This is a genomic window from Bradyrhizobium sp. WBOS08, from assembly GCF_024585125.1.
In the GTDB taxonomy this organism is placed as follows: domain Bacteria; phylum Pseudomonadota; class Alphaproteobacteria; order Rhizobiales; family Xanthobacteraceae; genus Bradyrhizobium; species Bradyrhizobium japonicum_B.
Map to the genome: position 1 here is coordinate 3116457 of NZ_CP028988.1, position 55345 is coordinate 3171801.

A 55345-nucleotide genomic window follows, 5' to 3' on the forward strand; every position below is an offset into this window, starting at 1 on the left:
ATGGGGTGGCCGCGGCCCCGCCGCAGGCTCTTCAGGCTGCGCAGAAAAATTCCGTCGTGGGCCGGCCTGGCTCTACTCGTTCTCGTCGTCGATGTGGCGCTGGCCGTGCTTGCCTGGGTCGCCGTCGATGTCGTCCTGCACTGACAGCTCGCCTCTGTGCACGTAGAGCGAGGCCGCCAGATAGGCGACCTGGCCGACAATCAGGCACGCGACGACGATTGGAATGCCCGTCCAGAATCCGAAGCCCGAGGTCTGAAGCACTGTTGCAGCAAGGAGCGCGGTCGCCGGCGAAACCAACAAGAGAGTCCAGACTCGGAAGAAGAGTCCCGTCGACAAGCCAGCGATCATGCTCGCGAGCAAGAGCAGGAATATGGTTGTCACGAGAGCTTCCCGGTTCGCAGGTCCGTATCGCCTAACGGGCTGAAATTGAGCCACCTGGATCGATGTCACAACAATGCTGACCTCCGCCGCGCACATCACGCGGAATTATTGTTAACTTCGACAATGCTCGTAAAATTGATGTCCCGGGCCTCTCGAACATCCGGGCTTGCGCAACCGGTTCAAGCAGAAAGAGCCGGATCATCGATCCGGCTCTTTCATCATCCCGTCTGTCAGGTCTCGCCTTACTTCGCCTGGGCAAGCCCCTCTTTCTTTAGTGCTTCCTGCACCTGCGGCCGTGCCGCGACGCGGGTCTTGTAGGCGGCAAGGTTCGGCATCGCCGAGAAGTCGAACTTCATCCGGTCCGCCCAGGTCAGCATCGTGAAGAGATAGCCGTCGGCCACCGTGAACTGCTTGCCCATGAGATAGTCGCGGCCGGCGAGCTGGCTGTCGATATATTTCAGCTTGCCCATGACGCGGTCTTTGAAGAAGGCCTTGGCCTCGTCGTTCAGGGCCGGCGCGAACAGCGGGCCAAAGCTCTTGTGCACCTCGGAGGTGAGGAAGTTGAGCCATTCAAGCAGCTTGTAGCGCTCGGAACTGTCGCGGGCCGGCGCCAGCACCTTGCTTGAGGCCTGATCGGCGATCATCTGGACAATCACCGGGCCTTCGGTCACGATCTCGCCGCTGTCGAGGCCCAGCGCAGGGACCTGGCCCTTGGGATTCAGCTTCAGATAATCCTCACCATTTTCGAGCTTCTTGGCGCGAATATCCACCTTGACCAGCTCATAGGGGAGGCCGGCTTCCAGAAGCGCGATGTGGGGGGACAGCGAGCAGGCACCGGGCGAATAGTACAGTTTCATGGAATTTCCTCCTCTTGAAGCTTGGTTCGGCCGAAAGAGCGATTACATGCAACTGCTTGAAATAGTCAAGATTGATGCAGCTGCATCAAATGAGGTAAGAGACGGGCGACGAGCTTGAGCGGGACCATGAAACGCAAACCATCGACCGAGGCGACTGCCGCCTGGATCCGCCTGATGCGGGTGCAGAGCCGCGTGCTCGATTGCGTCGAGCAGGACTTGAAGCGAGCCGGTTTCCCGCCGCTGGCCTGGTATGACGCGCTGCTCGAATTGTCGCGGGCGCCGTCGGGCGAGCTGCGGCCGGTGGAGCTCGAACGGCAGATGCTGATTCCGCAATATTCCACCTCGCGCCTGATCGACCGCCTGGTCGACGAGGGCCTCGCCTCGCGGCGCGAATGCAAGATCGACAAGCGCGGCCAGTTCGTCGAGATCACGGAAGCCGGCCGCGAGCTGCAGAAGCGGATGTGGGGCGCCTATTCGGCCGCGATCGAGAAATATGTCGGTTCGAAACTGTCCGATGCCGATGCCGTCAAGCTCAGCGATCTGCTCGACCGCCTGGGCTGCTCCTGCGGCGAGATGAAACTGCCGCCCGTCGCCAACGTCAACGAAAACGCGCCGTCGCGATGACCGCGCGGCACACCAGCTCGTCCGTGCGCCCGGTGGGTTCGCGGACCATCCCCGTCACCCGCGCGCATTCGACCGAAGCGCCTTTGATTAGAGTTTGATATGGCGCGAGACCAGATCGATATGACGCCGCTGCAATCGCGCGACGAACTCGTCGCGTGGTTCGAGGCCGGCTGCAAGGACCCGTCCGAATTCCGCATGGGCACCGAGCACGAGAAGACGCCGTTCACGCTCGAAGGCCACCGTCCGGTGCCTTACGAAGGCGCGCGGGGCATCGGCGCCTTGCTCGAGGGCATGAAGCTCCTGCTCGGCTGGGAGCCGATCATGGAGAAGGGCAACATCATCGGCCTCTACGACGTCACCGGCGGCGGTGCCATCTCGCTCGAGCCCGGCGGGCAGTTCGAGCTCTCCGGCGCCCCGGTCGAGAACGTGCACCAGACCCAGAGCGAGCTGATGGCGCATCTTGCGCAGGTGCGCGAGATCGCAACGCCGCTCGGCATCGGCTTCCTCGGCCTCGGCATGACGCCGTCCTGGTCGCGCGCCGAGATCCCGATGATGCCCAAGGGCCGCTACAAGATCATGACCAATTACATGCCGAAGGTCGGTCAATACGGCCTCGACATGATGTACCGGACCTGCACGGTGCAGACCAATCTCGACTTCTCCTCCGAAGCCGACATGGTCAAGAAGCTGCGCGTGTCGCTCGCGCTGCAGCCGGTCGCAACCGCCCTGTTCGCCAATTCGCCGTTCACCGAGGGCAAGCCGAACGGATTCCTCTCCTTCCGCTCCGAGATATGGCGCGACACCGACAATGCCCGTTCGGGCATGATGCCGTGGGCGTTCGAGGACGGCATGGGCTTCGAGCGCTACGTCGATTACGCGCTCGACGTCCCCATGTATTTCGTCAAGCGCGGCGAGGACTACATCGACGTGTCGGGCTCCTCGTTCCGCGCCTTCTTCGACGGCCGCAACAACAACCTTCCCGGCGAGCGTCCGACGCTGTCGGACTGGGCCAATCATCTCTCGACGATCTTTCCGGAGGTGCGGCTCAAGCGTTACCTCGAGATGCGCGGCTCCGACGGCGGTCCGTGGGGCCGGTTGCCGGCGCTGCCGGCGTTCTGGGTCGGGCTGCTCTACGACGACGTCGCGCTCGATGCGGCCTGGGAGATCGTCAAGCACTGGACCGCGCCCGAGCGCCAGGCCCTGCGCGACGACGTGCCGCGGATGGGCTTCAAGGCCCGGATCAGGGATCGCTACCTGTTCGAGATCGCCAAGGAATGCCTCGTCCTGGCACATGCCGGCCTGCGCCGGCGGGCTCGGATCGACCAGGTCGGCCGCGACGAAACGCGGCATCTGGAACCGCTCGACCGCATCATCGATTCCGGCCGGACGCCGGCCGAGGAAATGTTGGACAAGTTCAACGGTCCCTGGAAGGGTTCGGTGGAACCCGCCTACGCGGAATACGCTTTCTAGACAATAGACCAACGACCGCGCTTTCAGCCGTTCATCGCCCATACAGGTTTGCGGCGATCAAATGACCGGCCGAAAAACCTGAGCGTCGTCAATAACTCGAAAGCTGTTCCGATGGGGAAGGGCCGCCTGTCCGGCGCCGTCATGGCAAAGGTCGTGGCATGCGCCGCGCTGCTGACGCTCGCTTTCGCGAGCGCGCCGGCGCACGCCCAGACCGCGTTCGACCGCCCCGGTGGCGACTATTTCAGCACACCGGTTGCGTCGGGCGATCCGGAGGATTGCGCGCTGCTGTGCGAGCGCGACCGCCGCTGCCGCTCGTGGAGCTTCAGCTACCCCGACGTCGAGGGCGGCTCGGCGGTGTGCTGGCTGAAGAACACCGTGCCGGCACGCGTGCCGGAGAGCTGCTGTATTTCCGGCGTGCGCGGCGCCGGCGTGATCGAGCCGAGGATCGAGGGCGTGGAGACGTCGATCGACCGCCCCGGCGGCGACTTGCGCAATTTCGACCTGAAGAACGGCGAGGGCGTGGAGGTCTGCAAGGCCGCGTGCACCGCCGACAACAAATGCCGCGCGTTCACCTATGCCCGGCCCGGCTACACCGGACGCGAGGCGCGCTGCTTCCTGAAAAAGGAAATCAAGCCGCCGCGCCGCAAGGCGGGCTTCACGTCGGGCGTGGTGCGGTAGGCGAGGTGTCGTAGGGTGGGCAAAGGCGCGAAGCGCCGTGCCCACGTTCTCTGCGATACGGCCACAGACGCGTGGGCACGCTGCGCTTTGCCCTACGAGATCTCACTCCGGCGCGATCACCGTGAGCTCCGGCCACAGCGCCTTCCATCGCGCGGCTTTCATCGCGTAATTCGCCGCAGAGAAATTCGGTCCTGGATTGGGCCGCGCGATCAGGGCTGCAACGTCGTCAAAGCCGTGCGGCGCGTAGACCTCGTCGCTATCTCGTCCGCGTCTCACGCCGATCTGCGTGTTCTGCGTCAGGAAGCGGTCGATGCCTTCTCTCGAGCTTCGCAGGGGCGGATAGGGCAGGCCGTGCTTGTCGGGGTACCATAGATGCACACGCGCCTGGTTGCGGATCTCGACCTTGACGCCGAGATGCATGAGCCGCGCGTGCAGCGTGCGGATGACCGCGTCCTCCGCTTCCCACGAGGTGTCGGGGGCGAAATAGAACACGTCGTAATCGGCGATGCCGTGACTGACCGCGCGGCCGGTGAGCACGTTCCATACGGTCTGCACCAGGCATCCCGAGACCAGCCAGGCATCGGGAAGGGCGAGGCGATCGAGCTCATCGATGATCGCGACGTTGACGGGATTCCTCAGCGCGAGTGCGAGGAATTCGTCACGGTTCATCGTGAGACGAGGAGGATCAATGCACGGCGGTGAAGAACCGCGCCAGCCGGAAGCCGGACAGCCAGGTCCACACCGGCTGGCTTCGCATGCCGAGATCCCAGGAGCCGAGCACCGCATCCGCACGGCCGATCAGATTGTCGATCGGCAACAGGCCGACGCCGCCGGAGCGCAGCGACACGCGGCTGTCGGAGGAATTGTCGCGGTTGTCGCCGAGCACGAAGAGGTGACCGGCCGGCACCGTCACCTCAGGCGTGTTGTCGAGCGGGCCGTTGTCGCGCATCTTGAAGATCAGATGTGAGACTCCGTTCGGCAGCGTCTCGACATAACGGTAGGCGGGCTCGTTGCCGCCATTGTCGTCCTCGGCAGCGCCGACACCGTCGGGCTTCAGCTCGGCGGGGCGGTCGTTGATGAAGAGCTGGCCCTGCCGCATCTGGATGCGATCGCCGGGAAGGCCCACGACGCGCTTGACCCAGGCCTGCGAGCGATCGCCGGGCCAGCGGAACACGACGACGTCGCCGAGCTTCGGCGTTTCGGCGAACACACGGCCGGTCTCGGGCAGGCTGATCTGGATCGGCAGCGACGAGCTGCCATAGCCATAGGGGAATTTCGAGGCGAGCAGTGCATCGCCGATCAAGAGCGTCGGCTCCATCGAGCCCGACGGCACGTAGAACGGCTCGGCGAGCGCGCCCTTGGCGATGAAGACCGCGGCGACGATGCCGGCGAGCTGCGCGATCTGTCCGCCCCAGCCGCTGCTTTTCCGCTTAGGAGTGACCTTGGGAGTGACAGTGACCTTCTCTTCAACGCTCATGCGCCGGTTCCACCCACGGTAATGCGCTCCATCAGCAGCGATGGCTGGCCGACGCCGACGGGGACGCCCTGGCCGTTCTTGCCGCAGGTGCCGATGCCGGTATCGAGCGCGAGATCGTTGCCAATCATGCGGATGCGATGCAGGTCGGTCGGCCCGTTGCCGATCAGCATGGCGCCTTTCAGCGGCGCGCCGATCTTGCCGTTCTCGATCTTGTAGGCCTCGGTGCACTGGAACACGTACTTGCCCGAGGTAATGTCGACCTGGCCGCCGCCGAAATTGGCGGCGAAGACGCCGTTCTTCACCGAGGCGAGGATCTCGGCCGGATCGCGGTCGCCCGCGAGCATGTAGGTATTGGTCATGCGCGGCATCGGCACATGGGCATAGCCCTGGCGGCGGCCGTTGCCGGTCGGCTTCATGTTCATCAACCGTGCGTTCTGACGGTCCTGCATGTAGCCGACCAGGATGCCGTCCTCGATCAGCACGGTGCGATTGGTCGGCGTGCCCTCGTCGTCGATCGACAGCGAGCCGCGGCGCGAGGCGATGGTGCCGTCGTCGACCACGGTGACGCCCTTGGCCGCGACCTGCTGGCCCATCAGGCCGGCGAATGCAGAGGTCTTCTTGCGGTTGAAATCGCCTTCCAGGCCATGGCCGACCGCTTCGTGCAGCATCACGCCGGGCCAGCCGGCCCCCAGCACGACGTCCATCTCGCCGGCGGGGGCGGGAATCGATTCCAGATTGACCAGCGCCTCGCGCAGCGCGCCGTCGGCGGCGTCGCGCCAGGACCTCGTCTCGATGAATTCGGCATAGCCGGCACGGCCGCCATAACCCTTGCTGCCGCTCTCCTGGCGGTTGCCCTGGCCGGCCACGACGGAGACGTTGACGCGCACCAGCGGACGGATGTCGCGATAGCTCTCGCCGTCCGGCCGCAGGATCTCGACCACCTGCCAGGTCGCGCCGAGGCTGACGCTGACCTGCCGCACTCGCGGATCCTTGTCGCGCAGGTAAGCGTCGATTTCGGCGAGCAGCTTGACCTTGGTCTCGAAGCCGGGGGCGTCGAGTGGATTGTCGTCGCCATAGAGCCGGACATTGGTGTGCGGAGGCGGCGCGGCAAAACTGCCGGAATAGCCGCCGCGCACGGCCGCAACCGCGTCCGCGGCGCGCATCAGCGCCGGCAGCGAGACGTCGGAGGAATGCGCATAACCGACCGCATCATCCTTGACCGCGCGCAGGCCAAAACCTTGCGAAGTGTCGTAGGTCGCCTGCTTCAGCCGCCCATTGTCGAACATCAGCGCTTCGGTCTGGCTGTACTCCAGGAACAGCTCACCGTCGTCGGCGCCGGAAAGCCCGCGCGCGAGCTCGTGGCGAACCCGGTCGCGGTCGAGATTGGCGCGGTCGAGCAGGGAGGTCGTGGCAGGGTTTGTCATGCGTCCGTCCATCAGCGGAAGATGTGGGGCAAGATAATGGTTTCCCGACCGGTCCGCGAGAGGCCGGGCGTCACATTACCGAAACGATAGGATTGTCAGTGCGGATCGGCGCTACGGCAGCTTGTCATAGCCCTCGCCGAGGCCGTTCAGGCTGAGCGGGAAGCCGATGCCTTCTTCCGGTGTCTCGAAGATGATGAAGGTGGCGGTCTTGGCGGTGCGGAGCTGGCCGAGCAGCTTGTCGTCCATGACGACCTCGGCGACGCAGCCATTGGGCAGGCAGCGGACGAACCCGGCTCGGCCGACGTCCTGGTTGTCGAGCTTGAGGCCGAGACCGGAGGGCAGCAGCACACCCAGCGGCGCCACCACGCGCATCAGGCGGCTCTTCTGGTCGGCGGTCTTCAGCACGATCACGGTCAGGCCGGCATTGGAGCGGTCTTCCGCCACCACGCTCTGGATCAGCGCGCATTGCTCGGTCTGGGCGCCGGGCGGCGTGTCGCAGCGGATCTGCCAGTCGCCATGGACAGAGCGCACCGCGCCCTGCGCATGGGCAAGGCCGGGAAGTGCCAGGAGGACGAGCGCCGCAAGCAGGGCGGCCAACGCCGGGAGGCGGTTGAGCGGCCTTGTCACCGGCCTTGCCATCGGTTTCGAAAGCCCCATCGGCTCGGTCCCTCTGCTCGCCTTCCTCGCTCGCGCTTGGCGGACTTGTCTGGCGGACTGATACGGGAATGACGGCGTCTTGAAGGCGATTGCCAAGCAAATTCCGCGCCGCCTCGCACCGCCGCCGCCCGCACGAATCAGGTTCCTGCGCGGCCATCTGCCAGTGCCTAACGCGGGCAATTCCGCTGTCAAGCGGCAGCATCCCGGCCAACGGTATTTTTGTCCGATGTTACTAGGAATTATCCTGCGGGTGATGGCTGGCAGATCAGGCTCAAGACTGCATTGCGATAGATCAAGAATTATGGTTTGAGAGGCTAGATTTCGGCGTTCTAGCGATCTGGCCCGAATTCCTCTTAGAGGTATTCTTGCGCGGCGGTTTGTCAGGCGGGCGGATCGAATAAGCGTTGCCCGGACATAGGGGAGCGCACTTGGGGTGATTTCGTAAGGGGAGCGCGAACGGCATGAGGATGTCGATGGGTCGGGTGGGCCAGCATCTGCTGGAATTGGCCACCATCGCCGTGGTGGCGGCTGGTGTCACGCTGGCGACGGGTGGCGCGGCATTCGCCGAGGTCGGGCAGCCGGCTCCGTGGGAGTGGACGCTTCAGCAGTCCGGTTCTCCGGTGATGGACAACATCGTCTGGTTCCACAACTTCCTGTTCGTGCTGATCACGCTGATCACGCTGTTCGTTCTGGCGCTGCTCGTGGTCGTGGTCGTCAAGTTCAACGCGCGGGCCAATCCGGTGCCGTCGCGGACCACCCACAACACGCTGATCGAGGTGGCCTGGACGCTCGTTCCGGTGCTGATCCTGGTCGGCATCTCGGTGCCGTCGTTCCGGCTGCTGTTCCTCGAACTCGACATTCCGAAAGCGGATCTGACCATCAAGGCGACCGGCAAGCAATGGTACTGGTCCTATGCCTATCCCGATAACGGCAAGTTCGAGTTCGACTCGCTGATGGCGCAGGACAAGCAGCCCCGTCTGCTCGGCGTCGACAACGAGATGGTGGTGCCGGTCAACAAGGTGATTCGCGTCCAGACCACCGGCGCCGACGTCATCCATGCCTTCGCGGTGCCGGCTTTCGGCGTCAAGATCGACGCCATTCCGGGCCGCCTGAACGAGACCTGGTTCAAGGCCCCCAAGACCGGCATGTATTACGGTCAGTGCTCGGAATTGTGCGGCAAGGACCACGCTTTCATGCCGATCGCCGTGCGCGTGGTGAGCGAGCAGGAGTTCGCCTCCTGGGTCGAGACGGCGAAGAAGAAATATGCGAGCGGCGGCGCCAGCACCTACGCCTCCGCGGCCGGTCCGACGCAGTAGGCGTCGGATGACGGCTTGAGGCATTGGAAGCGATAGAAGGGCGGGACCTCCTGGAGGTCCGAATGGGACGCAAGGCAGGATTTGAACATGGCAACGAGCGCAGCGGCACACGGCGATCACGCCCACGGACATGACGAGCACGCCCATCCGACCGGATGGCGCCGCTACGTCTATTCGACCAATCACAAGGACATCGGCACGATGTACCTGATCTTCGCGGTCATCGCCGGCATCATTGGCCTGGCGATGTCGATCGCGATCCGCGCCGAGCTGATGTATCCGGGCGTGCAGGTCTTCCACGAGACGCACACCTATAACGTGTTCGTGACCTCGCACGGCCTGATCATGATCTTCTTCATGGTCATGCCCGCGATGATCGGCGGCTTCGGCAATTGGTTCGTTCCGCTGATGATCGGCGCGCCGGACATGGCGTTCCCGCGCATGAACAACATCTCGTTCTGGCTGCTGCCGGCCTCCTTCGCCCTGCTCCTGATGTCGACCTTCGTCGAGGGCGAGCCGGGCGCCAACGGCGTCGGCGCCGGCTGGACCATGTACGTGCCGCTGTCGAGCTCCGGCCATCCCGGCCCGGCCGTCGACTTCGCGATCCTGTCGCTGCATCTGGCGGGTGCCTCGTCGATCCTCGGCGCCATCAACTTCATCACCACGATCTTCAACATGCGCGCCCCGGGCATGACCCTGCACAAGATGCCGCTGTTCGTGTGGTCGATCCTGGTGACGGTGTTCCTGCTGCTGCTGTCGCTGCCGGTGCTCGCCGGCGCGATCACCATGCTGCTCACCGACCGCAATTTCGGCACGACCTTCTTCGCGCCCGACGGCGGCGGCGATCCGGTGCTGTTCCAGCATCTGTTCTGGTTCTTCGGCCACCCCGAGGTGTACATCCTGATCCTGCCCGGCTTCGGCATGATCAGCCAGATCGTCTCGACCTTCTCGCGCAAGCCCGTGTTCGGCTATCTCGGCATGGCCTACGCCATGGTCGCGATCGGCGGCATCGGCTTCGTGGTGTGGGCGCACCACATGTACACGGTCGGCATGTCCTCGGCGACGCAGGCCTATTTCGTCGCCGCGACGATGGTCATCGCGGTTCCGACCGGCGTGAAGATCTTCTCGTGGATCGCCACGATGTGGGGCGGCTCGATCGAATTCCGCGCGCCGATGATCTGGGCGATCGGCTTCATCTTCCTGTTCACGATCGGCGGCGTCACCGGCGTCGTGCTGGCGAACGCGGGCGTCGACCGCGTGCTGCAGGAGACCTACTACGTCGTCGCGCACTTCCACTACGTGCTCTCGCTCGGCGCGGTGTTCGCGATCTTCGCCGGCTGGTACTACTGGTTCCCGAAGATGTCGGGCTACATGTACAATGAAGGGCTCGCGAAGGCGCACTTCTGGGTCACCTTCATCGGCGTCAACCTGGTGTTCTTCCCGCAGCACTTCCTCGGCCTGTCCGGCATGCCGCGCCGCTACGTCGACTATCCCGATGCGTTCGCGGGCTGGAACCTGGTCTCGTCGCTCGGCTCCTACATCTCCGGCTTCGGCGTGCTGATCTTCCTGTACTGCGTGGTCGACGCCTTCATGAAGAAGGTGCCGGCGGGCGACAATCCGTGGGGTGCGGGCGCGACCACGCTGGAATGGACGCTGCCCTCGCCGCCGCCCTTCCATCAGTTCGAAGTGCTGCCCCGCGTGCAGTAAACGATCACCGCGGCGCCCGTGACGGGCGCCGCGGCTCTTCCAACGAAGCGAGTTGAATTCGTGTCCGTCCTCGACCAGAACGCCATCGACATCAATCCGCGCATCTCCGAGGCGGAGGTCGGCGACTACATCGCGCTGCTGAAGCCGCGGGTGATGTCGCTGGTGATCTTCACCGCGCTGGTCGGGATGGCGATGGCGCCGGGACACTTCCACCCCGTGCTCGCGTTCACCTCGCTGCTCTGCATCGCCGTCGGTGCCGGCGCCTCCGGCGCGCTCAACATGGCGCTCGAAGGCGATATCGACTCCAAGATGTCGCGCACGGCGAACCGGCCGATCCCGCGCGGCCGCATCACCCGCCCCGAGGCGATGGCATTCGGCCTGACGCTGTCCTTCTTCTCGGTGATGACGCTCGGCATCCTCGTCAACTGGATCGCAGGCAGCCTGCTCGCCTTCACCATCTTCTTCTACGTCGTGATCTACACGATGGGCCTGAAACGCTGGACCGCGCAGAACATCGTGATCGGCGGTGCCGCCGGCGCGCTGCCGCCGGTGGTGGCCTGGGCCGCCGTCACGGGCACGGTCGACGTCGAGCCGCTGCTGCTGTTCGCCATCATCTTCTTCTGGACCCCGCCGCATTTCTGGGCGCTGGCGCTGTTCCGCTCCGACGACTACGCGCGCGCCGGCATTCCGATGCTGCCCAACGTCGCCGGTCCCGATGCGACGCGGCTCCAGATCCTGCTCTACACAATCGTGCTGATCGCGGTCGCCGCCGCACCCTGGGCGCTCGGCTATTTCGACGCCGTCTACGGCATCGTCTCGCTGATCCTCGGCGCCGGCATGCTGGTGCTCGCGATCAACGTCTATCTGCGCCGCGAGCGAGCTGCGTCGCTGCGCGCGACCCGCAAGCTGTTTGCCTTCTCGATCCTCTATCTGTTCGCACTGTTCGCGACCCTGCTGGTCGAGGTCGTGGTCCGGGCGCTGGCTCCGATGGTTGGGGGCGCATGATCACAGCGATGGCCGACAAACCCGAGACAGACGGAATCGTCCTCACCGAGGCGCAGAAGAAGAGCCGTCGTCAGCGCTCGATCGCGATCGCACTCGCGCTCGGCGTGCTCGTGGTGCTGTTCTTCGCCGTCACCATGGTCAAGGGACCGGCAGTTCTCGTGCGGCCGATGTAGACGATGAATCAGGAGCCGACCATATCGCAGGACAGCGCCAAGCCGGGCGATCGCAAGCCGGCCGATCTTAAGCTGACCAAGCGCCGCGGGCTCGGACGCGATGCGGTGGTTGCTTCGATCTGCGGCGGCGTGGTCGCGCTGATGGTCGGCGCTTCCTACGCGGCGGTGCCGTTCTACAATTGGTTCTGCCGCGCCACCGGGTTCAATGGCACGACCCAGGTCGCGACCTCCGCGCCGGCCACGGGGCCGATCGCGCGGAGGATCTCGGTGCGCTTCGATTCCAACGTCGCGCCCGGCCTGCCCTGGAAATTCGAGCCGGAGCAGAACGAGATCGAGGTCAATATCGGAGAAGTCACGACCGTCTTCTATACCGTGACCAACCAGGCCGCGCGCACCACGGCCGCGCAGGCCGCCTACAACGTCGCTCCGCTGACGGTCGGCTCCTATTTCCAGAAGATCAACTGCTTCTGCTTCACCGAGCAGACCATGGCGCCGGGCGAGAAGCGGGAAATGCCGGTGGTGTTCTACGTCGATCCGTCGATCGCCGACGATCACGAGAACGACGGGCTGAACTCCATCACGCTGTCCTACACCTTCTATCCGGTGAAGGATCCCGTGGTGAAGCCGCTGGCATCGGGCGAAGGCGACAAGCGCAAGGGAAATCTCTGACCGCCGGGCTCGTGCTCGAAGGGTTGGAAAACGAGGGGACAAGTGCCTGGCAGGCACGGGATTGAGGAGAGAGACCGCAAATGGCAACGGCGCACACCAAGCATCACGACTATCACCTGGTCGATCCCTCTCCCTGGCCGTTCGTCGGCTCGCTTTCCGCTTTCATCATGGCAGTCGGCGCGGTCGCCTGGATGCACCACATGTTCTCTGCCGCGCCGATCGTGTTCGGGGTCGGCACCGTGGGCGTGCTCTACACCATGGCGAGCTGGTGGACCGACGTGATGAAGGAAGCCCAGTACAAGGGCGACCACACCCGCGTCGTGCAGCTGCATCACCGCTACGGCATGATCCTGTTCATCGCCTCGGAGGTGATGTTCTTCGTCGCCTGGTTCTGGGCCTATTTCAACGCGGCGCTGTTTCCGGCCGACGCCGTCCACGCCACCCGCGATGCGGTGTTCGGCTGCGGCCTCGGCACCCAGCCCGGCGCCTGCGCCGTCCCCGGCACTTGGCCGCCGAAGGGCATCGAGACCTTCGACCCCTGGCATCTGCCGCTCCTGAACACGCTGATCCTGCTGACCTCGGGCACCACGGTGACCTGGGCGCACCACGCGCTGCTCGAGAACGACCGCCAGGGCCTGAAATATGGCCTGATCCTCACAGTCGTGCTCGGCGCGCTCTTCACCTGCGTGCAGGCCTATGAATACAGCCACGCGGCGTTCTCCTTCGCCGGCAACGTCTACGGCGCGACCTTCTTCATGGCGACCGGCTTCCACGGCTTCCATGTGCTGGTCGGCACCATCTTCCTGCTGGTCTGCCTGTTCCGCGCCTATGCCGGCCACTTCACGCCGAAGCAGCACCTCGGCTTCGAGTTCGCCGCCTGGTACTGGCACTTCGTCGACGTGGTCTGGCTGTTCCTGTTCCTGTGCATCTACGTCTGGGGACGCGGCGCCGCGACCATGGCCGGCGCGCACTGAGCCGCGAGGAATCGACCAGAAAGGGCGGCCGCAGGGCCGCCCTTTCGCTTTTGGACCGCCGGAAAGTTTCGGCGAAAACTGTGATAGGGTCCGCCATCATGAATGACGCCGCCGGCAAACCCGAGCCCGAAACCACCGTCCTGCAGAGCGCGCTGCGCGGGCTTGCCTGCCGATGTCCACGCTGCGGCCAGGGCAAGCTCTATGCGGGCTTCCTGACGCTCGCGCCCGCCTGCGACCGCTGCGGCCTCGACTATGCCTTCATCGACACCGGCGACGGTCCGGCGATCTTCATCATCATGCTGGCCGGCGGGATCGTCGTTGCGGCGGCGCTCATCGTCGAGGTCAAATACCAGCCGCCGTACTGGCTGCATGCGGTGCTGTGGTTGCCGCTGATCCTCGCCACCACGCTGCTGCCGCTGCGTGCGATGAAGTCGCTGCTGATCGCGCTGCAATTCCACCACAAGGCGGCGCCGGGCCGGTTGGTCGACCGCGCGAAATGAACCAGCCTGCGCGCAAGCCTCGCGTGGCCGGCTTCGCGCTGTTCACGCTGTTCCTGGCGGCCGTCTTGGTCGCACTCGGCGTCTGGCAATTGCAGCGGCGAACCGCCAAGCACGAGCTGATCGCGGCGCTCACCGAGCGCCTGGCCACAGCGCCGGTCCCGCTGCCGCCGCCCGCGCTTTGGGCCAAGCTGAATCCCGCACGCGACGAGTTTCGCCGCGTCAGCTTCACCGCGACCTACGCGGCTCTGCCGGACGCGATGGTCTATTCGTCCGGCTCGGCGGTGCGCAAGGACGCCTCCGGCCCCGGCACCTGGGCCTTCCTGCCGGCGCGGCTTCCGAGCGGCGAGACGGTCGTGATCGACGCGGGCTTCGTCGAGAACACGATGCAGGACCGCGGCGTCGAGGATCGCGCGGTGAAGAAGCTCGTGACCGGGCAGCCGGTCGTGCTGACCGGTTATCTGCGCTTTCCCGAGGCATCCGGCTGGCTGACGCCCGCGGAGAACCGCGACAAGCGGCTGTGGTTCGTGCGCGATCATCCGGCCATCGCCAGCGCGCTCGGCTGGGGCACGGTGGCCCCGTTCTACGTCGATCTCGAGCAGCCGGCGCCCGAGAACGGCATTCCGCGTCCGGGCCCGCTCGACGTGCACCTGAAGGACGACCACCTGCAATACGCCGTCACCTGGTTCCTGCTCGCGGGCGCCGTGCTGATCGCCTTCGCCGTGTGGACCAGGGGCCGGCGACAGGGCTGAGCCGGACGGTCTCCGCGCGGGAACCCGGTATCGCCCGGGGTTTATTATTCAGCGCACATTCACGAGTGTGGTCCTAAGCCGCCGGTGTTTTTCGCGGCAGACAGGATTGCGGTGTGAGCGATTTCGATCAGATGGGAATTGTCGTCGACTGGGTGGACGCCTGCCGGAGCGGCGACCTCACGACCTTGCTCGACCTCTATGCCGACGACGCCCAGGTCGAATGCACGTGCAACGGCGCGCGGTGTTACCGCGGCCGGAGCGAACTCGAGGCCTATTGGCAGCCGCGGCTCAGCGCGTTCTCGCTGGCGGGTTTCGGGCTGGAGGAGATCCATCCGATGCCGCATGGCGTCGATCTCGAATATTCCGTCGCCGGCGCGCTGCGCATTCGCGCCTCGTTTCGCTTCAGTCCGGAAGGCAAGATCCACAGCACGCTGTGCGAGCCGGCGCGGCAGGCCGCGCATCACGGCTGCGCGTGCTAGGTTATTGTTTGAGCATGGTCTCTTTTCGGAAGACGCTGCGCACCTTTCAGAATCATGCTCTAGCTGCTGACCGGCGCCTCGCGTGTCGGTTCGGCCGGAAGGCGGCAGCGAACATAGGTTCGCTCGTCCACCCGCAGCAATGACAGCGAACCGCTGAGCGCGCGCACGCGCTCGTGCATGCCGGTCAGGCCGCGGCCGAAGACATTGTCGGCGGGGAAGCCGCCGCCGTCGTCCGAGATCTCGATGACCAGGCTCTCGCCGGCGATGGTCGCCTGGACATGGGCGGCGCCGGCCTTGGCGTGGCGCAGAACGTTGGTCAGCGCTTCCTGGATCACCCGATAGATGGTCCGGGCGAGCGCTCCGTCGATCACGTTGAGCTCCGGATCGATCGTGTTCGTCAGGGTGATGTGGGGGGCCTGCTTGCGAAAATTCCGGAGCAGCGTCTGCACGCTGGTCGCAAGGCCCAGCTCCTCGATGTAGAGCGGCCGCAGCCGATCGAGGATGCGGCGGTTGGTCTGCTGGAGCGCCTCGACCGATTGCAGCACTTGCTGGGCCGGGTTGCCGAGATTTCCCGCCGACGGCGCGGCCTCCACCAGCGCGATCGTGCCCGCGCGGATGCTGAACAGCAGCGGCCCGAGCTCGTCGTGCAGCTCGCGGGCGAGATCGCGCCGCTCGTCGTCCTGGAGCGATACCAGGCGATGCATCAGATCGCGATTGTCCTGGCTCAATTGCGCGAGCGTTGCAGCCAGCGCATTTGCTTCCGTACAGCTCCGCCGGATCTCCGGCGGCCCCCCGACCGGGATCGGCTTTGTGTAATCGCCGCGCCGCATCCGCGTCAGGCCTTCGCCGAGATGCTGCAGGGGTCGCAGCGCCGATCCCGCGAAGATGTAGGCGATGATCCCGGTGAGCAGCATCAGCGCGGCGACGAGGCTGGTCAGCGCGAGGAAGCCGATCCACTTCTCGAACAGGTCGGCTGACAGGTCGGGTAGGAACACGATATCGCCGATACGTCTGCCGTCGATCAGCACCGGAGCCGCAGCTTCCGTCTCCGGCTCCATGAGCAGCTCGACAAACCATTGCGGCACCCCCTGCAAATTTCGCACGGCGTCCTTTGGCGAGGGCGCAAGACCGCCTTCCACGGAACGGAAATGGATGTCCGGGGATCCGGCCAAGGAACGGGCAAAGGCGTCAAGCGTCTTCTGCGGATTGTCCGAGGCCCGCAAAGTGTCGTTGAGGGCGGCCGCGATGGTTCGGATGGAACGTCGAGCGGGCTCGTGCTCGTCGGCGAGCTGGCTGGTTGCGAATATCTGGAGCAGGACGCCGCCCAGGATCAGCGCCGCCAGAAAACTCGCGCCGAGCGGAAGAAACAGTTGCGTTCTGAACGAGAGTCGTTGCCACATTAGGTCAATTCTAACGCGCATCGGCGGAATTTGCTCTTTCCATTTGTTCCCGCCGGTCTATGAATCGAGAAACAAGAGAGCGCGCGATGCAAGAGACTGCCAAGCCGGGGACCCGGGTCCTGATTGTCGACGACCATCCCGTGGTGCTGTCGGGTTGCCGGACCCTGTTCGCTTCCGACCATTCGATCCGCATCGAGGAGGCGACGGACGCCAAATCCGGCCATCGCGCCTATGTCAGCAAGCGGCCGGACGTCGCGGTGATCGACATCAGCCTGCCCGATGTCTCCGGCTTCGAGCTGATGCGGCGAATCCGCAAGGACGATCCCGACGCCAAGATCATCATGTTCAGCATGAATGACGATCCGGCCTTCGTGGTGCGGGCCGTCGAGCTTGGCGCGCAAGGCTATGTTTCCAAGGGCGACGATCCCAGGATCCTGCTCAAAGCGGTGCGCAAGGTGGTCGCGGGCGACAATTTCATCTCACCGCAACTTGCGGAAGCCGTGACGTTTTCGGGGGCGGCGATCAAGGCCAACCCGGCCTCGCAGATGACGCCGCGAGAGCTCGAGATTCTCCGCCTGCTCGGACGCGGCGACAAGATCGTGGAAGTCGCGGAGGCGCTCGGCATCTCCTACAAGACGGTCGCCAACACCACGTCCCTGCTCAAGCAGAAGCTGGGGGCCAAGAACCATTCCGACCTGATCAGGATCGCAGTGGAAATCGGCATGAATTGACGTCCGGATGCTGGCGGCCCGGGCACTGACGGCCTGGGCACTGGCGGCCCGGAAGCACCGAACCGGCCGCTCCAGGACGCAGCCGGTTCGGCGGGACGGATCGGTGTCAGCGTGCAGCCGGGCAATGCATGGACACCGCCGACACCCATCCGCCGATTCCAATGGGGGGAGGCGGCATTCGTTCCCGACACCTCCAAGAGTTCGGGAAATACAAGAGTTCAGGAAATAGCGGCAATACGCGCCGCGCTTTGCTTGGATGCGCGCGCCAAGGGCCGGATTGTTATCGGGAAAAATAGGAACATTTTCGCCCCCTCGCCGTTTTGGCTCTTGACGGTTTCGTGACAGGCGACAAAAGGTTGCGGGAACAGTTTTGACGGGTCGGTGACCCCGATAGGCAAACCGGTCTGCACACATCAACGACAGACCTTCCAAGAGAGGGGTTGCGGCATGACCGCAGCCCCTTTTTCGTTGGACCGGGTCGAGGCGGGAAGCGGTTTCCTGATGCCGCAAAACACTTTATGGTGGCCCAAAGCCTCTGGCGGCTAACAAGTAATTTCATAAAATCAAAGGCTTAACGGGCGGCTCAGGCCGCCCGGCCTTTGGAGGGCAGTTTGACTCGTTATATCTCGACCCGGGGCGAAGCCCCCGAACTCGGCTTCTGCGACGTGATGCTGACCGGGCTCGCGCGCGACGGCGGCCTATATGTGCCGACCATCTGGCCGCAGCTCTCCACCGAGACCATCGCCGGCTTCTTCGGCCGTCCCTATTGGGAGGTCGCGGTCGACGTGATCAGTCCCTTCACCGGCGGTGAGATCACCGACGCCGAGCTCGGCCGCATGGCCAACGAGGCCTATGCGACCTTCCGCCACCCGGCGGTGGTGCCGCTGCGCCAGATGTCGCCGCACCAGTTCGTGCTGGAGCTGTTCCACGGTCCGACGCTCGCCTTCAAGGACGTGGCGATGCAGCTCATCTCGCGGCTGATGGACCATGTGCTCGCCAAGCGCGGCCAGCGCACCACCATCGTGGTCGCGACGTCAGGCGATACCGGCGGCGCCGCTGTGGAGGCTTTCGCCGGCCTCGAGAACGTGGACCTGATCGTGCTGTTTCCGCACGGCCGCATCTCCGAGGTGCAGCGGCGGATGATGACGACGACGGGCGCGGCCAACGTCCACGCGCTCGCCATCGAGGGCAATTTCGACGATTGCCAGGCGCTCGTGAAGGGAATGTTCAACAATCATCGCTTCCGCGATGCGACCTCGCTCTCCGGCGTCAATTCCATCAACTGGGCGCGCATCGTCGCCCAGGTGGTCTATTATTTCACTTCGGCCGTTGCCGTCGGCGCGCCGGCGCGTGCGGTGGATTTCGTGGTGCCGACGGGCAATTTCGGCGACATCTTTGCCGGCTACGTCGCCAAGCGCATGGGATTGCCGGTGCGGACCCTGCGCATCGCCGCCAACGTCAACGACATCCTGGCGCGCACGCTGAAGACGGGGATCTACGAGGTGCGCGAGGTGCACGCGACGGCGTCGCCGTCGATGGATATCCAGATCTCGTCGAATTTCGAGCGGCTGCTGTTCGAGGCCGGCCGGCGCGATGCGGCGGGCGTGCGCCGCCTGATGGACTCGCTGAAGCAGTCCGGGCGTTTCGTGCTGCCCGATGCGACGCTGGCCGCCATCCGCGAGGAGTTCGACGCCGGGCGCGCCGACGAGACCGAGACCGCGGCTGCGATCCGCGCCGGCTGGCGCGAGGCAGGCGAGCTGGTCGATCCCCACACGGCGGTGGCGCTTGCTGTCGCCGACCGCGACACCACGGACACGCGGGTGCCGAGCATCGTGCTCTCCACCGCCCATCCGGCCAAATTCCCCGACGCCGTCGAAGCGGCCTGCGGCCAGCGGCCGCAACTGCCGGCCTGGCTCGACGGTTTGATGACCAAATCAGAACACATGAAGGTGATGAAGAACGATCAGGCCGAGGTCGAGCGGTTCGTGCTGGCGGTCAGCCGCGCTGCAAAGCAGGGAGTTGCCGGATGAGCGTCGAGATTTCCAAGCTTGCCTCCGGCCTGACCGTCGTCACCGACAAGATGCCTCAGCTCGAGACCGCGGCGCTCGGCGTCTGGGCCGGCGTCGGCGGCCGTGACGAGAAGCCGAACGAGCACGGCATTTCCCATCTGCTCGAGCACATGGCGTTCAAGGGCACCACGAAGCGCTCCTCGCGCGAGATCGTCGAGGAGATCGAGGCGGTCGGCGGCGACCTCAATGCCGGCACCTCGACCGAGACCACGTCCTATTACGCCCGGGTGCTGAAGGCCGACGTGCCGCTCGCGCTCGACGTGCTCGCCGACATCCTCGCCAATCCGGCCTTCGAGCCCGACGAGCTGGAGCGCGAGAAGAACGTCATCGTGCAGGAGATCGGTGCCGCGCAGGATACGCCCGACGACGTCGTGTTCGAGCATCTGAACGAGCTCTGCTATCCCGACCAGCCGATGGGCCGCTCGCTGCTCGGCACGGCCAAGACCCTGCGCAGCTTCAACCGCGACATGCTGCGCGGCTACCTCTCGACGCATTATCGCGGGCCCGACATGGTGGTGGCGGCGGCCGGCGCGGTCGATCACGCTCAGGTGGTCGCCGAAGCCGAGAAGCGCTTTGCCAGTTTCGAGGCGGCGCCGGGGCCGAAGCCGCAAACCGCCCAGTTCGGCAAGGGCGGCGCCAAGGTGGTGCATCGCGAGCTGGAGCAGGCGCATCTGACGCTGGCGCTGGAAGGCGTGCCGCAGAACGATCCGTCGCTGTTCTCGCTCCAGGTCTTCACCAACGTCCTCGGCGGCGGAATGTCCTCGCGCCTGTTCCAGGAGGTGCGCGAGAAGCGCGGCCTCTGCTACTCCATCTATTCGTTCCACGCGCCCTATACCGATACCGGCTTCTTCGGCCTCTACACCGGCACCGATCCGGCCGATGCGCCGGAGATGATGGAGGTCGTGGTCGACATCATGAATGATTCGGTGGAGACGCTGACCGAGGCCGAGATCGCGCGGGCCAAGGCGCAGATGAAGGCGGGCCTGCTGATGGCGCTGGAGAGCTGCTCCTCCCGCGCCGAGCAGCTCGCCCGGCACGTCCTCGCCTATGGCCGGCCGCAGACGGTCGAGGAGCTGGTCGGGCGGATCGACGCCGTCAGCGTCGAATCGACCCGGGACGCGGCGCGTGCGCTGTTGTCACGGAGCCGGCCTGCCGTTGTCGCATTGGGCAGTGGCAGGGGTCTGGACACGGCGGTGGCTTTTGCGGAAGGATTGACCCGGGCGCGCGCCAAGGCGCGGCTGCACTAGGAGCCGCCCAACGGCGACCACCCCCGGAAGCATCACCATGGCCCTCTTTCGCCTGCCGTCCAGTGGACCCGCCGCCCTCGCACCGCGCGGCAACGGGCTGTTGTTGCGCGCACCGCAGATGTCGGACTTCCTGCAATGGGCTCATCTGCGCGAGTCCAGCCGCGACTACCTGACGCCTTGGGAGCCGATCTGGCCCTCGGACGATCTCACCCGCTCGGGCTTCCGCCGCCGTCTGCGCCGCTATTCCGAGGACATCGCCGCGGACCGCTCCTATCCTTTTCTGATCTTCCGCGAGCTCGACGGCGCCATGGTCGGCGGCATCACGCTGGCCAACGTCCGCCGCGGCATCGTGCAGGCCGGCACCATCGGCTATTGGGTGGGGCAGCCTCATGCCCATCGCGGCTACATGACGGCCGCGCTGCGGGTGCTGCTGCCGACATTGTTCGGCGAGCTCAACCTGCACCGGGTCGAGGCCGCCTGCATCCCCACCAATGCACCGTCGATCCGGGTGCTGGAGAAGTGCGGCTTCTCACGCGAGGGGCTTGCCCGCCGCTATCTCTGCATCAACGGGGTCTGGCAGGATCATTTGCTGTTCGGCCTCCTGCACGAGGATTTCCGCGGCTGAGCGGCCCGGTTCATGCGGCCAAGTCCCCCTTTTTGCTGCCTTGGGTTCGCCGATTTTGGCGATATAACCGCATGCCCCGGACCGCGATCGGCCGGACAATTGTCATTGGAGTATAGGCGTTGATGGTGCAGCAGCTTCGGTCATCGCGGAATGCGTTGCGGCTGGGAGGGGGACTCGCGCTGGCATTGTCGGTTGTGCTCGCCTCTGTCCCGCCGGTGAAGGCCCAATCTCTGACCGACCGCTTCAAGAGCCTGTTCGGCGGCAAGTCCGACGAGCCGGCCGAGCCGAAGCCGGCGCCTGCGCCCGGCCAGCCGGCCGAAGACGAGCTCGATTGCCCCCAGGTGACGGTGCGCGCGGGGGCCTCGACCTACGCGGTTGGCGTCCCGGGCAAGCCGGCCGTCGGCAACGACATTCGCTTCCAGGCCTCGATTACCAAGATGGCGCGCGAATGTGCCCGCAGCAGCGCCGGTATCACGGCCCGGATCGGCATCCAGGGCCGCGTCATCGCCGGTCCCGCCGGTGCCCCTGCCTCCGTCGAGGTGCCGCTGCGCTTCGCCGTCGTGCAGGGCGGCGTCGGCGAGAAGGTGATCGCCTCGAAGGCCTACCGGACCACGGTCGACATGACCCCGGGCGGCAGCGTGCCCTTTACCTTCGTGATCGAGGACATGACCTATCCGATGCCGGCCCCCGCGGTCGCCGATAATTACATTTTCTATGTCGGCTTCGACCCGCAGGCGCTCGCGCCGGAGCCGAAGGGGCGGAAGAAGAAATAGGGCAAGATGTTGCGGCAATCTCAGTTGTCATTGCCCGCGAAGGCGGGCAATCCAGTACGCCGCGGCTTCTCGGTTCAATCACCACTGCCTCTGGAATACTGGATCACCCGCCTTCGCGGGTGATGACACCCCATTTGTGGATGATGTGTCGACAAACAAAAAAGCCGGCGCTCATCGCGCCGGCTTTCTGATTGGTGAAGGCAAACCCTCAGTTCAGCTTCTGCCTGACTTCGCTGATGCCCTTGGCCAGCAGATCGTCGGCGACCTGGCCCTTGACCGACTGCGAAAGGATCGTCGAGGCGGCCTGGACGGCGGCTTCGGCGGCTGCGGCGCGGACATCGGCCAGCGCCTGGGCCTCGGCGAGCGCGATCTTGCTCTCCGCGGTCTTGGTCCGGCGTGCCACGAAGTCTTCCATCTTCGCCTTGGCATCGGTCGCGATGCGCTCGGCTTCGCTTCTGGCGTTGGCGATGATCTCGGCGGCTTCGCGTTCGGCCGAGGCGGTGCGCGCCTTGTAGTCGGCAAGCACCTTGGCGGCTTCCTGCTTGAGGCGCTGGGCGTCGTCGAGCTCGGCCTTGATGCGCGCGGCACGATGATCGAGCGCGGTCATCGCCGTCTTGAAGACCCCGAGATAGCCGAACACGACCATCAGGATCACGAAGGCGACGGCGACCCAAAATTCAGGTTCGAAGACCATCTCGACTAACCTTTCAGGGACGCATCGACCGCGGCATTGACCGAGGCTGCGTCGGGAACGACGCCGGTCAGCTGCTGCACGATCTGGCCGGCCGCATCGGCCGCGATGCCGCGGACATTGCTCATGGCGGTGGCGCGGGTCGAGGCGATGGTCTTCTCCGCCCCGGCGAGCTTGGCCGCCAATTGCTGTTCCAGCGCCTTGCGCTCGGCCTCGGCCTGCGCATTGGCCTTGTCGCGGGATTCGTTGCCGATCGCCTGCGCCCGCGCGCGCGCCGCAGCGAGCTCGCTTTCGTAGGCCTTCAGCGCCGCCTCGGACTGATCCTTCAGCTTCTGCGCCTCGGCGAGGTCACCCTCGATCTTGTTCTGACGCGCCTCGATCGCACCGCCGATCCGCGGCAGAGCGAGCTTGGACACGATCACGTAAAGCAGGACGAAGAAGATCGCGAGCGACACCAGCTGTGAAGCGAAGCTGCTGCTCTCGAACGGCGGAAAGCCGCCACCGTGGTGACCACCGTCAGCCTCGGTATGAGCGCCCGCCGGACCTTTTGCGCCGCCATGACTCTCAGCCATGGAGTTCTCCTGTTGCTGTCACACGCGCCGTCCCAGGGACTGGAACGGCGCGAAAAACGTCGTCCTCAGAGCGGAACGAACAGCAGCAACAGCGCGATCAGCAGCGAGAAGATGCCGAGCGCTTCGGTCACGGCGAAGCCGAAGATCAGGTTGCCGAACTGGCCCTGAGCGGCCGACGGGTTGCGGACGGCTGCGGCGAGGTAGTTGCCGAAGATCACGCCCACGCCGACGCCCGCACCGCCCATGCCGATGCACGCGATGCCCGCGCCGATAAGTTTTGCTGCTGCCGGATCCATTTTAGACTCCTTGGAAGAAAGATTGGGTGGTGGGTGGAAATTCCCCGGACCGTTCAGTGTCCCGGATGAATGGCGTCGTTGAGGTAGATGCAGGTCAGGATCGCGAACACGTAGGCCTGCAGGAACGCGACCAGCAGCTCCAGTGACGTCAGCGCGACCGTGAGCGCGAGCGGCAGCACGCCGCCGACCCAGCCCAGCGCCCCGAGCGAGAAGCCGAGCATGGCGACGAAGCCCGCGAAGACCTTCAGCGCGATGTGGCCGGCCAGCATGTTGGCGAAGAGACGGACGCTGTGGGAGACCGGCCGCAGGAAGAACGACAGGATCTCGATGAACATGACCAGCGGCAGGATGTAGATGGGGACGCCGTGGGGAACGAAAATCTTGAAGAACTTCAGGCCGTTCTTGTAGAGGCCGTAGATCAGGACCGTGAAGAACACCAGCAGCGCCAGCGCTGCGGTGACGATCAGGTGGCTCGACACCGTGAAGGTGTAGGGGATGATGCCCACCAGGTTCGAGACGCAGATGAACATGAACAGCGAGAAGATCAGCGGGAAGAACTTCATGCCTTCCGTGCCGGCCGTCGAACGGATGGTCGAGGCGACGAATTCGTAGGAGATCTCGGCGATCGACTGCAGGCGCCCGGGAACCAGCTGGGTGCCGCTGGCGAGCATCAGGATCGAGATGATGGCCACCGCCACCAGCATATAGAGCGACGAATTGGTGAAGGCGATCGTGTGATTGCCGATATGGCCCAGCGTGAAGAGAGGCTCGATGTTGAACTGGTGGATCGGATCGATTTTCATCAGCGCGGCATCTCTTGGTCTGCCGGGCAATGCCGGCGGGTCTCGGTCTGCCGGCCGGGCCGGCCCGTGCCGGCAAGACCGGCACGATCACTCTGCTGGTGCGGATCGGCTAAGATCCACCGCGCCTGTTCTGACCCGCGCCTGCCGTTCTCACCACATTCACCACGCCGGCGACGAAGCCCAGCAACAGGAACACGATAAACCCGAAAGGCGAGGTCGACAGCAAGCGGTCGAAGCCCCAGCCAATCCCCCCTCCGACAGCGACGCCGGCGATCAACTCCGAGGATAGTCGGAAACCAAGCGCCATCGCCGAGGCTCTGGCCGCTCCGTCTCCACCGTCACCTGCGGGTTGCTCGGTCTTGGTCCGGCGGTCGCGAAATTCGGACAACCTGTGATCAAGACTTCCGAGCCGTTCGGAAAGCGCAGCTTCCTCGGACGATCTATCGCGATCTCCATTCCCGCCGTGTCCCGTGCCCTGTGTCATGCAACAAAGACCCGAAACGCCGCGGCTGAATGGAAATTACGCCCGCCACCCTCAAAAGCCGCGCGGACCATACTGATGGCCTATAATCAAGTCAAGCCAAGTCACGATTGCGTCGCTTTCGGTTATGTAGCTGATTTATTTGACAATATTGACGCGAACGGCAGCGCTGCACACAGCGTGACGCCGCACCGCAGCAGCGTGCCGCAGGATCGGCGGCTGCAGCCACGCTTTCGCCGCGCTGCCGGGATCGAAGACGCCGCAGGGATCGTTGATGTCGGTGTGCATTTTGGGCGGCGGATCGCTGTGCCGGGGTGTAGAATTTATCGGATTGCCACCCGTGCGTCGTGGCGGAGAGCGCGATGAGACCAGTGACGTCATCCACAACATCATTCCCAGGATCCTGGCTTGCGGCGGCGGTGTTCGCCGCGGCGATCGCGATCGGCGGGGGTCTGATGGCTGCGCCATCCGCACCCGATGGCGAAAACGGTCGCTACAGCATGACGCCCATCCCCGAGGGCGTGCTGCGGCTCGACACCCGCACCGGCACGGTCTCGACCTGCACCAAGAACGGCGCCGGCTGGGCCTGCTATGCGGTGCCCGACGAACGGACCGCGCTCGACGCCGAGATCGGCAGGCTCCAGGCCGAGGTCGAGAAGCTGAAGGCGCAACTCGCGGCGGGGCCGACGGTGTCGGGCAAGGTCGACGAGGCGCTGCCGAAATCCGACCCGCTGCAGAAAGCCGAGCCTCGCAGCGCGGAGGGCGAGCGCAAGATCGAGATCCCGCTGCCGAGCGACCAGGACGTCGATCGCGTGATGTCGTTTCTGGAAAAGGCCTGGCGGCGGCTGATCGACATGGCCAACCGCGTGCAGAGGGACGTGTCGGGAAAGATTTGAGGAGCCGTTGAAGCCCTCGGCACGTTGAGCTCTCGTAGGGTGGGCAAAGGCGCAAAGCGCCGTGCCCACGAAATCTCTACGACGAAGAAGAAAGACGTGGGCACGCTTCGCTTTGCCCACCCTACGACAGTTTTCCGAGTTGAGAGACCTTTCATGATATCCACCAAATCCGTCACCCACTCGGCGCCATCGTCGGTGCAGGCTACTACAGTCGCGTCGTCGCTGCTGACGGTACAGACATCGGGCCATGGCTTCACCGATCTCACCAGCGAAGCTGCAAGATTCATCGACGAGGTTCGTGCTCGCGACGGTGCCCTGACGCTGTTCATCCGCCATACCTCGGCCTCGCTGACGATCCAGGAGAACGCCGATCCTTCCGTGCTCGTCGACCTCGCCACGGCGCTGTCCCGGCTCGCGCCGGAGAATGCCGGCTGGACCCACGACACCGAAGGACCGGACGACATGCCGGCCCACGTCAAGACGATGTTGACCGGGACCTCGCTTCAGGTCCCGGTTCTGGACGGCAGGCTCGCACTCGGCACCTGGCAAGCCATTTATCTGATCGAGCATCGCAAGCGCCCGCATCGCCGCGAGGTGGTGCTGCAATTCGTCGGCGCGTCGCGGTGACCAAAACAAAACCGGCCGCGGGAAGCCGCGGCCGGTTGGTGCTGGTTGAGATCGGTGCTTTCGATCAGGTGCCCTTGATGTCGACGTCCTTGGTCTCGGGCAGGAACAAGAAGCCGATCACGACGGTAATCGAGGCGAAGATGATCGGGTACCAGAGGCCGGCATAGATGTCGCCGGTCGAGGCCACGATGGCGAAGGCGGTCGCCGGCAACAGGCCGCCGAACCAGCCGTTACCAATGTGGTAGGGCAGCGACATCGAGGTGTAGCGGATGCGGGTCGGGAACAGTTCGACCAGCATCGCCGCGATCGGGCCGTACACCATGGTGACGAACAGCACCAGGATGAAGAGCAGGCCGATGATCGCCGCCACCTGCGGACGGAAGATATCGAACGGATGCGCCATCTTCACGACGCCGGCGTCGCCGGCCTTCGGGTAGCCGGCCGCCTGCACCGCGGCGAGCACCGCCGGGTTGCCGTCCTTGGCGTTGGCGTAGGGCACTTCCTGGCCGTTCACCATCACCTTCACGCCGGAGCCGGCTGCGCCCGGCGTGGTCGAGTACTTGACCGACGACTGCGACAGGTAGGCGCGCGCGGTGTCGCAAGGTGCGGTGAAGACGCGGGTGCCGACCGGGTTGAACAGGTCGCCGCAGCCCTTGGGATCGGCCACCACCTCGACCTTGACCGTCTCGATGGCCTTCTCCAGCGCCGGGTTGGCGTTGGTGGTGATCATCTTGAAGATCGGGAAGAAGGTCAGCGCCGCGATCAGGCAGCCGCCGAGGATGATCGGCTTGCGGCCGATACGATCGGACAGCATGCCGAACACGATGAAGAAGCCGGTGCCCAGCAGCAGCGACCAGGCGATCAGCAGGTTGGCGGTGTAGCCGTCGACCTTCAGGATCGATTGCAGGAAGAACAGCGCGTAGAACTGGCCGGTGTACCAGACCACGCCCTGGCCCATCACGCCGCCGAGCAGCGCCAGCAGCACGAGCTTGCCGTTCTGCCAGTTGCCGAAGGCTTCCGTCAGCGGCGCCTTCGAGCCTTTGCCCTCTTCCTTCATCTGCTGGAAGATCGGCGATTCGTTGAGGCGAAGCCGGATCCAGACCGAGATGCCGAGCAGCAGCACCGAGACCAGGAACGGGATGCGCCAGCCCCAGGCCGCGAAGTCCGCCTCACCCGTGATCGTTCGCGTGAACAGGATCACGATCAGCGACAGGAACAGGCCGAGGGTCGCCGTGGTTTGGATGAAGGACGTGTAGTAGCCGCGTTGGCCGTTCGGCGCATGCTCCGCGACATAGGTCGCCGCACCGCCATATTCACCGCCGAGGGCGAGGCCCTGGGCGAGACGCAGCGTGATCAGGATGATCGGGGCCGCGATACCGATGGTCGCCGCGTTGGGCAGCAGGCCGACGATGAAGGTCGACAGACCCATGATCAGGATGGTGACGAGGAAGGTGTATTTGCGGCCGACGATGTCGCCGATTCGGCCGAACACGATCGCGCCGAACGGACGGACCAGGAAGCCGGCGGCGAACGCAAGCAGCGCGAAGATGTCGCGGGTTGCCGGCGGATAGGCCGAGAAGAACTGCGCGCCGATGATGCTGGCCAGCGAGCCGTAGAGATAAAAATCGTACCATTCGAAAACAGTACCGAGCGAGGAAGCGAGAATGACGAAGCGTTCGTCCTTCGTCATTCCTCCTGCCCTTGTTTGAGATACAGCCATAGTCGACATGTTGAGTCGCTCCCCGAAACGTGTTTCCTCGCGCCCCCGGATGTCCGGACATGCCGGATCGATCCAGGACTTGCCCATAAGGTAACATCGGCGTGAAACCTGCCCCAATACGACTTTCGGCCTTGCGCACTGACGCGCAGCTGATGCGCGGTATCGGGCGCCGGCGCGCGATGTTCGGGGGCTCCGGGATTAACTCCTTTGCAGCAAAGGGATAATGTGCACTTGCATGCCACGGCCGCTCGGGGAAGAATTGCCGCACCCGGGATCGGTTCGCCGGCCTGCGAACGACAGCAAGAGAACGATGAACGCTCCATCGACCCATCTCGTCATCGCCGATGACCACCCCCTGTTCCGCGATGCGCTGCGACAGGCGGTGGCCGGCGTCCTGACCTCGGCCAGAATCGACGAGGCCGGATCGTTCGAGGATCTGACCAAGCTCCTGGAACAGTCCTCGGACGTCGACCTGATCCTGCTCGACCTCTCGATGCCCGGGATCTCCGGCTTTTCCGGCCTGATCTATCTGCGCGCGCAATATCCGGCGATCCCGGTGGTGATCGTCTCTGCCTCCGACGACAGCGCCACGATCCGCCGCTCGCTCGATTTCGGTGCGTCCGGCTTCATTCCGAAGCGCTTCGGCGTCGAGACCCTGCGTGACGCCATCCTCAAGGTGATGGAAGGCGACGTCTGGGTTCCCGCCGATACCGACCTGTCCGCAGCCGGCGATCCCGACATGACGCGCCTGCGCGACCGCCTGGTGACGCTGACGCCGCAGCAGGTCCGGGTCCTCATGATGCTGTCGGAAGGTCTCCTCAACAAGCAGATCGCCTACGAACTCGGCGTCTCCGAGGCCACCATCAAGGCGCATGTCTCGGCCATCCTGCAAAAGCTCGGCGTCGAGAGCCGCACCCAGGCCGTGATCGCGGCCGCCAAGATCGCCGGCGGCCAGTGGAGGCAGGGCACGCCGACGGGCTGATCCCCGCTACAGCCTCTTCAGGAGCGCATCGGCCGCCCTGATGTCCGCCGTCTCGGAGCCTTCGGCAAAGCCGTCGAGGGATGATCGCAGCAATCGCTTCGCTTGCTCGTGCTGGCCGCGCTTGTCGAAGAGCCCGGCGAGATCGATTGCCGCTCGCAGCTCCCAGGCTTTCGCGCCTTTGGCGCGGCTGAGTTCGAGCGATTGCATGAGGCAGGCCTCTGCGTCCTCGATCTGCGGCTCCGGCGTCTCCGCCAGGACCCTGGCCCTCATGCGCAGCAGCTCGGGCATATAGAGGTGATCGCCGCTCCGCGCGACGAGGTGGATCGCATCGTCGATCAGCTCTGCGCTCTGCTCGATCTGCCCGAGCGCCAGCAAGCCCTGCACCAGCGCGATATTGAAGGTCGTGGTGAGCAGCTCGTAGCCGGCATCGTGCAGCTCCCGCAGGCAGGTCCTGATGGTCTCGACGCCACCGGCGGCGTCGCCGCGCCGGATCGCCAGCTCGCCCTTGACGCCCCGGCCGACTGCGAGATAGGGGCCCATCGAGCGCGAATTGGCATGCGCGATGAAGCGGTCGATGTTCTCGTCCGCGCCGTCGAGGTCTCCGCTCCAGAGGTCGATCGAAACCGCCCAGATCAGCGCGATACAGAGCGTGATCGGGTGATCCATCTGCGCGGCCTCGGTGACCGTCTGCTGCGCCAGTTGCCGCGCATCTGCGGGCCGGCCCTGCAACCAGAGCTCGCGGGCCAGCGTGATGCCGGCCCGGTTGCGATGATCGAAGCCGTAGACGGTGCTGATCCGTTCCGTGCCCGGTCCCTCCCAGGCGATCTCCAGCATCTCGAGCGCGCCGCGATGCTCGCCGGCCAGATGTAGCGAGACGCCGAGGAGCGAATGGGCGAGGGCGACCGAGGCGGGGTCGCCCAGCGATCTCGCGACCGCGAGACTCTCTCGCGCGTAACCAAGCGCGGCGTCGAACTCGCCCATCCGCTCGTGAAAGATATGCATGCGGCCGAGCAGCTGGAGCCGATTGATGTCGTCGCCATGCGCTTCGGCGATCGCAAGGCTCTGGCTCAACGCGCCGCGCGCCGCTTCGCTGCCGCCGCGCGTGAACATCAAGGTCAGCCCGAGGGCGGCCTGGATGTGCATTTCTTCGCTGCTGCCGCGCGCGGAGGGCGCCAACGCCAGCAGCGCGCGTTCCGACCAGCGCCGGCATTCGATCAGCAAGGACATCGCCAGGAAGATTGGCGCCGCGGCGGCGGCGAGCGCAATGCCGATGCCGGGATCTCCGTTCGCGCCGAAGCACCAGTCGAGCGCGGCGCGCACATTGTGAAGTGCCGAGAAGTGAGCCGCGCGTTCGTCCGGGCTCGGCACCGTGGCCCATGTCATGCCGGCCTGTTCCAGCCATCGCCGGTAGTAAGTCGCGTGGCGGGCGGCGAGCGCCGCGTCATCAGGTTCGATCTCGAGCAGGTAAGCGCGCGTCGTGTCGAGCAGACGGTAGCGCATCATGGCGCCGATCGGTCGCGGCGCGACCATCGATTTGGCAACCAGACCGTCGATGGCGTCGAACAGACGGGCATGATCGACGCGCTGGTCCGGCACGACCTCGAGCGCTGCGTCGATGGTGAAATGCCCGGCGAAGACCGCAAGCCTGCGCAGCACGAGGCGTTCGAGATCCGACAGCAATCCGTAGCTCCAGTGGAGCGTGGCCTGCAATGTCTTCTGCCGGGGCGGCGCCGTCCGCTGGCCTTGCCAGAGCAGATTGAGGCGCTCGTCCAGCAGCGCGGCCGTCTGCTCCAGGCCGTAGGCTTCGACCCGGCCGGCGGCGAGCTCGATCGCCAGCGCCATGCCGTCGAGCTTGCGGCAGATCCGCGCGATGATCTCGGCATTTGCGTCGTCGAGCGTGATTTGCGCGCCGCCGGCTGTGGCACGTTCGAGGAACAGCTGAAGTGCGGGATAGGTCTGCGCTGCGGCGGCCGTCAGTCCGGAATTGTCGGGCGGAACGGCGAGTGGGGCCAACCGATAGACCTGCTCGCCCTCGACGCGCAGGGCTTCGCGGCTGGTGGCGAGGATATGGACCTGCGGCGCCGCGTGGAAGATCTCCGCAGCCAGCGGTGCGGCCGTGGCGATGACGTGCTCGCAATTGTCGAGGATCAGCAGCATCCGCTTGTCCCTGACATGCGCGAGCAGCGTCGGCAGGGGGTCCTCGGTCTCGGCCGGCAGACCAAGCATCAGCAGGATCGAGGTGATCACGAGATCGGGATCGCTCAGCGCGCCCAGATCGACAAAGTGCGCGGCATCGGAGAACGTTTCGAGCAGATCGTGCGCGATCGCCACGGCGACCGCCGTCTTGCCGACGCCGCCGGGGCCGGCAATCGTGACGAAGCGCGAGGCGACGAGCTTGCCGGAGACCGCGGCGATCGCATCCTCGCGCCCGACCATCCGCTGCAAGCGGTTCGGCAGCTTCACGGGCGGCAATTCCAGCCTCGCTGCGGGGCGCCGTGCCGGCGCGATATTTGTTCGCGAGATCGGCGCCACGAAGCAATAGCCGCGGCCGGAGAGCGTCGTGATGTAGCGGGCGCCATCCTTGCCGTCGCCGAGCGCCTTGCGAAGCGCTGCGACGTGAAAGCGCAGATTGGCCTCCTCGACCGTGAGGCCGGGCCACACCAACGCCATCAGGTCCCATTTGCTGACGACCTGGTTCGGGCGCGACATCAGCGCCATCAGCGTGTCGAAGGCCTTCGCGCCGAGCGGCAACGCGACGCCGTCGCGCATCACGAGCCTTTCATGCGGCGTCACGCAGAATGGCCCGAACGACAATGTTCCGGTCGCGGTTCCGGCCGGCTCGGTCATGGCGAAATCCTGGTCCTTTCGACAGGACCCGATAGCCAGATGAGCGCGATCGGGCAAGGCCGTCCCTGCATCGCCAACAGACCGCGGATGCAGGCCTTGTGACGCCGGCAAGATGCGACCTCACAACTTCTCACAAGTCCAAACGGGTGTGCCGTCGCAGCCACTGCTAGTCGGTGGCGTGACGGCAAGGAGAGCTTCATGACGCAGGCGCAGACACTCTACACGGCCAGGACCCACACCAGCGGCGGGCGGCACGGCGGCATGTCGCGCAGCTCCGACGGCCGGCTTGACGTCAAGCTGTCGCCGCCGGGCGGCGCAGGCATCGGCACCAATCCCGAGCAATTGTTCGCCGCCGGCTGGTCGGCCTGCTTCGAAGGCGCGATGGAGATCGCGGCCCGCAAGCGCAAGATCGAGCTTCCCAGGAAATGCGCTGTCGATGCGGAGATCGATCTCTTGCTCGACGACGGCGCCTATTCGCTCCGGGCACGGCTCAATGTCAGCCTGCCAGGTCTCGACCCTGAGATCGCGCGTGGCATCGTCGATGATGCGCATCAGATCTGTCCCTATTCCAAGGCCGTTCGCGGCAACATCGACGTCACGGTCACGCTGATCTGACGCACCAGCACCCATCACCACAAGGTAACAACATCATGAAGCAGATGATTGACCAACAGCGCCGCAACTTCTTCGGCATCGCCGCGGGAACCATCGCCGTCGGCCTCGGCGCGATCGACCTCGTGCGCGCGGAGACGGAAGCGCCGCGATCATCCGGATCGAAGGCGTCCTTCGGCGCCATCAAGCAGATCGACGCCGGCGTCCTCAATGTCGGGTATGCCGAGGCTGGTCCTTCGAAAGGTCCCGTGGCGATCCTGCTGCATGGCTGGCCCTACGACATTCACGCCTTCGTCGACGTCGCGCCGATCCTGGCAAAGGCGGGCTATCGCGTGATCATCCCTTATCTGCGCGGTTACGGCTCGACGCACTTCCTGTCCGGTGAGACGCCCCGCAACGGCGAGCCCGCTGCAATGGCCTCCGACATCATCGCGTTGATGGACAAGCTCGATATCAAGAAGGCTGTTATCGCCGGCTTCGACTGGGGCGCACGCACCGCCGACATCATCGCCGCGCTGTGGCCGGAGCGTTGCCGCGCGCTGGTGTCGGTCAGCGGCTACCTGATCTCCAGCCAGGCCGCCGGCAACATGCCGTTGCCACCGCAGGCGGAGCTGCAATGGTGGTATCAGTACTATTTCGCCACCGAGCGCGGCCGCGCCGGATACGAGAAGTACACGCACGATTTCGCCAAGCTGATCTGGAAGCTCGCCTCGCCGCAATGGACGTTCGACGACGCCACCTTCGCCCGCAGCGCGGCGGCGCTGGACAACAAGGATCATGTCGCGATCACGATCCATAATTACCGCTGGCGGCTCGGGCTCGCCCAGGGCGAAGCGAGATATGAGCAGCTCGAGAAGAAGCTGGCGGCGGCTCCCGTCATCGATGTGCCGACGATCACGATGGAAGGCGACGCCAATGGCGCGCCGCATCCCGACCCCAGCGCCTATGCCAAGAAGTTTTCAGGCCGATACGAGTTTCGCCTGATCACCGGCGGCATCGGCCACAATCTGCCGCAGGAAGCGCCGCAAGCCTTTGCCAAGGCCGTCATCGACGCCGACGGCGGCGCCTGAGGATGTTGTCTGCCTCCGGTCCAGCCCGGCTGGACCGGAGGATATCCGTCGCTCCGAGCCTGTTGAGAGATCATGACCCCGCCCGAGCTCGAAAAGAAAACCTTCGCATTCTCCACGGTGATCGTTCTTGCCGTGGTTCTCGTCGTCATTCTGCTGACCTGCGTGCCGTATCTCGCCACGATCGTCTCGGCGCAGACGCCGGCTGAAAGCACGGCCGCCAACGCCTCGCCGATCTTCGGCGTCACAATCCCCGCCGGCTACAAGCAGTGGGAGCTGATCGCGCCGGCCGAGGAGGCTGCGCCGCTCGACGAACTGCGCGCTGTCGTCGGCAACCAGACTGCCATCGATGCCTACCAGGCCGCCAAGCTTCCGTTCCCGGACGGGACCGTGTTGGTCAAGCGCGCTTGGAAGCGGAAGCAATCACCTGAATTTGCATCCGCGACGATCCCCGGTGCTGCTACGACGGTCCAGGTGATGGTCAAGGATTCCAAGAAATATGCCTCCACTGGAGGCTGGGGCTTTGGCCGCTTCATCAACGGCAAGCCGGTTGACGAGGCCCAGCACCGCACCTGCTGGGGCTGTCACGAAGCCCGTGCCAAGAGCCACGATTACGTGTTCACGCGGCTCGCGCCTTAAGTCCTTTCGGAGACTGATATGAAGACCTGGTTCATCAGCGGCAGTTCGCGCGGGTTGGGGCGCGCCATCACGGAAGCCGCACTCGTTGCGGGCAACCGGGTCGTGGCCACGGCTCGCAAGCTCGACCCGCTCGAACCGCTGCGCGAACGTTTCGGGGAAAGACTGCGGCTGGCAACGCTTGACGTGACCGACGAAGCGGCAGCGCAAGCGGCGATCGACCTCGCGGTGGAAGCCTTCGGCGGTCTCGACGTCGTCGTGAACAATGCCGGCTATGGCGATCTCGGTTCGGTCGAGGACACCAGCCTCGCCTCGTTCCGGCAGCAGATCGAGGCCAATCTGATCGGCACCATCATCGTCACCAAGGCGGCGATCCCGGTGCTGCGCAAGCAGCGCCGCGGGCACATCATGCAGGTCTCGTCGGTCGGCGGCCGCATCGGCGCGCCGGCCCGCGCGCCCTATTCGGCGGCGAAATGGGGTATCGAAGGCTTTTCGGAATCGCTGGCGCGCGAGATGGCGCTGATCGGCGTGCATGTGACCATCGTCGAGCCCGGCGGCTTCCGGACCGGCTTTGCCCAGACCTCGCATGAGACCGACGAAGGACGTCCGGAGTACGACGCGGTGGTCGGTGCCGCCGTCAGGATGCAGCGCGACTACGATGGCCATCAGCCCGGGGACCCAGCTGAGGCCGCGGCCGTGGTGCTGAAGCTCGCCGATATGGATCACCCGCCTCTGCGCATCGCGCTCGGCAGCGATGCCGTCAACGCCATCGCGGCGGCGGACAGGCTTCGTCTCGAGGAATTGGAGAGGTGGCGCGCGCTCAGCCTATCGACCGACTACTGACCCACGCGTCTCACTCCGCTGCCACCATCTGCTGTGTGCGCCACTGACCCAGCAGGGCACGGAGCGAAGCCGGCTTCACGGGCTTGTTGAGCACCGCGATCTTCTCGTCCCGCGCGGCGACCTGCACGGCGGGGCTGCGGTCGGCGGTGATCAGGATCGCGGGGATGCCGTCGCCGAAACGGCGGCGGATCTCGCGGATCGCGGCGATGCCGTTGCCGCGATCGAGATGATAGTCGACCAAGAGGCCGGTGACGCGGCGGCCGGCGGTTTCGATCGCGGCGATCGCGCCTTCGGGATCGGCGACCGCGATCACCTCGGCGTCCCACGCTTTCAGCAGCGTCCGCATGCCGTCGAGGATCGCCGCGTCGTTCTCGATGCAGACGATCAGCGCGCCCGAGATCGGCGTGTGCGCCAGCGGCGTCGCACTGGTCACGGCGGCGGTGTGGGTGATCGCCTTCGCCGTCGGCACCGTCACGGAGAACACCGAGCCGCCGCTTGCAGTCCCGTCGATGGCGATGCCGTGCTTGAGCACCCGCGCCAGCCGTTCGACGATCGAGAGCCCGAGGCCGAGGCCGCGCGCGATCCGCGCCCCCTGCTCCAGGCGATGAAATTCCTTGAAGATCTCGCCGCGCTTGACCGGCGGGATGCCGACGCCGGTGTCGTAGACGCAGATCCTGAGCGAAGTGCCCTGGCGGCGACAGCCGACCAGCACGCGGCCGCGCGGGGTGTACTTGATCGCGTTCGAGATCAGGTTCTGCAGCAGGCGGCGCAGCAGGAGCCGATCCGATTCGACCGGCAGCGAGCAGGGCACAAAGACGAGCTCGAGGCCCTTGGCCCGCGCGATCGGCGCGAACTCGATCTCCAGCGAGCGCATCAGATCGGCCATCTTGAAGCTCGAGATCGAAGTCGTCATCGCGCCGGCGTCGAGCCGCGAGATGTCCAGCAGCGCGCCGAGGATCTCCTCGATCGCCTGCAGCGATTCGTCGATGTTTTCGACCAGCCGCGTCTCCTCGCCGTTGTGCTGGCGCTCGACCAGGCTGGTGACATAGAGCCGGGCCGCGTTCAGCGGCTGGAGAATGTCGTGGCTGGCGGCGGCGAGGAAGCGGGTCTTGGAGATACTGGCGTCCTCCGCCGCGCTCTTGGCCAAGGCGAGCTCGGAATTCAGCCGCGTCAGTTCCTCGGTGCGGTCGCGCACGCGCTTCTCCAGCGTGGCGTTGGCGCGCTCCAGCGCTTCGGCCGCCTCGAAGCTGGGCGTGACGTCGGTGAAGGTGATGACGAAGCCGCCGCCCGGCATGCGGTTGGTGAGCACCTCGATCACCATGTGGCGTTCCGGCAGGCGTTCGAGATACGGCTCGCTGTCGGTGGTGTAGGCCGCGAGCCGCTGCTCGATCATCGCCTCGCTGTTGGCCTGACGGTCCGGATCGCTCGCGTCCATGAATTCCAGGATCTCGCGCAGCGGCGTGCCGAACTGGACGATGTGCGGGGGGACATTGAGGAGATCGCCGAACTGCCGGTTGGAGCAGATCAGCTGCAGGTCGGCATCGAACACCGCGATGCCCTGGCGCACGTGGTTGAGCGCGGTCTGCAGGATCTCGCGGTTGAAATGCAGCGCCGCGTGCGAATCGTCGAGCAGCTTGAGCGCGGCTTTGGCCGAGACCGTGCGCTTGCGCAGCAGCAGCGACATCACGAGGCGGGAGGAGGCAGCTCCGATCGAGGAGGCGATCAGGTGCTCGGCGTGCTGCAACAGCTCGAAATCGGCGGGAGCTCCCGGCTCGAGCCGCAGATTGCGCCGCGCGGAGAACGCCTCGAAGGAGTGCCGCGCACGGTCGGGTCCGAGATATTGCGCTACCGTGGTCTGGATGTCCTGCACGGTGACCGTGGTGCGCCAGCGGCGGAAGCTGGGGGAGATCGGCGCAAGCGTATCGGGCACGAACAGGTCGGCCTGCAACAGCTCGATGGACGAGGGCCTTCGCGACAGCGACAGCAGCACATATGTCAGAATGTTGAGCGACAGCGACCAGATGACGCCGTGCATCAGGGGTGGCAGGTCGGCGCCGAACAGCGCCTGCGGCCGCAGCGCCTCGATGCCGAACGGGCCGTGCTGGAGCAGCAGGATCCCCGTGGTCGAGGAATCCATGAAGCTCGGCATGAACAGCGTGTAGAGCCACACCGCGAAGCCGACCAGCATGCCGCCGATCGCGCCACGCGCGGTGGCGCGCCGCCACAGCAACCCGCCGAAGAAGCTCGGAGCAAGCTGTGCGATGGCGGCAAAGGAGAGCAGGCCGATGGCGGCGAGCTGGGTGCTGCCGAGCGCGCGATAGTAGAAATAGGCCATCACCATGATGGCGAAGATGGCGAGCCGCCGCGAGCGCAGCAGGAAGTTGCTGAAATCGGCGCCGCCGGTGCGCCCCTCGGGCCGACGCTGCAGCACCAGGGGCACCACGAGGTCGTTCGAGACCATGATGGAGAGCGCGACGCATTCCACGATCACCATCGCGGTGGCCGCGGACAGGCCGCCGACGAACACGACGACGCTGAGGAGATCCGCGCCGGCCTCCATCGGCAACGCCAGCACGTACATGTCGGGTTCGGCCGCGCCGAACGGGAAGGTGACGAGGCCGGCAAGCGCGATCGGGATCACGAACAGATTGATGGCGACGAGGTAGAGCGGGAACAGCCAGCGCGCGCGGCCGACCTCGGCGTCGGAGGAGTTCTCGACCACGCTGACGTGGAACTGGCGCGGCAGCAGCATGATCGCGCAGAGCGACAGCAGCGTCATGGTGAGGAAGTTGCCGATCGAGGGCGAATAGTTGATGGCGCGCACCGCCTCCGGCGTCTTCATGGCGCGCTCGATCAGCTCCTGCGGCGAGAACATCCAGAAGGTGACGAAGATGCCGGCGGCGAGGAAGGCGACCAGCTTGATGATGGATTCGGTCGCGACCGCCAGCATCAGGCCGTGCTGGTGCTCGGTGGCGTCGGTCTGCCGGGTGCCGAACAGCACGGCGAACGCCGCCATCGCCAGCGTCACCATCAGCGCGACGTCGCCGACGAGCGGGATGTGGGAGAAGGCCTGGTCCTCAGTCAGGATCGTCTCCAGCGAGGAGGCGACCGCCTTGAGCTGGAGCGCGATGTAGGGCACCGAGCCGATGATCGCGATTCCGGCGACGGTCGCCGCCACCGCCTGGCTCTTGCCGTAGCGGGCCCCGATGAAGTCGGCGATCGAGGTGATGTTGTGGGCCTTCGCCAGCTGGATCACGCGGCGCAGGACGCCGGCCCCCAACCCGATCATCAGGATCGGGCCGACATAGATGGCGAGGAAGTCGGTCGAGGTGCGGGTGGCGAAGCCGACCGAGCCGAAGAAGGTCCAGGACGTGCAATAGATCGCCAGCGACAGCGGATAGATCAGCCCGGGGGCACGCCCGCGCCCGGCCGGCGAGCGGCGGTCGCCATGGCTCGCCACCAGGAACAGAAAGCCGATATAGCCGAAGGCGGCGGCGATCACGCCCCAATCGTGCAGCATGGCGAGCACGTGTCTCCCTGGGCACCGGCGGCGCCCGCGCTCATTTTCCGTGCAAATCTAGCGCGTTGGATGGGGCGAGGCGACAGCGAAATGCCGGGCAGCGGCCGGAATCGGGGCTGTCGTTAAGGTGGGAATGCGGATGCTGGGACTTACCCTCCCCTGGAGGGGCAGGGTCGATCGCGCGTAGCGCGAGCGGGGTGGGGTGATCTATCCACTCGGGCAGTATTGGATGTGGAGACACCGTCACCCCACCCCGCTCCGCATTGCGCTTCGCTGCATGCGTAGCGACCCACGGGCGAGCTACGCTCGTCCCGGACCCTCCAGGGGAGGGTAAGAAAGACCTATTCCGCCGCCAGCGACTTGGCGCGCAGCGGCAGGCCGAGGCGGTCCCACACCTGCAGCAGAGCTTCGGCGAGCTGATCGATCAGTCCGTCGTCGTGATAGGGCGAGGGCGTGATGCGCAGCCGCTCGCTGCCCTTGGCGACCGTCGGATAGTTGATCGGCTGGATGTAGATGCCGTGCTCCTGGAGCAGGAGATCGGACGCCTGCTTGCACTTCTCGGGATCGCCGACGAACAGCGGCACGATGTGGGTGTCGCTCGACATCACGGGCAGGCCGGCGGCGTTGAGGATCGCCTTGACGCGGGCGGCGCGGTCCTGGTGGCGCTCGCGCTCCCAGTTCGAGGCCTTCAGGTGCTTGATCGCGGCGGTCGCAGCCGAGCAGATCGCCGGTGGCAGCGCGGTGGTGAAGATGAAGCCCGGCGCATAGGAGCGCACGGCATCGATGATCTGGCCGTTGGCGGCGATGTAGCCCCCGAGGCAGCCGAAAGCCTTGGCGAGGGTGCCTTCGAGCACGTCGATGCGGTGCATGACGCCGTCACGCTCGGCGATGCCGCCGCCGCGTGGGCCGTACATGCCGACGGCGTGGACCTCGTCGACATAGGTCATCGCGCCGTACTTCTCGGCGAGATCGCAGATCTTGGCGAGAGGGGCGACGTCGCCGTCCATGGAATAGAGGCTTTCGCAGATGATCAGCTTCGGACGGTTCGGGTCGGCCGCTTTCAGCAGCTCCTCGAGATGCGCCACGTCGTTGTGGCGGAACACGACCCGCTCGCAGCCCGACTGGCGGATGCCCTCGATCATCGAATTGTGGTTGAGCTCGTCCGACAGAATGAGACAGTTCGGAATGAGCTTTGCGATGGTCGGAATGCCGGTCTGGTTCGAGACATAGCCCGAGGTGAACAGCAGCGCGGCTTCCTTGCCGTGGAGATCGGCGAGCTCGGCCTCAAGCTGGACCAGCGGATGATGCGTGCCGGCGATGTTGCGGGTGCCGCCGGCCCCGGTGCCGACGCGGGTCGCAGTCTCGACCATGGCGCCGACCACCTTCGGGTGCTGGCCCATGCCGAGATAATCGTTGGAGCACCAGATCACGACGTCGCGCTTGCCTTTCGGCGAGTGCCAGACCGCGTGCGGGAACCGGCCGGCCGTGCGCTCGAGGTCGGCGAACACGCGGTAGCGCCGCTCGGCGTGGAGACGATCGAGGGCGGAATCGAAGAACTGGTTGTAATCCATCGGCAAAACCTGCAACGGAACCCGGCCAAGGCGGCCACCCATTTTTAGAGCTTTTCCAGCTCCAATGTCTATGCGCCAGCACACATTTGGTGCGCGGCGCGCGGGTATATTGATAGCGTCGTCTCGCAGGCGATAGTTGATGTGGATCAAACGCCTAACGCATCCCGCCGCCGCGGATGGCGGCCCCCGCGAAAGCCGCAGACCGCTGCAGCCGGCTTGGACATTTTGTCCATGGGGCGCCCTGCGTCCATGATGGCCGAGCTGGTCGCGCCGATCTCGTCGTCTTGCTTTCGTCGGGGCGCGGATCGGTGCCCGCCAAGCTCATGCGAAAGGACGCCCGATGAAACGTGTCATGATCCTCAACGGTCCCAACCTCAATATGCTCGGCATCCGCGAGCCGCATATCTATGGCACGACGACGCTCGCGGAGATCAACGCGGCTTGCGAGGCCGCCACCGCCAAGCTCGGCCTCGAGCTGGCCTTCCACCAGTCCAACCATGAAGGCGTCCTCGTCGACCTGATCCAGTCGGCGCGGCAGGATGCCGACGCCATCGTCATCAATCCGGCCGGCTTCTCATTCACCTCGGTGGCCATCATGGACGCGATCAAGACGTTCGAGGGCCCGGTGCTGGAAGTCCACATCTCCAACATCCACGCCCGCGACGAATATCACCGCCACTCCAGGATCTCGTTCGTGGCGACCGGCGTGATCTGCGGCCTGGGCCCGTTCGGCTACATCGCGGCGCTGCACGCGATCGCGAGCATGAAGTGAGTCTGCTCCCTCGCCCCGCTTGCGGGGAGAGGCGAAGAGCTCACGTCGTCCTGAATTGCAGCACGCCGTCCTTCGTCTCCGCGGTCAGCCGGCCCTCGACGATCATGTAATTGACGTGGGCGACCAGCTCGCCGGCGGCAAAACCCATCTGGTGCTCGTCGAGCACATGCTTGTTGAACACCACGGGGACCAGGGCGCGCGAGGTCTGCGGCACCTCGCGGCAGGCCTCCGCGATCAGGCGGCAGCGCTCCTCGTGGTGGTCGGCGAGCTGCTTGATGCGCGTCTTCAATCCGTAGAACGGCACGCCGTGGCCGGGCAGCACCAGCACGTCATAGGGCAGCGTCGTGGTGAGGCTGGCGAGCGAGGCCAGATATTCGCCGAGCGAATTTTGGTCGGGCTCGACCGCCCAGACGCTGACGTTGGGCGAGATCCTGCTCAGCACCTGGTCGGCGGAGAGGAACAGCTTGTCGTCGGCGCAATACAGCATGACCTGGTCGAGCGCATGGCCGCCGCCGGTGATCACCTTGAAGCGGCGCGGGCCGATGACGACGTCGTCGCCATGGGAGATGCGGCGATAGGAGGGCGGCAGCACCGAGACGCGCTTGAGATAATCCTGGCCGCGGCCCAGCAGCTTCTCGGTCAGCGACTCGTCCATGCCGTGGCGGCGGAAGAACAGCCGCTGCGCTTCCTGCCGCTCCGCGGTGCCACGGTTCTGATGATACACCGATTGCAGATACTCGACCTGCGACATCACCAGCGGGCAATTGAACCGCTCGACCACCCAGCCGGCGAGGCCGACATGGTCGGGATGGGAGTGAGTGACGATCAGGCGCGTGACGGTGACGCCCTTCAGCGGCCCGTCGAACAGCTTGGTCCAGGCCTCGATCGTCTCCTCGTTGCCGAAGCCGGTATCGACCATCGCATAGCCGTCGCCGTCGGCGAGCAGGTAGATGTTCACGTGGTTGAGGCGGAACGGCAGCTTCAGCCGGGCCCACAACACGCCGGGCCTGACTTCGACGATCTCGTCGTGGCCGGGATGCTGGTCCCAGGGATAGCGCAGCGCCTCGGCCGAGGACGGCGCGGTGTCGGTTTTCGCGGTCATGCTACCCGCTTAAACCCGGCGCGCGCGGGGCGCTAGCCGAAAAAGGACGGGGAGGGGTTTCCGCATGGCGGTCATACCGGCAGTTTTCCGTAGCCCGGATGGCTCCATCCGGGCTACGAAGCGGCGTCCTACGCCGCCCGCATGTTGTTGAGGAACGCGTCGATCTCTCCGCGCAGCAGGTCGGCCTCGCGCCGCAGCGCATCGGAGGCGCCCAGCACTTCGTTCGCCGCGGCGCCGGCCTCGGCGGAGGCGGTGGAGACGCCGACGATGTTGCTGGAGACCTCGCTGGTGCCGCCGGCCGCATGCTGGATGTTGCGCGCGATCTCGCGGGTGGCAGCGCCCTGCTCCTCGACCGCGGCCGCGATCGTCGTGGTCACGTTGTCGATCTCGCCGATGATCCGGCCGATGCCCTGGATGGCGCCGACCGCCGAGGTCGTGATGTCCTGCATGCTGGCGATCTGGGTGCGGATCTCCTCCGTCGCCTTGGCGGTCTGGCTCGCGAGGCTCTTGACCTCGGAGGCGACCACGGCGAAGCCGCGGCCGGCCTCGCCGGCACGCGCCGCCTCGATGGTGGCGTTGAGCGCCAGCAGATTGGTCTGCGAGGCGATGGTCTGGATCAGATCGACCACGACGCTGATGCGGCTCGCGCTGTCGGCGAGGCTCTGCACCGTGGCGTCGGTCGCGCCGGCCTCGTCGACGGCCTTCTTCGCGATCGCGGCCGAGGTCACGACCTGCTTGCTGATTTCCTCGATCGAGGACGACAGCTGCTCGGTGCCCGACGACACGGTCTGCACGTTGACGGAGGTCTCCTCGGCGGCGGAAGCGACCGCGTTGACCAGCGCGTTGGACTGGTCGGCGGTGGTCGACATGCTCTGCGCGGTCGACTGCATCGAATTGGCCGATTGCGCCAGGTTGTCGAGCGCGGTGCGCACCGTGTTCTCGAATTCGGCGATCTTCGCCTCCATGCGCGCGGCCCGCTCGGCCTTGGCGATGCGGTCCTTGTCCTGCTCGGCAGCGAGCGCCCGGGCCTCGATCATGCTGTCGCGGAACACGGTCAGCGTGTCGTTCATCGCGCCGATCTCGTCCTTGTGCTTGGCGCGCGCGATCTCGGTGTCGAGATCGCCGGCCGAGAGCAGCTGCATGGCGCGCTGCAGGCCGGTGATCCGGCGCAGGATGTTGCGGCCGACATAGAGCCAGACGAACAGCGCCGAGCCGACCAGCATCGAGGCTCCGAGCGCCAGCATTACGGAGGTCGCGAGCGAGGTCTCCTGCTGCGCCTGGGAGGTCGAGGCGTCGGTCTCCTTCTGCACGCCGTCGACGAGCTGCTGCACGCTGATGCCGAGGCCGACATTGAGCTTGCGGGTTTCGTCCAGGATGGTCTGGCCGTAGTCGATGGAGTCGAGTTCCTTCTCGCGCAGATTGAACACGCCGGTCTTGCCGGTGCCGAGCGCGAGCAGCTTCTCCGCCGTCTCGCGCAGCATCTTGTTGCCCTGGTTGTCCGGCAGCAGATCGAGGTTGGATCGCAGGCGGCCCTGCGCCGTCTTGAATTCCTTCTGGATGTCGTCGAGCTTGTCGCTACTGTTGGCCGACAGCGCTGCGCTCATGTCGGCGGCCGCGAGGTTGCCGCTGGCGACGACGTTGCCGAGCTGGCCGACGGTCTGCGCGGCGTCGGAAGCATCTGCGGCGGACAGGTCGGCCGAGCCGAGAATGGCGTTGACCCGGGTCTGCGCGTCGAGCATCGCCGGGCTGGCCGCGCCGACGAAGGCGCCCTGCGCGCTGCGCAGCGCGTCATATTGCTTGTCGTGAAGAGCGGCGATGTCCAGCCGCTCGCGGGCGGCCTTGGCCAGGCTCTGCGCCGCCTCGTTGATGCTCTTCATCGTCTCGCTGAGTCCGGAGACGACCGATTTGTCGCCGCCGAGCTGAATGATCTCGGTGAGCTTCTGCTGCGTCTGCTCCTGCAATTCCTTGAGCTTCTTGGTGCGCTCGTTGAGGGCTTCCTCGCTTTGCGCCGCGAGCAGGGCCGGTCCCTGCGCCGCAAGGCTCGCGCTCAGCGCCGACAATTGCAGGCTGGCGGTCAGGCGCGGAATGTCCCGTCCGCTCAGCTCGGTCATGCGTCCGCCGAGATTCTGCAGCGCCAGCCCGGCGCCGGCTGCGATCACGAGGCCCATGCCTGCGATCACCGCGAATGCCGCAAACAGGCTGCCGCGCACGCCCCATGTTGGCATCTTGAATCGCGGCTTGAATCGACCAAGCAAAGGGCCAAGGCCCAGACGGATCGCCATCGAAAATTCCCCCAGCGTTCTTGCTTCTCTTTGTGGCCGGCAGTATCGGCACGGCCGGGTTAAAAAAATCGCAATATCCGCAAACGGTTGCGTCTGTTCCGTAAGGCGAAAAAAAGAAGGGCCGGCGACAGCGCCGGCCCTTCGTCCTGGTAAAGTTGCGGTAACGATCAGTAGCGCGCGACCGCCGGGCCTGCCCAGTTGAAGCGGTAGTTGACGCCCGCCTTGATGGTGTGGTCGTCGGTGGTGAAGCTGCCGGTGCCGACGAGTGGACCCGCGGTGAAGCTCGCGTCGCCGAAATTGTAGTACTGGTACTCGGCCTTGGCCGACCAGTTCGGGGCGAACATGTATTCGAGGCCGGCACCGACGGTGTAGCCGTTGCGGTGGTCGCCCGTGATGACGAAGGCGGCCGGCGCGCCGCCGACGGTCACCCTCTCGTTGTTGTCCGAATAGGCGTAGCCGCCCTTCACGTAGACGAGGCCGGGACCCCAGGTGTAGCCGATGCGGCCGGTGATCGAGCCGAGACCGCGCTGGTCGTTGGTGTAGGCGATGCCGCCCGGAAACACGGCGCCGACGCTGCCGGAGAGCCAGGAATACTGGCCCTCGACGCCGACCACGACGTTCGGGTGGAACTGCCAGTCCGCACCGACCTGCACGCCGCCGAGGAAACGGCCATTGCCGTTGTTGCCGGTGGAGAGGCCGCTGAAATTGTTGTCGCTGGAGAACGCGCCGCCGACATGCCCACCGATATAGAAACCGGTCCAGTTGTAGATCGGCGCGGCATAGGCCGGCGCGGGCGACTTGTAATAGTTGCGGTTGCCGAGATCGGCGCCGACGGCCGGCGCAGCCGCGCCCATCGCGAGCAGCGCAACGGTCGCAAACAGAATCTTCTTCATCGTCTTGAACTCCAGCACTCAATGTCCCCGGCAGGCGCGCTGTCCGCGCCGGCGTTGGTTCTGCAGATAGCTCGCTTTTGATGAAAATGCTGTCACATGCATGGCACAGCGGCACCCAACCCAACCTATTGGGCTGCAAATGATCTTCGTGCTTAATGCGGGCTTAAGAAATGCTGAAGGAAGGTTTAACGTCGCAGCGTCTCGGTAACCTCCAGGCGCACTTCGTTAACCGAGCCGCCGGCGCGCCTCGTCCCGCATCTGCTGGCGGAACGCCGCGCGCTTTGCAGGTCGGTCCTCCTCGCGCACGTCGTGGCGATCGAAGATGTCGAACTTCTCCAGGATCGGATAGCGCTCGCTCGCCATCGCGAGCACGCGCAGCACCTTGGTCGCCGAGGGCGTCGGGCCGCTCACCTCCCAGCGCCGGATGGTGTCGGCGCCGCCCTTCTCCGGCAATCCGCAGAGCTTTGCCATGTCGAGCGCGGTGAGCTTTCGCTCGAGGGCGTCGGAGAGGTCGGCGCGGAGTTGCTTCAGTTCAGGGCCGGTCATGTCGCCTCAATCCGCGAAGTCGCGTGAGGCCAATGCACTAACGCTGATTCGGGTCCATCCGAAGGCGGAGCGTCCGCGCCCGGCACCTTCCCCTGCGCACGGAGTTATGAACGGGGCGGCCCTGGACATCGTCCGCTGAATGGACACATGGCGACCGGGGCGCCAGCTTCGGAGAGATCAGCCATGATGGGCTTCAAATTCGTCATTGCCGCCGTCATCGGGGCCGGACTTTTGCTCGCGCCGGTCGCGGCCGAGGCGAAGAAGCAGCGCGCGAGCAGGCCTTACAGTGCCGGCGTGGTGGCCCCGAACTATGGCGGCGGCGCGTCGCCGGCCGCGCAGCCGAAAGCGTACGGCTCGTCCGGAGCGTCGGTCGGCACCGTCACGGCGCCGTCGATCGGATCCTACAATTGGCCGTCGGTCGGCGTCACCAATTCCGTTCCGACCTGGAGCAACACCACCCGATGAAGCGGTGCCGGTCAGCTTGAACAGCTAGATTCCGCGGCGAACCTGTTGCCCGATCACGCAGCGCCATGCTGCCAGCCGCTCGGTCGGATGCTGGTTCATCCAGTCGGCGAGCTGCGGCGCGCCCATCAGGCAGGACTGCACCGAGACCTCGGCAAAATCCGAGGTGGTGACGGTTTGCTCGTAGCAATTGTTCGGAGAAGCGAGACTGCAAAGCACCGCGATGATCTTGATCACGATCGGGTGCTCCCGTCGCCGACGAACGCCCGGCCGGGCGGCACCTTATCCTGACCTTCGCCGGCCGGATCGGCCGAAGGGAAGATGCTGTCGTAGATGGCGCGCGCCTCCTGGATGAGACGCATCCGCTCACGCTCGGACTTCGAGACAAATCGAACAACTTCGCCCATGTCGGCTCCGTATCAATTGGTATCCGTTATCAGATGACGAAAATCATTCCATTGTGATCTATGGTGCCGGCTACGCCTTTGAAGCGGCGCGGCCGATCACGACGGAATAAAATACGTGTGAGCGCACCCGGGCATCTCGATACCTCCAGCGCCGATCATGCGCGGGTCGAGAAGCCGCTCACCACCTTGTATTCGCTTGCGAGGCTCTCCGGGCCAGCGCGCGAATGCCGGTGTCAGCTTTGCTCCTTGCCTTCATCAGCAAGGATCATTCCGGAAAGCAAATGCGGCTAGCTTGAATATGTTTCACCTTGGGGCATGCAAGTTTTTGGAACCAACGCGAGGTTTGGTGATCCGATGCAGTCACGCTTCACGCCGCCGCGCAGGCTCCTTCCGTCCCGGCACCGCAGCCAGCAACTCGCGCGTATAGGCATGCTCCGGCGCGGCGAACAGCTGCGCGGTCGGCTTCAGCTCGACGATGGCGCCGCGCTGCATCACCGCGATGCGGTCGCAGATTTGGGCGGCGACGCGCAGATCGTGAGTGATGAACAGCATGGAGAGACCGAGGCGTGCCTTGAGGTCTTCGAGCAGTCTCAACACCTGCGCCTGCACGGAGACGTCGAGCGCGGAGACGGCTTCGTCCGCGACGATGATCTCCGGCTCGAGCGCCAGCGCGCGCGCGATGCCGATACGCTGGCGCTGGCCTCCGGAGAATTCGTGCGGATAGCGTTCGAGCGCGCCGGCATCGAGGCCGACCATCTTGAGCAGATCGCGGGCCCGATCGAAGGCGATCTTCGCATCGATGCCGGCCGCGATCGGGCCTGCGGCGATGATGTGGCCGATCTTGCGGCGCGGATTGAGCGAGGCGAACGGATCCTGGAAGATCATCTGGATGCGATGGCGCTCGGCGCGCAGCGCGTTGCCGGACAGAGACGTGAGATCGGTCTCGCCGATCCGCACCGTGCCGCGGTCGGCCTCGATCAGCCGCATCACGAGACGCGCCACCGATGATTTCCCGGAGCCGGATTCGCCGACGAGGCCGAGCGTCTCACCTTTGAGGATGCTGAAATTGACCGCGCGCGCGGCATCGACGCGGCGGTCCTCGCGAAACCAGCCGCCTGATGTCACGTAGGTCTTGTCCAGACCGATCACCTCGACCGCCCTGGCCTGACCGTCGAGAGGCTTGCGTGCCGGCGGATCCATCGAGGGGACGGCGGCGAGCAGCGCCTTGGTGTAGTCGTGCTGCGGCTCGTTGAAGACGGCAGAGGCCGGGCCTTCCTCCACCACCCTGCCATGGCGGAGCACCACGACCTGGTCGGCGATGTCGGCGACCACGCCGAAATCGTGCGTGATGAACATCACCGCCATGTTGCGGCTGCGCTGGAGGTTGCGGATCAGCTTGAGGATCTGCGCCTGCGTGGTGACGTCGAGCGCGGTGGTCGGCTCGTCCGCAACCAGCACCGCAGGCTCGAGCGCCAGCGCCATCGCGATCATGGCGCGCTGGCGCTGGCCGCCGGAGAGCTGGTGCGGATAGGCACGCACGATGCGCTCGGGATCGGGCAGGCCGACCTCGCGCGCCAGCGACAGCGCCTTGGCGCGCCGCTCTCTTGGCGTCAGCAGGCCGTGTGCCTCGAACATCTCCGCCATCTGGTCGCCGATCCGCATCAAGGGATTGAGCGCGGTCATCGGCTCCTGAAAGATCATCGCCAGCCGGCGGCCGCGCAGGTCGCGCCAGCCGGCGTCATCGAGCTTGAGCAGGTCGCGGCCTTCGAACTGGATTTCGCCGGCGGCGACGGACACCGTATCGGGCAACAGGCCCATCAGCGCATGCGCGCACATCGACTTGCCGGAGCCGGACTCGCCGACGACGCAGACGATCTTGCCCGGGTGCAGGTCCAGCGAGACGCCGTCGACCGCGAAGGGCCGCTCGGCGCCCTTCGGCAGCGCGATCCTGAGGTTCCTGATGGAGACGGCAGGCGGGGCGATCATCATCAGCGTCCCTCGCGCGACAGACGCGGATTGAGCGCGTCGTTGAGGCCTTCGCCGATCAGGTTCAGCCCGAGCACGGAGATCAGGATGGCGATACCGGGAAACACGGTGATCCACCACGCCTGGCGGATCACGGTGCGGCCGGCGCCGACCATGTAGCCCCAGGAGATCAGATTGGGATCGCCGAGGCCGAGGAAGGACAGCGAGGATTCCAGCAGGATCGCGGTCGCCACCATTAGCGAGGCCAGCACGATCACCGGCGACAGCGCGTTGGGCAGGATCTCGCGCAGGATGATCCAGCTGTTGCTTTGTCCGGTGACGATGGCCGCCTGGACATATTCGCGCGTGCGCAGCGACAGCACCTCGCCGCGTACCAGGCGTGCGACCGGCGGCCAGCTCACCAGCGCGATCGACGTCACGATCGAGTAGATCGAAGGCTGCAGGATCGCGACCAGCACGATCGCGAGCGCGAAGCTCGGGATGGTCTGGAAGAACTCGGTGAAGCGCATCAGGGCGTCGTCGACCCTGCCGCCGAAATAGCCGGCCATCGCGCCGATGGGAATGCCGACGACCAGCGCGACCAGTGTCGAGACGAGACCGACCAATAGCGAGACTCGCGCGCCGAAGATCATGCCGGCAAAGACGTCGCGCCCGAGCGCGTCGGTGCCGAGCGGCACGGCACTGAGCGTGAAGGGCGGCAGGAACGGCCGCTGCACCATGCGCCAGGGCGAGTTTGGAAACAGCATCGGCCCGAACAATGCGACCGAGATCGCGAGCAGGAGGATGATCAGCCCGACGACGCCGCTCGGGCTCTTGAACATCGATTTCCAGAACTGTCTCATGAGGCGAATTCAATGCGCGGATCGACCAGGCGATAGACGAGGTCGGTGATGAGGTTGAAGATCAGCACCATGGCGGAGCAGATCACGAAGACGCCGAGCAGCAGATTGTAGTCGCGCTGGAGCAGGGCGTCGTACATCAGGCGGCCGATGCCGGGCCAGGCGAACACGGTCTCGGTGATGACGGCGCCGCCGATCAGCGTGCCGGAATGCACGCCGGCGAGCGTCACGACCGGCAGCAGCGCATTGCGCAGCACGTGGCGGCGCTGGATCACGGCATCGCCAAGGCCTTTCGCGCGCGCGGTCTTGACGAAGTCGAGCCGCTTCACCTCCAGCATCGAGGCGCGCGTCATGCGGGTGTAGGTCGCCATGAAGAACAGGCCTAGCGTCATCGCCGGCATGATCAGGTGCTTTGCGACGTCGACCACGTGGTAAAAGCCGGTGAGGTTAGCGCCGACCGTCTCGTAACCGAAGCTCGGCAGCCAATCCATGGTGACCGAGAACAGCAGGATGCCCATCAGCGCCACCCAGAAGATCGGCATGGCGTAGAAGACCAGCGCAAAGACCGTGATGGCGGTGTCGAGGAAGGTTCCGGCGAAGCGCGCGGCGAAGGTGCCGAAGACAATGCCGAGCATCAGCGAAATCGCAAACGCGGTCAGCGTCAGCAGCAACGTCGCCGGCAGCCGCTCGCCGATCAGCTTTGCCACCGGCGCCTGCTGGCGGAAGGAGAAGCCGAGGTCGAGGCTGACCACGCCCTTGACGTAGATGAAGAGCTGCTCGGGCAGCGGCTTGTCGAGGCCGAACTTTTCCCGGAGCTGCTTGACGAAGACCTGATCGCTGGCGCCGGCTTCGCCCGCCATCACGATCGCGGGGTCGCCGGGCGCGAGCCGGATCAGGAAGAAATTGAGGACGACGATCGCGAGCAGGACGATCACGCCCTTCACGACACGCTGGGAGATGAAGGAGAGCATTTTTAAGAGATCATATCTTGGAGCGGGACCTGGGAAACAGGGTGACGGTGAACTCCCTTGCCCCGTACGCAACACGGGAATCGCGCACGGCAACGATCTCGCCTGCGGCCATCCTTCGAGACGCCCGCCTTCGGCGGGCCCTCAGGATGAGGACTGGCGTGCGCGGCGTTAGTTTCAAGATGCCGGTGTTGCTGAGCCTCATCCTGAGGAGACCGCGAAGCGGTCGTCTCGAAGGACGAGGCGCGCGCACAGGTCGCGCAAATCGTCCTATGCGATTGCCCTGCCGCATGCGGGGAGAGGTGAAAGGAGCAGGGCTCACTTGTCGAGCCATGCGTCCTTGAAGCCGTCGTTGACCCCGATCCCCGTCGTGATCAGGTTCTTGACCTTGCAGCGGGTGATGGTCGGGAATTGCAGCTCGAGCATCCAGGCCACCGGCACGTCCTCGACCAGGATCTTCTGCGCCTTCTCGTAGATCTCCTTGCGCTTGGAATCCGGCGTCGCGATCGCGCCTTCGGCGAACAGCTTGTCGATCTCCGGGTTGGAATAGCCCTCGACGTTGTTGAAGACCTGGCCCTTGGCGATGTTGCTGGAGATGTAGTTGCGGCCGACCCCGAGCGCGGGATCGCCGTACTGGTAGAGATAGGTGAAGGCGATGTCGTAGTCCCAGTCGCCGATCTTCTGGTTGCCGCCGGCAACGTCGGTGGCGATGGTCTCGATGTTGATGCCGACGTCCATGAGGTTCTGCTTCACGGCTTCACCCCAGCGCTGCCAGGTCTCGCCATAGGCGAGCGGCAGCAGGCGGATCTTCTCGCCCTTGTAGCCGGCCTCCTTCAGCAGCGCCTTGGCCTTGGCCGGATCGTACGGATATTTCTTCACGTCGTCGGTGTAGTACTTGATGGTCGAGGCCGACGGGCCGGTCGCGACCTTGCCGAGCCCGTTCCAGATCACGTCCTTGGCGAAATCGCGGTCGATCGCATACATGACGGCCTGGCGGACCCGCTTGTCGGCGAGCGGACCCTGGCGGTTGTTGAGCCACAGCCAGGCCAGCGGCGAGAAGAACTCCCAGCCGGCGCCGGTGACGCAGGTGTCCTTCAGCTTGGACAGCCGCGGCACGTCGAAATTCTCGACCGAGCCGCCGGGCAGCACGTCGACCTTGCCGGTCTCATACGCCACCGAGCGCGCCGCGGCGTCGGGAATGATCTGCCAGTAGATCTCGTCGAGATAGGGCTTGCCCTTCTCGTAATAGTTCGGGTTCTTGACCAGTCGGATGAACGATCCCTTCTGCCACTCCCTGAACATGAAGGGGCCGGTGCCGATGGGCGCGTTGTTGTAGGGATTGGTCTTGAAGTCGGTGCCTTCATAGAGATGCTTCGGCACCATCGGCATCGAGCCGACCTCGAAGATGCCGAGGAACGGGCCGAACGGCTGCTTCAGCGTGAAGACCACGGTGTAATCGTCGGGCGCCTCCACCTTGTCGACTTGCGCCAGATTGGTGCGGGCGCGCGCATGCGTCTGCTTCAGCATCTCGATCGAGAACAAGACGTCCGCGGCGGTGAAGGGCTTGCCGTCGTGCCAGGTCACGCCCTTCCTGAGCTTGAAGGTGTAGGTCTTGGCGTCCTCGCTGACGCTCCAGCTCTCGGCGAGCTCCGGCTGCGGTTCGAGCTTGGGGCTGTAGCGCAATAGCCCCTCGAAGATGTTGCCCGACACCATCTGGGTCGGGCCGTTCTGCACCAGTGCCAGCATCAGGCCGGGCGGCTCGGGCTGGATCACGGCATTGATCACGCCCCCCGTTTTCGGCTCTTGCGCCAGAGCCGGGGCCGCAAAGCCGCAAGCCAGGAGAAGACCAAGCAACACTCGTTTCGGCATGTCGTAACTTTCTCAAGCGAGGCCAGCCGAAAACGCTTCGCAACGTGCTCGCGCGCAAAGCTACGACCAGTCCGTCCCAGTCCCCATCCGATATCGAGGCTCACACAGTCTCGTTCGGCGCCGCAAGATGAAAGTCTCGACAGCATCAGCACAAAAAATGTACAGCGCGTCCTGTTTTCCCCGCAGGCCGTCGCGCGCGGAGCAATCAGCAGGCTTCAGTCATGGCGAGAGTTGGCGGAGGCGGTGCACAAGCTCGCGCCTGCGACCAAAGGCATCAGGCCGTCATGATGCGCTGAGCGCCCGTCGCAATTCGTCGAGCGCCTCCGCGAGCTGCTCGCGGTGCGCGATGTCGTCCTTGGGGATGCCGGCGACGCTGCCGGCGAGCTCACGCAGGATGCCGGCGAGCAGGCCGAAATTGATGTGCAGATGGACCGATTTGCGCTCGTCGGCGGCGCCCGGATGCTGCAGCGTCAGCGCAACGCCGCTGCCGTCGAGCCGCGCCTCGAACCGCGACGAATGCTCGAACGTGCCGACATAGAACTTGTCGGGATATTCGAGCGCGACCTCTGCCTTGTCGGGGACCGGCCTGGACATGTGAACCTCGTTGATGCCGGCCTATCCTGACCGGGAATGGATCGGGCCGCCTTGCGATAGGTCAGAGGCAGCCTGCGAATTTGACCTGGATCAAAGTCGGATCACCGCTTTTGCGATCGAATAGCAACTGGCGGAAGACGGCACTGCCTGTCCTGCTCCCTTAAGCCGTGAGACGATCGATGGACATCCAGGCCACCCATATCCCGGCGCTTGACGATGACGGACCTGATGTCGCCAGCCGCGAGCTACCGCCGGATCCGGGCGTGCAACGTTGCCTGCAGCTGCTCGGCAATGCGGGCCTCCGCCCGACGCGCCAGCGTCTTGCGCTCGGCCAGTTGCTGTTCCTGAACGGCCACCGTCACGTCACCGCCGAGAGCCTCTATGAAGAGGCGATGGCGGCGAACGCCTATCTGTCGCTCGCGACCGTCTACAACACGTTGAACCAGTTCACCGAGGCCGGCCTGCTGCGCCGGATCGCGGCCGACGGCATCAAGTCGTTCTTCGACACCGACACCTCGGTGCATCCGCACTTCTACCTCGAAGGCGAGGATGTGCTGGTCGACGTCGCCGACGGCCTCGCCTTCACCAAGATCCCCGAAGCGCTTCCCGGCCACGAGATCGCGCGGCTCGACGTCATCGTCCATCTGCGCCGCAAGCGAACCTAGCGCTTATTCTCCAGGAGCGCCGCGCGCGCCTCAGCGCAATCCGGCGCGCCGGAAGCCTTCCAGATAGTGCGCGCGATCGGCGTCGTTGGCCCACGGCAGCTGCGTCGCGATCCAGTACAGCGAGATGCCCGGCTGGGCGCGGCGGAGCTCGCCCAGCGCCGTCTCCGCCAGCATGTCGTCGCCGGTCATGCCGGCCGAGACCGCGAGCACGCGGTAGGCGCCGGTGAGATCGCCGCGATGGCGGATCGCCTCCCGCGCGAGCGCGATGGCCTCGTCATATCGGCGTTCGGTGAAGCGCGCATAGCCGGCGATGCCGTGATAGATCGCCAGCGAGGGATCGCGGGGCGACAGCCGGATCGCACGCTGCGCGGCCTCGAACGAATCCGTCGCCCGTCCCGCATAGGACAGCGCCAGCGCGTAATAGCCCTGCGCCAGGGAGAAGTTCGGGTTGAGCGCGAGCGCCTGCTCGAACTCGGACAGCGCGTCCGCGAGCCTGCGTGTCGAGAAGCAGACGCTGCCAAGCGCGACATGGGCCCAGGCATCCTCATGATCGCAGCGCACCGCGGCCAGCGCGGCGGCTTCCGCCACCGGTGCCACCGTGGCGAGCTCGCTCCAGCCGAGATGCGCGCCGAACATGTGGTTGGCCGCCAGCAGCGACAGCGCCCGGCCGTAGCTCGGATCGATCCCGATCGCGCGTTCGAGCAGCGTTCGTGCGGTCTCGTGATCGCGCGGGGTCACGCGCCAATAATGCGACAGCGCCCGCATCAGGAGATCCCATGCGTCCAGGCTCGCCGGTGTCTTGCTGTGCGCGCGAAAGTTCTCCGCTGCGTGAATCTGCGGCTCGATCGCCGCCGCGATCGCGTTGGTGATCTCGTCCTGGACGGCGAAGACGTCGCCGAGCTCGCGGTCATAGCGCTCGGCCCAGAGATGGCCGCCCGAAATGGCGTCGTTGAGTTGCGCGGTGATGCGGACCCGGTTGTTCGACCTGCGCACGCTGCCTTCGACGACGTAGCGGACGCCGAGCTCCTCCGCGATCTGCCCGATATGGACTGCGCGTCCCTTGTAGGTGAAGGATGAGTTGCGGGCGATCACCATGAACCAGCGCTGCTTCGACAGCGCCGTGAGGATGTCCTCGCTGATGCCGTCGCCGAAATAATCCTGTGCGGGATCGCCGCTCATGTTCTCGAAGGCAAGCACCGCGACCGCCGGGCGATCCGCCACGCGCGGGAGAGCGGGGCCGGCTTCGGCCGGCACGATCGCTGCGGCTTCTTCCCGGACCTCGCCGACGAAGCGAAAGCCCTTGCGCGGAATGGTCTTGATCAGCCGCTGGGTCGCGCCATCGTCACTGATCGCCTTGCGCGCGGCGTTGATCCGGCTGTTCAGCGCGGAATCCGAGATGATCCGATCGGCCCAGATCTGGCTGATCAGGTCATCCTTGCTGACCACACGCCCGCGTTGCGCGACGAGATAGAGCAAGAGATCGAACACTTGCGGCTGCAACGCCACGGGCACCCCGCCGCGGGTGAGTTCCCGCAGGGTGCCGTCGAGCACGTTGTTTTCAAAGCAGAATCGCACGGTTTCGTCGTCTCAAGCAAAAATCAAAGTCGTCTCAGGCGAAAATCAACCGCCTGCGAAAGCCTCGGGGCGTCCGATCCGCCATGGTGTCAAGACCAAACAGTGTCGATGTCTCGGCACAACGGAGCGTTTCATGACCCAACTTGATCACCAAATTCATTCTATGGGCCCGGAGATTATGGGCACACGCATTTTCAAGCTCGCCGCCTTTTTGTACGGAATTACGGCCTATCTCG

The 55345-nt window shown here is 65.3% G+C and carries 57 protein-coding genes (1 of these 57 running past the window's edge); 29 read left to right on the forward strand and 28 right to left on the reverse strand.

Annotated features, from left to right (window positions below):
- Positions 1-72: 72 nt before the first annotated feature.
- Both DCM80_RS14825 and gstA read right to left on the reverse strand, forming a co-directional pair.
- Positions 73-381 carry a hypothetical protein gene (locus DCM80_RS14825; RefSeq protein WP_257197658.1) on the reverse strand — a complete coding sequence of 103 codons (309 nt, stop codon included), beginning with the start codon at positions 379-381 and terminating at the stop codon, positions 73-75.
- A gap of 242 nt (positions 382-623) precedes the next feature.
- The gene (gene gstA, locus DCM80_RS14830; protein WP_257197659.1) at positions 624-1238 is read right to left on the reverse strand and encodes a glutathione transferase GstA; all 615 of its coding nucleotides are present in this window, start codon (positions 1236-1238) and stop codon (positions 624-626) included.
- Positions 1239-1364: 126 nt separating this feature from the next.
- On the opposite strand from gstA, the gene DCM80_RS14835 reads away from it, so the two are divergent.
- From DCM80_RS14835 to DCM80_RS14845, 3 genes are all read left to right on the forward strand, one after another.
- Positions 1365-1862 (forward strand): MarR family winged helix-turn-helix transcriptional regulator, encoded by a 498-nt coding sequence (locus tag DCM80_RS14835; RefSeq protein ID WP_257197662.1) that lies wholly within the window; start codon positions 1365-1367, stop codon positions 1860-1862.
- A gap of 99 nt (positions 1863-1961) precedes the next feature.
- The gene (locus tag DCM80_RS14840) at positions 1962-3332 is read left to right on the forward strand and encodes a glutamate--cysteine ligase (protein WP_028134036.1); all 1371 of its coding nucleotides are present in this window, start codon (positions 1962-1964) and stop codon (positions 3330-3332) included.
- 111 nt (positions 3333-3443) lie between these two features.
- Complete coding sequence (locus DCM80_RS14845; RefSeq protein ID WP_257197663.1) at positions 3444-4010, forward strand: PAN domain-containing protein; 567 nt, start codon at positions 3444-3446, stop codon at positions 4008-4010.
- Positions 4011-4112: 102 nt separating this feature from the next.
- On the opposite strand, the gene DCM80_RS14850 is transcribed toward DCM80_RS14845, so the two are convergent.
- The 4 genes from DCM80_RS14850 to DCM80_RS14865 all read right to left on the reverse strand — a co-directional run bounded on the left by DCM80_RS14850 (position 4113) and on the right by DCM80_RS14865 (position 7568).
- Positions 4113-4679 (reverse strand): nucleotidyltransferase family protein, encoded by a 567-nt coding sequence (locus tag DCM80_RS14850; RefSeq protein ID WP_257197665.1) that lies wholly within the window; start codon positions 4677-4679, stop codon positions 4113-4115.
- 16 nt (positions 4680-4695) lie between these two features.
- Positions 4696-5487 carry a signal peptidase I gene (gene lepB / locus DCM80_RS14855; RefSeq protein ID WP_257197666.1) on the reverse strand — a complete coding sequence of 264 codons (792 nt, stop codon included), beginning with the start codon at positions 5485-5487 and terminating at the stop codon, positions 4696-4698.
- Positions 5484-6911: a metalloprotease TldD gene (tldD, locus tag DCM80_RS14860; RefSeq protein ID WP_257197667.1), complete on the reverse strand. Its 1428-nt coding sequence runs from the start codon at positions 6909-6911 to the stop codon at positions 5484-5486. The genes lepB and tldD overlap by 4 nt, the downstream gene beginning before the upstream one ends.
- 111 nt (positions 6912-7022) lie before the next feature.
- A complete protein-coding gene (locus DCM80_RS14865; protein WP_257197668.1) occupies positions 7023-7568 on the reverse strand; it encodes an invasion associated locus B family protein in 546 nt (181 codons plus the stop codon).
- Between the two features lie 461 nt (positions 7569-8029).
- Between DCM80_RS14865 and coxB the strand changes: the two genes are divergently transcribed.
- The 9 genes from coxB (at position 8030) to DCM80_RS14910 (ending at position 15140) form a co-directional block, all read left to right on the forward strand.
- On the forward strand, positions 8030-8884 hold the full coding sequence (gene coxB / locus DCM80_RS14870) for a cytochrome c oxidase subunit II (protein ID WP_257197669.1): 855 nt from the start codon (positions 8030-8032) through the stop codon (positions 8882-8884).
- 87 nt (positions 8885-8971) lie between these two features.
- A complete protein-coding gene (gene ctaD, locus DCM80_RS14875; RefSeq protein WP_257197670.1) occupies positions 8972-10591 on the forward strand; it encodes a cytochrome c oxidase subunit I in 1620 nt (539 codons plus the stop codon).
- A 60-nt stretch (positions 10592-10651) separates the two neighbouring features.
- Complete coding sequence (locus DCM80_RS14880; RefSeq protein WP_257197671.1) at positions 10652-11596, forward strand: heme o synthase; 945 nt, start codon at positions 10652-10654, stop codon at positions 11594-11596.
- Complete coding sequence (locus DCM80_RS14885; protein WP_063197888.1) at positions 11593-11769, forward strand: hypothetical protein; 177 nt, start codon at positions 11593-11595, stop codon at positions 11767-11769. The genes DCM80_RS14880 and DCM80_RS14885 overlap by 4 nt, the downstream gene beginning before the upstream one ends.
- A gap of 3 nt (positions 11770-11772) precedes the next feature.
- Positions 11773-12438, forward strand: coding sequence for a cytochrome c oxidase assembly protein (locus tag DCM80_RS14890; RefSeq protein ID WP_257197672.1), 666 nt, complete (start codon positions 11773-11775; stop codon positions 12436-12438).
- An 80-nt stretch (positions 12439-12518) separates the two neighbouring features.
- A complete protein-coding gene (locus DCM80_RS14895; protein WP_028134047.1) occupies positions 12519-13412 on the forward strand; it encodes a cytochrome c oxidase subunit 3 in 894 nt (297 codons plus the stop codon).
- A 98-nt stretch (positions 13413-13510) separates the two neighbouring features.
- Positions 13511-13912 carry a DUF983 domain-containing protein gene (locus DCM80_RS14900; RefSeq protein ID WP_028134048.1) on the forward strand — a complete coding sequence of 134 codons (402 nt, stop codon included), beginning with the start codon at positions 13511-13513 and terminating at the stop codon, positions 13910-13912.
- The gene (locus tag DCM80_RS14905; RefSeq protein ID WP_257197675.1) at positions 13909-14661 is read left to right on the forward strand and encodes an SURF1 family protein; all 753 of its coding nucleotides are present in this window, start codon (positions 13909-13911) and stop codon (positions 14659-14661) included. Before DCM80_RS14900 ends, DCM80_RS14905 begins: the two co-directional genes overlap by 4 nt.
- Before the next feature lie 113 nt (positions 14662-14774).
- The gene (locus DCM80_RS14910; RefSeq protein WP_257197678.1) at positions 14775-15140 is read left to right on the forward strand and encodes a nuclear transport factor 2 family protein; all 366 of its coding nucleotides are present in this window, start codon (positions 14775-14777) and stop codon (positions 15138-15140) included.
- A 59-nt stretch (positions 15141-15199) separates the two neighbouring features.
- On the opposite strand, the gene DCM80_RS14915 is transcribed toward DCM80_RS14910, so the two are convergent.
- Positions 15200-16540, reverse strand: a complete 1341-nt coding sequence (locus tag DCM80_RS14915; RefSeq protein ID WP_257197679.1) for a histidine kinase — start codon at positions 16538-16540, stop codon at positions 15200-15202.
- An 86-nt stretch (positions 16541-16626) separates the two neighbouring features.
- Between DCM80_RS14915 and DCM80_RS14920 the strand changes: the two genes are divergently transcribed.
- From DCM80_RS14920 to DCM80_RS14940, 5 genes are all read left to right on the forward strand, one after another.
- Complete coding sequence (locus DCM80_RS14920; RefSeq protein ID WP_028134052.1) at positions 16627-17271, forward strand: response regulator transcription factor; 645 nt, start codon at positions 16627-16629, stop codon at positions 17269-17271.
- A gap of 611 nt (positions 17272-17882) precedes the next feature.
- The gene (gene thrC / locus DCM80_RS14925; RefSeq protein WP_257197680.1) at positions 17883-19301 is read left to right on the forward strand and encodes a threonine synthase; all 1419 of its coding nucleotides are present in this window, start codon (positions 17883-17885) and stop codon (positions 19299-19301) included.
- On the forward strand, positions 19298-20587 hold the full coding sequence (locus DCM80_RS14930; RefSeq protein ID WP_257179469.1) for a pitrilysin family protein: 1290 nt from the start codon (positions 19298-19300) through the stop codon (positions 20585-20587). Before thrC ends, DCM80_RS14930 begins: the two co-directional genes overlap by 4 nt.
- Before the next feature lie 37 nt (positions 20588-20624).
- Complete coding sequence (locus tag DCM80_RS14935) at positions 20625-21212, forward strand: GNAT family N-acetyltransferase (protein ID WP_011084002.1); 588 nt, start codon at positions 20625-20627, stop codon at positions 21210-21212.
- A 122-nt stretch (positions 21213-21334) separates the two neighbouring features.
- Positions 21335-21985, forward strand: coding sequence for a hypothetical protein (locus DCM80_RS14940; protein WP_257197682.1), 651 nt, complete (start codon positions 21335-21337; stop codon positions 21983-21985).
- A 208-nt stretch (positions 21986-22193) separates the two neighbouring features.
- Here the strand turns inward: DCM80_RS14940 and DCM80_RS14945 are convergent, their stop codons facing one another.
- The 5 genes from DCM80_RS14945 to DCM80_RS14965 form a co-directional block, all read right to left on the reverse strand.
- Positions 22194-22679 (reverse strand): ATP F0F1 synthase subunit B, encoded by a 486-nt coding sequence (locus DCM80_RS14945; RefSeq protein WP_028134056.1) that lies wholly within the window; start codon positions 22677-22679, stop codon positions 22194-22196.
- A 5-nt stretch (positions 22680-22684) separates the two neighbouring features.
- Entirely contained in the window at positions 22685-23248 is a 564-nt protein-coding gene (locus DCM80_RS14950) for a F0F1 ATP synthase subunit B (protein WP_257197684.1), read from the reverse strand.
- Between the two features lie 65 nt (positions 23249-23313).
- On the reverse strand, positions 23314-23544 hold the full coding sequence (locus DCM80_RS14955) for a F0F1 ATP synthase subunit C (protein WP_007599451.1): 231 nt from the start codon (positions 23542-23544) through the stop codon (positions 23314-23316).
- Positions 23545-23597: 53 nt separating this feature from the next.
- Positions 23598-24347 carry a F0F1 ATP synthase subunit A gene (locus tag DCM80_RS14960; RefSeq protein WP_257179472.1) on the reverse strand — a complete coding sequence of 250 codons (750 nt, stop codon included), beginning with the start codon at positions 24345-24347 and terminating at the stop codon, positions 23598-23600.
- Between the two features lie 109 nt (positions 24348-24456).
- Complete coding sequence (locus DCM80_RS14965; RefSeq protein ID WP_257197685.1) at positions 24457-24831, reverse strand: AtpZ/AtpI family protein; 375 nt, start codon at positions 24829-24831, stop codon at positions 24457-24459.
- On the opposite strand from DCM80_RS14965, the gene DCM80_RS14970 reads away from it, so the two are divergent.
- The 3 genes from DCM80_RS14970 to DCM80_RS14980 all read left to right on the forward strand — a co-directional run bounded on the left by DCM80_RS14970 (position 24739) and on the right by DCM80_RS14980 (position 26351).
- Positions 24739-25194: a hypothetical protein gene (locus tag DCM80_RS14970; RefSeq protein WP_257198132.1), complete on the forward strand. Its 456-nt coding sequence runs from the start codon at positions 24739-24741 to the stop codon at positions 25192-25194. The two genes, DCM80_RS14965 and DCM80_RS14970, sit on opposite strands and share 93 nt — an antisense overlap.
- Entirely contained in the window at positions 25191-25724 is a 534-nt protein-coding gene (locus tag DCM80_RS14975) for a hypothetical protein (RefSeq protein ID WP_257197687.1), read from the forward strand. Before DCM80_RS14970 ends, DCM80_RS14975 begins: the two co-directional genes overlap by 4 nt.
- A gap of 153 nt (positions 25725-25877) precedes the next feature.
- On the forward strand, positions 25878-26351 hold the full coding sequence (locus DCM80_RS14980) for a secondary thiamine-phosphate synthase enzyme YjbQ (RefSeq protein ID WP_257197688.1): 474 nt from the start codon (positions 25878-25880) through the stop codon (positions 26349-26351).
- A 64-nt stretch (positions 26352-26415) separates the two neighbouring features.
- On the opposite strand, the gene DCM80_RS14985 is transcribed toward DCM80_RS14980, so the two are convergent.
- Positions 26416-28041 carry an MFS transporter gene (locus tag DCM80_RS14985; protein WP_257197689.1) on the reverse strand — a complete coding sequence of 542 codons (1626 nt, stop codon included), beginning with the start codon at positions 28039-28041 and terminating at the stop codon, positions 26416-26418.
- 340 nt (positions 28042-28381) lie between these two features.
- Between DCM80_RS14985 and DCM80_RS14990 the strand changes: the two genes are divergently transcribed.
- The gene (locus tag DCM80_RS14990) at positions 28382-29053 is read left to right on the forward strand and encodes a response regulator transcription factor (RefSeq protein WP_126261089.1); all 672 of its coding nucleotides are present in this window, start codon (positions 28382-28384) and stop codon (positions 29051-29053) included.
- A 6-nt stretch (positions 29054-29059) separates the two neighbouring features.
- Here the strand turns inward: DCM80_RS14990 and DCM80_RS14995 are convergent, their stop codons facing one another.
- Complete coding sequence (locus DCM80_RS14995; protein WP_257197690.1) at positions 29060-31900, reverse strand: winged helix-turn-helix domain-containing protein; 2841 nt, start codon at positions 31898-31900, stop codon at positions 29060-29062.
- Between the two features lie 198 nt (positions 31901-32098).
- Between DCM80_RS14995 and DCM80_RS15000 the strand changes: the two genes are divergently transcribed.
- From DCM80_RS15000 to DCM80_RS15015, 4 genes are all read left to right on the forward strand, one after another.
- A complete protein-coding gene (locus DCM80_RS15000; RefSeq protein WP_257197691.1) occupies positions 32099-32515 on the forward strand; it encodes an organic hydroperoxide resistance protein in 417 nt (138 codons plus the stop codon).
- Between the two features lie 35 nt (positions 32516-32550).
- On the forward strand, positions 32551-33582 hold the full coding sequence (locus tag DCM80_RS15005; protein WP_257197693.1) for an alpha/beta fold hydrolase: 1032 nt from the start codon (positions 32551-32553) through the stop codon (positions 33580-33582).
- A 72-nt stretch (positions 33583-33654) separates the two neighbouring features.
- Complete coding sequence (locus tag DCM80_RS15010; protein WP_257197694.1) at positions 33655-34218, forward strand: cytochrome P460 family protein; 564 nt, start codon at positions 33655-33657, stop codon at positions 34216-34218.
- An 18-nt stretch (positions 34219-34236) separates the two neighbouring features.
- Positions 34237-35058, forward strand: coding sequence for an SDR family NAD(P)-dependent oxidoreductase (locus tag DCM80_RS15015; RefSeq protein ID WP_257197695.1), 822 nt, complete (start codon positions 34237-34239; stop codon positions 35056-35058).
- A gap of 10 nt (positions 35059-35068) precedes the next feature.
- Here DCM80_RS15015 and DCM80_RS15020 read toward each other — a convergent pair whose 3' ends face one another.
- Both DCM80_RS15020 and hemA read right to left on the reverse strand, forming a co-directional pair.
- Positions 35069-38578 (reverse strand): PAS domain-containing hybrid sensor histidine kinase/response regulator, encoded by a 3510-nt coding sequence (locus DCM80_RS15020; RefSeq protein ID WP_257197948.1) that lies wholly within the window; start codon positions 38576-38578, stop codon positions 35069-35071.
- 341 nt (positions 38579-38919) lie between these two features.
- A complete protein-coding gene (hemA, locus tag DCM80_RS15025) occupies positions 38920-40149 on the reverse strand; it encodes a 5-aminolevulinate synthase (RefSeq protein WP_257197697.1) in 1230 nt (409 codons plus the stop codon).
- 340 nt (positions 40150-40489) lie between these two features.
- Here hemA and aroQ point away from each other — a divergent pair, with 340 nt between their 5' ends.
- Positions 40490-40921, forward strand: coding sequence for a type II 3-dehydroquinate dehydratase (aroQ, locus tag DCM80_RS15030; protein ID WP_257197698.1), 432 nt, complete (start codon positions 40490-40492; stop codon positions 40919-40921).
- A gap of 40 nt (positions 40922-40961) precedes the next feature.
- Here the strand turns inward: aroQ and DCM80_RS15035 are convergent, their stop codons facing one another.
- The 4 genes from DCM80_RS15035 to DCM80_RS15050 form a co-directional block, all read right to left on the reverse strand.
- Positions 40962-42023, reverse strand: a complete 1062-nt coding sequence (locus DCM80_RS15035) for an MBL fold metallo-hydrolase (RefSeq protein ID WP_257197699.1) — start codon at positions 42021-42023, stop codon at positions 40962-40964.
- 128 nt (positions 42024-42151) lie between these two features.
- The gene (locus tag DCM80_RS15040; protein WP_257197700.1) at positions 42152-44305 is read right to left on the reverse strand and encodes a methyl-accepting chemotaxis protein; all 2154 of its coding nucleotides are present in this window, start codon (positions 44303-44305) and stop codon (positions 42152-42154) included.
- Between the two features lie 167 nt (positions 44306-44472).
- Entirely contained in the window at positions 44473-45198 is a 726-nt protein-coding gene (locus DCM80_RS15045; protein WP_257197702.1) for an outer membrane protein, read from the reverse strand.
- A gap of 225 nt (positions 45199-45423) precedes the next feature.
- Positions 45424-45744 carry a hypothetical protein gene (locus DCM80_RS15050; protein WP_028134074.1) on the reverse strand — a complete coding sequence of 107 codons (321 nt, stop codon included), beginning with the start codon at positions 45742-45744 and terminating at the stop codon, positions 45424-45426.
- A gap of 183 nt (positions 45745-45927) precedes the next feature.
- Between DCM80_RS15050 and DCM80_RS15055 the strand changes: the two genes are divergently transcribed.
- The gene (locus DCM80_RS15055) at positions 45928-46209 is read left to right on the forward strand and encodes a hypothetical protein (RefSeq protein WP_257197704.1); all 282 of its coding nucleotides are present in this window, start codon (positions 45928-45930) and stop codon (positions 46207-46209) included.
- A gap of 24 nt (positions 46210-46233) precedes the next feature.
- On the opposite strand, the gene DCM80_RS15060 is transcribed toward DCM80_RS15055, so the two are convergent.
- The 7 genes from DCM80_RS15060 to DCM80_RS15090 form a co-directional block, all read right to left on the reverse strand.
- Positions 46234-46443: a hypothetical protein gene (locus DCM80_RS15060; RefSeq protein WP_257197705.1), complete on the reverse strand. Its 210-nt coding sequence runs from the start codon at positions 46441-46443 to the stop codon at positions 46234-46236.
- Complete coding sequence (locus tag DCM80_RS15065) at positions 46440-46613, reverse strand: hypothetical protein (protein WP_257197706.1); 174 nt, start codon at positions 46611-46613, stop codon at positions 46440-46442. The genes DCM80_RS15060 and DCM80_RS15065 overlap by 4 nt, the downstream gene beginning before the upstream one ends.
- Positions 46614-46973: 360 nt before the next feature.
- The gene (locus DCM80_RS15070; protein WP_257197949.1) at positions 46974-48599 is read right to left on the reverse strand and encodes an ABC transporter ATP-binding protein; all 1626 of its coding nucleotides are present in this window, start codon (positions 48597-48599) and stop codon (positions 46974-46976) included.
- A 2-nt stretch (positions 48600-48601) separates the two neighbouring features.
- The gene (locus DCM80_RS15075; protein WP_257197707.1) at positions 48602-49441 is read right to left on the reverse strand and encodes an ABC transporter permease; all 840 of its coding nucleotides are present in this window, start codon (positions 49439-49441) and stop codon (positions 48602-48604) included.
- On the reverse strand, positions 49438-50409 hold the full coding sequence (locus DCM80_RS15080; RefSeq protein WP_257197708.1) for an ABC transporter permease: 972 nt from the start codon (positions 50407-50409) through the stop codon (positions 49438-49440). The genes DCM80_RS15075 and DCM80_RS15080 overlap by 4 nt, the downstream gene beginning before the upstream one ends.
- 315 nt (positions 50410-50724) lie before the next feature.
- Complete coding sequence (locus DCM80_RS15085; RefSeq protein WP_257197709.1) at positions 50725-52275, reverse strand: ABC transporter substrate-binding protein; 1551 nt, start codon at positions 52273-52275, stop codon at positions 50725-50727.
- A 282-nt stretch (positions 52276-52557) separates the two neighbouring features.
- Positions 52558-52869, reverse strand: a complete 312-nt coding sequence (locus DCM80_RS15090; RefSeq protein WP_028134081.1) for a hypothetical protein — start codon at positions 52867-52869, stop codon at positions 52558-52560.
- A 179-nt stretch (positions 52870-53048) separates the two neighbouring features.
- Here DCM80_RS15090 and irr point away from each other — a divergent pair, with 179 nt between their 5' ends.
- The gene (gene irr, locus DCM80_RS15095) at positions 53049-53534 is read left to right on the forward strand and encodes a Fur family transcriptional regulator Irr (protein ID WP_257197710.1); all 486 of its coding nucleotides are present in this window, start codon (positions 53049-53051) and stop codon (positions 53532-53534) included.
- Positions 53535-53564: 30 nt separating this feature from the next.
- On the opposite strand, the gene DCM80_RS15100 is transcribed toward irr, so the two are convergent.
- Complete coding sequence (locus DCM80_RS15100; RefSeq protein ID WP_257197712.1) at positions 53565-55109, reverse strand: winged helix-turn-helix domain-containing tetratricopeptide repeat protein; 1545 nt, start codon at positions 55107-55109, stop codon at positions 53565-53567.
- A gap of 133 nt (positions 55110-55242) precedes the next feature.
- Here DCM80_RS15100 and mddA point away from each other — a divergent pair, with 133 nt between their 5' ends.
- Positions 55243-55345 carry the start of a methanethiol S-methyltransferase gene (gene mddA, locus DCM80_RS15105; RefSeq protein ID WP_257197714.1) on the forward strand. Its footprint extends 686 nt past the window's final position, so only the first 103 of its 789 coding nucleotides appear in the window; it begins with the start codon at positions 55243-55245; its stop codon lies off the right edge, out of view.

Bases quoted from the DNA above. Each gene is read 5' to 3' on its own strand.
- DCM80_RS15070 (WP_257197949.1), bottom strand. From the start codon at position 48,599: ATGATCGCCCCGCCTGCCGTCTCCATCAGGAACCTCAGGATCGCGCTG.
- DCM80_RS15035 (WP_257197699.1), bottom strand. From the start codon at position 42,023: ATGACCGCGAAAACCGACACCGCGCCGTCCTCGGCCGAGGCGCTGCGC.
- DCM80_RS15020 (WP_257197948.1), bottom strand. From the start codon at position 38,578: ATGCTGCACGATTGGGGCGTGATCGCCGCCGCCTTCGGCTATATCGGC.
- DCM80_RS14890 (WP_257197672.1), top strand. From the start codon at position 11,773: ATGAATCAGGAGCCGACCATATCGCAGGACAGCGCCAAGCCGGGCGAT.
- DCM80_RS14885 (WP_063197888.1), top strand. From the start codon at position 11,593: ATGATCACAGCGATGGCCGACAAACCCGAGACAGACGGAATCGTCCTC.
- DCM80_RS15015 (WP_257197695.1), top strand. From the start codon at position 34,237: ATGAAGACCTGGTTCATCAGCGGCAGTTCGCGCGGGTTGGGGCGCGCC.
- DCM80_RS14955 (WP_007599451.1), bottom strand. From the start codon at position 23,544: ATGGATCCGGCAGCAGCAAAACTTATCGGCGCGGGCATCGCGTGCATC.
- DCM80_RS14835 (WP_257197662.1), top strand. From the start codon at position 1,365: ATGAAACGCAAACCATCGACCGAGGCGACTGCCGCCTGGATCCGCCTG.
- irr (WP_257197710.1), top strand. From the start codon at position 53,049: ATGGACATCCAGGCCACCCATATCCCGGCGCTTGACGATGACGGACCT.
- DCM80_RS14865 (WP_257197668.1), bottom strand. From the start codon at position 7,568: ATGGGGCTTTCGAAACCGATGGCAAGGCCGGTGACAAGGCCGCTCAAC.
- DCM80_RS14905 (WP_257197675.1), top strand. From the start codon at position 13,909: ATGAACCAGCCTGCGCGCAAGCCTCGCGTGGCCGGCTTCGCGCTGTTC.
- DCM80_RS15045 (WP_257197702.1), bottom strand. From the start codon at position 45,198: ATGAAGAAGATTCTGTTTGCGACCGTTGCGCTGCTCGCGATGGGCGCG.
- DCM80_RS14975 (WP_257197687.1), top strand. From the start codon at position 25,191: ATGAGACCAGTGACGTCATCCACAACATCATTCCCAGGATCCTGGCTT.
- aroQ (WP_257197698.1), top strand. From the start codon at position 40,490: ATGAAACGTGTCATGATCCTCAACGGTCCCAACCTCAATATGCTCGGC.
- DCM80_RS14930 (WP_257179469.1), top strand. From the start codon at position 19,298: ATGAGCGTCGAGATTTCCAAGCTTGCCTCCGGCCTGACCGTCGTCACC.
- DCM80_RS15010 (WP_257197694.1), top strand. From the start codon at position 33,655: ATGACCCCGCCCGAGCTCGAAAAGAAAACCTTCGCATTCTCCACGGTG.
- DCM80_RS14985 (WP_257197689.1), bottom strand. From the start codon at position 28,041: ATGACGAAGGACGAACGCTTCGTCATTCTCGCTTCCTCGCTCGGTACT.
- DCM80_RS15080 (WP_257197708.1), bottom strand. From the start codon at position 50,409: ATGCTCTCCTTCATCTCCCAGCGTGTCGTGAAGGGCGTGATCGTCCTG.
- gstA (WP_257197659.1), bottom strand. From the start codon at position 1,238: ATGAAACTGTACTATTCGCCCGGTGCCTGCTCGCTGTCCCCCCACATC.
- DCM80_RS14940 (WP_257197682.1), top strand. From the start codon at position 21,335: ATGGTGCAGCAGCTTCGGTCATCGCGGAATGCGTTGCGGCTGGGAGGG.
- DCM80_RS14995 (WP_257197690.1), bottom strand. From the start codon at position 31,900: ATGACCGAGCCGGCCGGAACCGCGACCGGAACATTGTCGTTCGGGCCA.
- DCM80_RS14950 (WP_257197684.1), bottom strand. From the start codon at position 23,248: ATGGCTGAGAGTCATGGCGGCGCAAAAGGTCCGGCGGGCGCTCATACC.
- hemA (WP_257197697.1), bottom strand. From the start codon at position 40,149: ATGGATTACAACCAGTTCTTCGATTCCGCCCTCGATCGTCTCCACGCC.
- DCM80_RS15085 (WP_257197709.1), bottom strand. From the start codon at position 52,275: ATGCCGAAACGAGTGTTGCTTGGTCTTCTCCTGGCTTGCGGCTTTGCG.
- DCM80_RS15075 (WP_257197707.1), bottom strand. From the start codon at position 49,441: ATGAGACAGTTCTGGAAATCGATGTTCAAGAGCCCGAGCGGCGTCGTC.
- DCM80_RS15050 (WP_028134074.1), bottom strand. From the start codon at position 45,744: ATGACCGGCCCTGAACTGAAGCAACTCCGCGCCGACCTCTCCGACGCC.
- tldD (WP_257197667.1), bottom strand. From the start codon at position 6,911: ATGACAAACCCTGCCACGACCTCCCTGCTCGACCGCGCCAATCTCGAC.
- DCM80_RS14960 (WP_257179472.1), bottom strand. From the start codon at position 24,347: ATGAAAATCGATCCGATCCACCAGTTCAACATCGAGCCTCTCTTCACG.
- DCM80_RS15065 (WP_257197706.1), bottom strand. From the start codon at position 46,613: ATGGGCGAAGTTGTTCGATTTGTCTCGAAGTCCGAGCGTGAGCGGATG.
- DCM80_RS14845 (WP_257197663.1), top strand. From the start codon at position 3,444: ATGGGGAAGGGCCGCCTGTCCGGCGCCGTCATGGCAAAGGTCGTGGCA.
- DCM80_RS15000 (WP_257197691.1), top strand. From the start codon at position 32,099: ATGACGCAGGCGCAGACACTCTACACGGCCAGGACCCACACCAGCGGC.
- DCM80_RS14900 (WP_028134048.1), top strand. From the start codon at position 13,511: ATGAATGACGCCGCCGGCAAACCCGAGCCCGAAACCACCGTCCTGCAG.
- ctaD (WP_257197670.1), top strand. From the start codon at position 8,972: ATGGCAACGAGCGCAGCGGCACACGGCGATCACGCCCACGGACATGAC.
- DCM80_RS14895 (WP_028134047.1), top strand. From the start codon at position 12,519: ATGGCAACGGCGCACACCAAGCATCACGACTATCACCTGGTCGATCCC.
- DCM80_RS15055 (WP_257197704.1), top strand. From the start codon at position 45,928: ATGATGGGCTTCAAATTCGTCATTGCCGCCGTCATCGGGGCCGGACTT.
- DCM80_RS14945 (WP_028134056.1), bottom strand. From the start codon at position 22,679: ATGGTCTTCGAACCTGAATTTTGGGTCGCCGTCGCCTTCGTGATCCTG.
- DCM80_RS14850 (WP_257197665.1), bottom strand. From the start codon at position 4,679: ATGAACCGTGACGAATTCCTCGCACTCGCGCTGAGGAATCCCGTCAAC.
- lepB (WP_257197666.1), bottom strand. From the start codon at position 5,487: ATGAGCGTTGAAGAGAAGGTCACTGTCACTCCCAAGGTCACTCCTAAG.
- DCM80_RS14920 (WP_028134052.1), top strand. From the start codon at position 16,627: ATGCAAGAGACTGCCAAGCCGGGGACCCGGGTCCTGATTGTCGACGAC.
- DCM80_RS14990 (WP_126261089.1), top strand. From the start codon at position 28,382: ATGAACGCTCCATCGACCCATCTCGTCATCGCCGATGACCACCCCCTG.
- DCM80_RS15005 (WP_257197693.1), top strand. From the start codon at position 32,551: ATGAAGCAGATGATTGACCAACAGCGCCGCAACTTCTTCGGCATCGCC.
- DCM80_RS15040 (WP_257197700.1), bottom strand. From the start codon at position 44,305: ATGGCGATCCGTCTGGGCCTTGGCCCTTTGCTTGGTCGATTCAAGCCG.
- DCM80_RS15090 (WP_028134081.1), bottom strand. From the start codon at position 52,869: ATGTCCAGGCCGGTCCCCGACAAGGCAGAGGTCGCGCTCGAATATCCC.
- DCM80_RS14915 (WP_257197679.1), bottom strand. From the start codon at position 16,540: ATGTGGCAACGACTCTCGTTCAGAACGCAACTGTTTCTTCCGCTCGGC.
- DCM80_RS14935 (WP_011084002.1), top strand. From the start codon at position 20,625: ATGGCCCTCTTTCGCCTGCCGTCCAGTGGACCCGCCGCCCTCGCACCG.
- DCM80_RS14840 (WP_028134036.1), top strand. From the start codon at position 1,962: ATGGCGCGAGACCAGATCGATATGACGCCGCTGCAATCGCGCGACGAA.
- coxB (WP_257197669.1), top strand. From the start codon at position 8,030: ATGAGGATGTCGATGGGTCGGGTGGGCCAGCATCTGCTGGAATTGGCC.
- DCM80_RS14965 (WP_257197685.1), bottom strand. From the start codon at position 24,831: ATGACACAGGGCACGGGACACGGCGGGAATGGAGATCGCGATAGATCG.
- DCM80_RS14980 (WP_257197688.1), top strand. From the start codon at position 25,878: ATGATATCCACCAAATCCGTCACCCACTCGGCGCCATCGTCGGTGCAG.